The following is a 57,671-nucleotide window of genomic DNA, read 5'->3' as shown; positions in this document are numbered from 1 at the left end:
ACCGATCAGCTCGATCACACGGCCATTGGGGAACAGGCGTTCGGACGTATGCGCACGGCCTTGGCGCATCCAGTGCAGGCGCCGGGCGACGTGCACCTCCGCTTCGCCAGGACCGAGCAGACCGCGCTCGGCGTTGTAGCGAATGATGTCGGCAATCGGGCGACCGACACTGATCAGACCTTCAGGGTAATTGAACAGCTCCAGATAACGGTCGTTCCAGGCCACCAGCCGCAGCGACTGGTCCACGACGCTGATGCCCTGCGTGATGTTTTCAATCGCGCCTTGCAGCAATGCGCGATTGAATTGCAGGACTTCGGACGCTTCGTCGGCGATGCGCACCACGTCTTCGAGTTGCATGTCGCGACCCTCGATGGCCGCCTTGACCACGGCCCGGGTCGAAGAGGTACCCAGCACACCGGCGAGCAGGCGCTCGGTGTGGGCGATCCAGTCACCTGTGGCGTTCTGGTTGGGGTTGAAGCCCTTGCCCTGACGGTAGGCGAAACGGATGAAGCTCTGCTGCGCGCGTTCTTCGCCGACGAAGCGTGCCGAGAGCTTGAGCAAGTCTTCGATCTGCACCGCCAGCAGCGAGCGGTTGTTGGGCCGTTCCTGCAACTCTTGGCCGATGAAACGACCGGCCTGCCAGTGTTCCGATACCCGCGTGCGCGACAGCACCGACACCCAGGCGAACAGAATGAAGTTACCGGCCATCGACAGCACCACCCCTTGGGTCAGCGGGCTGATCGGCAGGTTCAGCGGATTACCGTGCAACCACGCCAGCAGCGGGAAACTGCTCAGCGCCCAGCCCATGCTGTGGGCCGTCAGTGGCAATACCAGGGTGTAGAACCAGATGAACACGCCCGCCGCCAGACCCGCGAACACGCCGCGACGGTTGGCCTGTTTCCAGTACAGCGCGCCGATCATGGCGGGCGTCAGTTGGGTGATGGCGGCAAAGGCAATCTGGCCGATGGTCGCAAGGCTCGCAGTCGAACCGAGCAGTCGATAGCTCACGTATGCCAGCAGCAGGATGACCACGATGCTGACCCGGCGCACCGAAAGCATCCAGTAGCGAAACACCTCGAAAGGACGCTCGGCGGTTTTGCGCCGCAGCAGCCACGGCAGCAGCATGTCGTTGGAAACCATGGTCGACAGCGCGACGCTGGCGACGATCACCATCCCGGTCGCCGCCGAAGCGCCACCGATGAATGCCAGTACGGCAAGCGCAGGGTGGGCATGGGCCAGTGGCACGCTGATCACGAACGAGTCAGGCAGTACCGAACCTGGAAGCAGCATTTGCCCGGCCAACGCAATCGGCACCACGAACAACCCGGCGAGCAGCAGATACGTCGGAAACACCCACTTGGCCAGACGCAGGTCCTGCGGCTCGATGTTCTCCACCACTGTCACGTGGAACTGTCGCGGCAGGCAGACGATTGCCATCATCGCCACGCCGGTCTGCACCACCATCGAGGGCCAGTTGACGGTCTCCTTCCAGTATTCCTCCAGACGCGGCGCGAGCATGGCTTGATTGAACAAGTCATCAACCCCGTCGTACAGGCCGAACGTCACGAACACGCCGACGGCCATGAACGCGAACAACTTGACCAGCGATTCGAAGGCGATGGCCAGCACCATCCCGCGATGGTGCTCGGTGGCGTCGAGATTGCGCGTACCGAAGACGATGGTGAACAGCGCCAGCACCAGCGAAACGATCAGCGCGGTGTCTTGGGCACGGGTGCCTGCGGCGTCGGCACCGGCCCCGATGAGTATGTTCACCCCCAGCACGATGCCCTTGAGTTGCAGGGCAATGTAAGGCAGTACGCCGATCAGACAGATCAGTGCGACCACGACGGCCAGTGTTTGCGATTTGCCGTAGCGGGCGGCGATGAAGTCGGCGATGGAGGTGATGTTCTCCTGCTTGCTGATCAGCACCATTTTCTGCAGGACCCAGGGGGCCAGCACCATCATCACGATGGGCCCCAGGTAGATCGGCAGGAACGACCACAGTTGCTCGGCAGCCTGACCCACGGCGCCGAAAAAGGTCCAACTGGTGCAGTAAACCGCCAACGACAGGCTGTACACCCAGGCGCGCAAACGCGGCGGCAGGGCGTCGCTGCGACGATCGCCGTAAAAGGCGATGGCGAACATGATGGCCATATAGGCCAGGGCGACGGCAGCGATCAGTCCGCTGGACAGCGACATGGGGACTCCAGATTCAAGCAGTTCACGATTTCGACTGCGATCCCTCGCAGGTCAGACAGTCTCGCACGGCCGGTGACGTTCGTCTGTTTCGACCAAGGTCTGAGCGGCGCGGTGTTGAGGTATTGAAGGATTGAGGGATTAGGAGATTGAGCATAAGCGGCCGGCTGAGTTTACCGTCACGCCGCAGGCCTCTGTAGGAGTGAGCTTGCTCGCGATAGCGTCGGTTCGGTGAGTCAATGTTTAATTGATACACCGCTGTCGCGAGCAAGCTCACTCCTACAGAACTGTATCTCGCTGAGAACTGAATATCTGCTAAATCGATGACATATAGAGAAACTACCCGCTTAATAGATATCAGCCGCGGCCGTAATATGGGTGCCACCTCACACGGGGACAGGAGCGATCCATGAGCCAGGCCATCTTTATTACGCGCAAACCGTTCAGTCAGTTGAGCCACCCCCGGGAGGTCATCCGCCAATTCACCCCCAACTGGTTCGCCGCGACCATGGGCACCGGCATTTTGTCTGCGGTTCTTACACAACTGCCGTTCCGGATGCCGGGCCTGCTCGTTGTGGCCGAAGCGCTGTGGATGCTGAACATCGTCCTGTTCCTGGTTTTCAGCTTTCTCTATACCGCACGTTGGGTGATGTTCTTCGACGAGGCGCGCCGAGTGTTCGGGCATTCCACGGTGTCGATGTTCTTCGGCACCATTCCCATGGGCATGGCGACGATCATCAACGGCTTGCTGACGTTTGGTGTGTCACGCTGGGGCGCCGAAGCGGTGCATTTGGCGCATCTGTTGTGGTGGCTGGACGTCGCGATGTCAGTCGCGTGCGGCGTGCTGATTCCGTTCATGATGTTCACCCGTCAGGCGCACAGCATCGATCAGATGACGGCGGTCTGGCTGTTGCCGGTGGTGGCGGCTGAAGTGGCGGCCGCCAGTGGAGGCCTGCTGGCGCCGCATCTGGCCGACAGTCACAGCCAGTTCAGCGTGCTCATCACCAGCTACGCGCTCTGGGGTTTTTCGGTTCCGGTGGCGTTCAGCATTCTGACGATCCTTTTGCTGCGCATGGCATTGCACAAGCTGCCTCACGAAAACATGGCCGCCTCCAGCTGGCTGGCGCTGGGCCCGATCAGCACCGGTGCATTCGGCTTGATGGTGCTCGGCGCTGATTCGCCGACGATCTTCGCCGCCAACGGCTTGAGCGGGGTCGGGGACATCGCTTCGGGGCTGGGGTTGATCGGTGGAATCATTCTGTGGGGTGTCGGCGTCTGGTGGCTGCTGATGGCGCTGCTGATCACCGTGCGCTACCTGCGCAATGGCATCCCCTTCAATCTTGGCTGGTGGGGGTTCACCTTTCCGTTGGGGGTGTTTGCGCTGACGACGCTCAAGCTTGGGGCGGTGCTGAACCTTGCCTTCTTTTCCCTGTTCGGCACTGTGCTGGTGGCGTCCCTGACGCTGCTGTGGCTGGTGATCATGCGCCGCACCTTGATTGGCGCCTATAAAGGAGAGCTGTTCGTTTCGCCGTGTATTGCAGGATTGAAAGGCTGAGATTCATATCGAGTTTCCTTGTAGCAGCACGGCTTGCCGGCGGTAGCGATTGGAAGGACGCCACCGCCGGCAGGCGTGCTGCTACAAAAATTGCGTTTGCTTCACAGGCAGGTCATCAGCAAGAAGAACATTGAATGAAATGATCGACAGACCTTCATCCAGCGTCTTCAATGTGGCTCGAACCGGAATCCAGACTTCCCATTCAAAAGCCGATCCCGGCGCCACTCAGGACCATGGACGATGAGTCAGTCGCAATTCACGCTGTTGGGCAAACGGCGTTTCCTGCCGTTTTTCGTCACGCAGTCCCTTGGGGCCTTCAACGACAACATTTTCAAGCAATCGCTGATCCTGGCCATTCTCTACAAGCTCACCATCGACGGTGACCGGTCGATCTACGTCAACCTGTGCGCGTTGCTGTTCATTCTGCCGTTCTTTCTTTTTTCGGCATTGGCCGGGCAGTTCGGCGAGAAGTACCCCAAGGACAAACTGATCCGCATGATCAAGGTGCTGGAAATCGCCATTATGGTGGTTGGCGCCGTGGGGTTTCTGTTCGATCACCTTTCACTGATGCTGGCCGCGCTGTTCGCCATGGGCACGCATTCGGCGCTGTTCGGGCCGGTGAAGTATTCGATCCTGCCGCAGCACCTGCATGAAAACGAACTGGTGGGCGGCAACGGGCTGGTGGAAATGGGGACCTTTCTGGCGATCCTGGCCGGAACCATCGGCGCCGGGATCATGATGTCCGCCACGCATTACGCGCCCATTGTGTCCACTGCGATGGTGCTGGTGGCGTGTCTGGGTTATCTCGCCAGCCGGGGCATTCCCCCGGCTGCCGCCGCGAGCCCGGAAATGCGCCTGAACTGGAACATCTTCAGCGAATCCTGGGCCACCCTGAAACTGGGCCTGGGGCAGACCAAAGCGGTCTCGCGCTCGATCGTCGGCAACTCGTGGTTCTGGTTCGTCGGTGCGATCTACCTGACGCAGATTCCCGCATACGCCAAGGAATTTCTCTACGGCGATGAAACCGTCGTTACCCTGATCCTCACGGTGTTCTCCATCGGCATCGCCGCCGGCTCCATGCTTTGCGAGCGGCTGTCGGGGCGCAAAGTGGAAATCGGTCTGGTGCCGTTCGGTTCGATGGGCCTGACGGTATTTGGCCTGTTGTTGTGGTGGCACTCCGGTGGATTCCCGCAGAACGTTCAGGCCAATGACTGGCTCGCGGTGCTGGGCCATGGCCAGGCGTGGTGGGTGCTTTTCGACATTCTCGGCATCGGTATTTTCGGCGGCTTCTATATTGTGCCGCTGTACGCGCTGATCCAGTCGCGCACGCCGGAGAAGGAGCGCTCCCGGGTCATCGCCTCGAACAACATCCTCAACGCATTGTTCATGGTGGTCTCGGCAATCGTCTCGATCATCTTTCTGAGCGTTGTGAAGATCTCGATTCCGCAGTTCTTCCTCGTCGTCTCGTTGATGAACATTGCGGTCAATACCTACATCTTCAAGATCGTTCCGGAATTCACCATGCGTTTCATGATCTGGCTGCTCAGCCATTCCATGTACCGCGTGGAGCATCGCAACCTCGAGCAGATTCCTGAGGAAGGGGCGGCCCTGCTGGTCTGCAACCATGTGTCGTTCGTCGACGCACTGCTGATCGCAGGCTCCGTGCGCAGGCCGATCCGTTTCGTCATGTACTACAAGATCTTCAACCTGCCGGTGCTCAATTTCATTTTCCGCACTGCGGGCGCGATTCCGATTGCCGGGCGCAACGAAGATTTGCAGACCTACGATCAGGCTTTCAAGCGCATCGCCGAGTACCTGAAGGAAGGCGAACTGGTGTGCATCTTCCCGGAAGGCAAATTGACCACCACGGGCGAAATCGACGCGTTCAAAGGTGGCATGACCCGCGTGTTGGAAGAAACCGACGTACCGGTGGTTCCGCTGGCGCTGCAAGGATTGTGGGGCAGCTTCTTTAGCCGCGATCCGGATAAGGGCGTGTTTCGCAGGTTATGGTCGCGCGTGACCCTGGTGGCGGGGCCTGCGTTGGCGGGGAAGGAATCGGAACCGGCGTTGGTGCGTGAGAGGGTGGCCGAGTTGCGTGGTGGGGTGCGTTAGGCGGTGAGCTCGCCGACATACGCTGTCCTGTAGCAGTCCGGCCGGACTGCTACAGGAACTTATAGTGAGCCAAGGATCGCTTAACCCACCACCGGCTTGTCTTCGGTCACCACCACATCCGGCTCCATCTTCCTGAAGTACGTCGAAAGCAGCGCGCCCGAGATGTTGTGCCAGACGCTGAACAGCGCGCTCGGCACCGCCGCCAGTGGCGAGAAGTGGGCGCTGGCCAGGGCGGCGCCGAGGCCGGAGTTCTGCATGCCGACTTCCAGCGACAGCGACTTGCGCTGGGCCAATGGCAGTTTGAACAGCTTGCCGGTGAAGTAACCCAGCAGGAAACCGAAGCTGTTGTGCAGAATCACCACGGCCATGATCAGCAGGCCCGATTCGGCGATCTTCGCTTGGCTGGCCGCGACCACGGCGCAGACGATCATCACGATACTCACCACCGAAATCAGCGGCAGTACGTCAACCGCGAACTGCACATTGGCGCCGAGCAGGCGTTGCGCAACGACACCTAAGACGATCGGCAACATCACCAGTTGCAGGATCGACCAGAACATTTCCATGAAGGACACCGGCAGCCAGGCCGAGGCCAACAGCCAGATCAACGCCGGGGTCAGCAGCGGGGCGAGCAGGGTGGTGACGGCAGCGATGGCCACCGACAGCGCCAGGTCGCCCTTCGCCAGCCAGGTCATGACGTTGGACGAGGTGCCGCTCGGGCAGCAACCGACCAGAATCACACCGACGGCGATTTCCGGTGGCAGATGAAAAGCCTGGCACAACAGCCAGGCCACGCCCGGCATGATCACGAAATGCGCGACCACGCCCAGAGCCACGCGCCACGGATGGCGCACGACTTCGGAAAAGTCTTCAAGCTTGAGGGTCAGACCCATGCCGAACATGACCAGCCCCAGCAGCGGGACGATCAGGGTTTTCAAACTGATGAACCAGCTCGGGAACAGGAACGCCAGCACGGCGAACAGCAGCACCCAATACGCGAAGGTGTTGCCGACAAAACGACTCAATGCAGCCAGGGCACGCATGGCTTGCTCCTTATTATTTGTTGGAACCAGGAACAATACTGTGGGAGCCAGCAAGCCGGCTCCCACAGGTTCCGAGAGGGAGTCAGATACCCTGCGGAATCTCTTCGCCACCCAGTGCTTCGAACAGTTCCGGCAGGAATTCGCCGAAGGTCAGCATCATCAGGGTGAAGCTGGCGTCTTGCTGGCCCAGCGCATCGTCGCCACCGTCCTGTTCCGCCTGGTCCTGCAGCAGGTCTTCAAACTTCAGGCGCTTGACGCCCAATTTGTCGTCCAGCACGAAGGACAGTTTGTCCTGCCAGGCCAGCGACAGTTGAGTGACGACTTTACCGGTGCTCAGGTGCAACTGGATCTCATCGCTGGTCAGGTCCTGACGCTTGCACTTCACGATGCCGCCGTCTTCGTGGGTGTCGCGCAGTTCGCATTCGTCCAGAACAAAGAAGTTATCGGCAGTCTGGCCGGTCTTGACCCATTCGGTCATGACGGCGGTCGGTGCGGTTTTCACGGTGACCGGACGTACCGGCAGCGAGCCGACCACTTCACGCAGGGTCGACAGCAGGTCTTCGGCGCGCTTGGGGCTCGAAGCGTTGACCAGAATGACGCCTTGCTTGGGGGCGATGGCCGCGAAGGTCATCGAACGGCGGATAAAGGCGCGCGGCAGGAAGGCCTGGATGATTTCATCCTTGAGCTGATCGCGTTCCTTTTTATAGACCTTGCGCATCTGCTCGGTCTCAATCTCTTCGACTTTCTCTTTCAATGCATCGTTGACCACGCTGCCCGGCAGGATGCGCTCTTCCTTGCGCGCCGAAATCAGCATGAAGTCGCCGCTGACATGCACCAGCGGCGCGTCTTCACCCTTGCCGAACGGGGCGATGAAACCGTAAGTGGTCAACTCCTGACTGGCACAAGCGCGTGCAGGCTTGGTCGCCAATGCGGTTTCCAGCGCCTCGGCATCAAATGGCAGGTCCTGGGTCAGGCGATAGACAAGCAGGTTTTTGAACCACATGGGGTACGTCTCTCCTTTATACAAAGGGGGGCATTATTCGCTGCCGCGACCCTGCGGCCAACCCTGACGTAAGCCTTTGGTGGGAATATAAAAAATATTTGAAAAAGTGCTTGCCAGAGGTAGGGTCGCTCCGTAGAATGCGCGCCACACCGAAGCGAAGGGTGATTAGCTCAGCTGGGAGAGCGTCTGCCTTACAAGCAGAATGTCGGCGGTTCGATCCCGTCATCACCCACCATTCGTTTCATGTGTTACGCGCAGCGGTAGTTCAGTCGGTTAGAATACCGGCCTGTCACGCCGGGGGTCGCGGGTTCGAGTCCCGTCCGCTGCGCCATATTGAGTTACGAGGCCCTTGAACTCCTCGTAACGACAAAAAGAGCGACCTTAGGGTCGCTTTTTTTGTGTCTGCGATTTGGTCAAGTGTCTGAATGATGGCTGCAAAGGCCAGCGAAGCCGGCCTCTACAGTGTCCGATCAGGCTGATCAGCCCACGGTGATCGGCGGCAGCTCGGTCAGATTTACGGTCTGTTCCTTGCGCGGAGCAAGAATCTCCGCCTCGCCGTCCACCACCAGTTCGTCGTTTTGGTTGAACACGCGGGTGGCGATGCGCACGCGGAATTTCGGCAGCTTTTCCAGAATCTCCAGGCGCACGGTCAAGGTATCGCCGATTTTCACCGGCTTCTGGAAGCTCATTTGCTGACCCAGATAGATAGTGCCCGGGCCAGGCAGCTCGCAGGCTACGGCGGCGCTGATCAGCGCGCCACTGAACATGCCGTGCGCAATACGATCCTTGAACATGCTTTTGGCTGCAAATTCGGCATCCAGGTGGACCGGGTTGCGGTCGCCGGACATTTCGGCGAACAGCTGAATGTGACGTTCTTCCACTGTCTTGCTGTAGCTGGCGGTCTGGCCGACTTCAAGGGCTTCGTATGGCGTGTTGGTGACTTGGGTCATGTTGCGGTCCTGTGACATGAAAATGAAAAGATGAATAAAGAGCGGAAATCCTGACCGTTACTCGCTGCGACGGGGTCTGGGTTCGGCCAGAGCCTGGTCGAGCCAGGCGAGTAAATCACGGGTGACCTCCTCGCGGTTGGTTTCATTGAGGATTTCATGCCGCGCCTCGGGGTAGATCTTCAGGCTGACAGCGTGATGATCGGTACCGGTCAGAGCGTCGGCCAGATCCTTGAGACGTTTGCCTTCACTCACCGGATCACATTCGCCGCCCATGATGAGGATTGGCAGGTCCTTGTCGATCCGCGCCAGGCTGGACGTCCTGCTGATTTCCTGCAATCCGCCGAGCATGTCCAGCCAGAACTGATTGGTGCAACGAAAACCGCAGAGCGGATCGTTGACGTACGCGTCGACTTCTTCGGGATCGCGGCTGAGCCAGTCGAAGGGCGTGCGCACGGGTTTGAATCTATTGTTGAACGAGCCGAACGAGAGGAACTCGATCAGTGCGCTGCGGCCTGTGGCTCCCTGGCGCCAGCGTTCCATTCGGGCCACGACAGCGGCTGCGCGATAGAGCGTAGCCGGTTGAAAGTTAGAACCGCTGAGCACCGCGCCTTGAACGCTTGCGCTGTGGTTGAGGAGGTAGGCCTGGGCGACATAGCTGCCCATGCTGTGGCCTAGCAGGAACACCGGAATGCCCGGATGACGCTTTCCAATTGCCGTGCGAAGCGTTTCCAGGTCACTCACGACCTTGTTCCAGCCGTCCTTGTCGGCGTAGTGGCCCAGCACGCCATCGGCTGCGGTTTGGCCGTGGCCCCGCTGATCATGGGCATACAACGCCAGGCCCGCCTGGGTCAGTGCCGCGCCCAGCCGGTCGTAGCGGCCGCTGTGTTCAGCCATGCCATGGGACAGCATCACCACGGCTCTGGGGCTGGTCGCCGGTGTCCAGGCATTGACGTACACAGAGGTGTGATCACGGGTGTCCAGCCAAAAAGCATCGTGTTTCATGGCGTTTCCCTGGCCTTGTAAAGAATTGTCTTGAAATAGCGCTCTGAGGGTCGCCTGATTGCAGTGTATAGCGCTAGTCAGATGGCGGCCCCACCACCCGCAAGATTCACGTCGTTGATGACGATTTGCCTTCCTGGTGGCAGCTGCTAACGTCCGGCAAGCACCTGCTTTCAGCGCAGGGCCAGTACTCTCAGGTAAGAGGATAAAAAGAACATGCAACCTGATTTCTGGAACGACAAACGCCCGGCAGGCGTCCTCTCTGAGGTGGATCTGCACGCTTACAAGTCAGTGGTGGAGGTGTTCGAGCGCAGTTGCAAGAAGTACGCGGACCGTCCGGCCTACAGCAACATGGGCGTGACCCTGAGTTACGCCGAGCTTGAACGGCAATCGGCGGCGTTCGCCGGCTACCTGCAACAGCAGACCGAGCTCAAGCCCGGCGACCGCATCGCCGTACAGATGCCCAACCTGATCCAGTACCCTATTGCCGTCTTCGGTGCCATGCGCGCCGGGCTGATCGTGGTCAATACCAACCCTCTTTATACCGCCCGTGAAATGCGTCACCAGTTCAAGGACTCCGGCGCCCGGGCGCTGGTCTATCTGAACGTGTTCGGCAAGAACGTCCAGGAAGTGCTCCCTGACACCGACATCCAGTACCTCATCGAAGTGAAGATGGGTGACATGCAGTCGGCGGCCAAGGGCTGGTTGATCAACACCGTCGTAGAGAAGGTCAAGAAGATGGTCCCCGAGTACGACCTGCCCCAGGCCGTCTCCTTCAAAAGTGTGCTCAAACTGGGCCGTGGCGATCATCTGCAGCGGGTGCAACTGGATCTGGAAGACATCGCCGTTCTGCAATACACCGGCGGCACCACTGGCTCGCCGAAGGGGGCGATGCTGACTCACGGCAATCTGGTGGCGAACATGCAGCAGGTGTACGCCTGCATGTTGCAGCATGGCCCCGACGGGCTGCCGATCTTCAAGCAGGGCAGCGAGATCATGGTCGCGCCACTGCCGATGTATCACATCTATGCCTTCACCTGTAATTGCATGTGCATGATGGTCAGCGGCAATCACAACCTGTTGATCACCAATCCGCGTGACATCGGCGGCTTCATCAAGGAGCTCAAGAAGTGGAAGTTCTCGGCGATGCTTGGTCTGAACACGCTGTTCGTGGCGTTGATGGACCATCCTGACTTCAAGACCCTGGATTTCTCCAGCCTGCGCCTGACCAACTCCGGTGGCACGGCATTGGTCAAGTCCACCGCCGAGCGCTGGCTGCAGCTCACAGGTTGTCCGATCGTGGAGGGTTACGGCCTTACCGAAACCTCGCCGGTCGCCACGGCCAACCCCTATGGGAACCAGTCGAAACTGGGCACGGTCGGCATGCCGGTGCCAGGTACCACGGCCAAAGTGATCGATGACGAGGGCGTCGAATTGCCCGTTGGCGAGCGCGGCGAGCTGTGTCTGAAAGGACCGCAGATCATGCTCGGATACTGGCATCGCCCGGACGCGACCGCCGAGGTACTGGACAGCGAGGGCTGGCTTAAGACGGGTGACATCGCGGTGATCGATCCGGACGGTTTCATTCGCATCGTCGACCGTAAGAAAGATCTGATTATCGTCTCGGGCTTCAACGTGTATCCCAACGAAATCGAGGACGTGGTTTCGCGTCACCCGAAAGTCGCCAACTGCGCGGTGATCGGTGTGCCGGACGAGCGTTCGGGGGAGGCGGTGAAGCTGTTCGTGGTGCCGAGGGATTCAAGCCTGACCTGCGAAGAGCTCAAGGCTTATTGCAAAGAGAACTTTACCGGTTACAAGATTCCCAAACAGATCGTGCTGCGTGAGTCGTTGCCAATGACCCCCGTGGGCAAGATCCTCAGACGAGAGCTTCGCGACATCGCATAAAGCGGCTATAAAACAGAAACGGCGTGTTGAAGAACACGCCGTTTTTCTTTGTGCTTTTTCGACATTTAGGTTCATTGCTCTAAATGTGACTGTTAAATATTCAAGAGTCATTGTTATGACTGTAGGGGCCTACTTTGCCTCTGGTCGGCCTCAGACAAAGCTGCTACGCTCGGCCCGCTTTTTGTCCAGTCGATACGCAGAAAGCGGTTGCTACAAACATTCCAAACACAAGAAATCATCGCATCAAGCGGTGTGTAGAAACGCTGTCGCTGAGGAGTCGGCTTCCATGATAGAAAACTTCTGGAAGGATAAATATCCGTCTGGTATCGCTGCCGATATCGACCCGGACCAGTACCCAAACGTCCAGGCGGTATTGAAACAGTCCTGCGAGCGTTTCGCCAATAAACCTGCTTTCAGCAATCTGGGCAAGACACTCACCTATGGTGAGATGTATGAGCTGTCCGGCGCGTTCGCCGCCTACCTTCAGCAGCATACCGACCTGCAACCGGGCGACCGCATCGCCGTACAGCTGCCCAACGTGCTGCAATATCCGGTCGCCGTGTTTGGTGCCATTCGCGCCGGTTTGATCGTGGTCAACACCAACCCGCTGTACACCGCGCGGGAAATGGAACACCAATTCAACGATTCCGGTGCCAAGGCGCTGGTGTGCCTGGCGAACATGGCGCACCTGGCCGAAAAGGTCGTGCCCAAGACCGGCGTCAAGCACGTCATTGTCACCGAGGTCGCCGACCTGCTGCCGCCGCTCAAGCGTCTGCTGGTCAACAGCGTCATCAAGTATGTGAAGAAAATGGTCCCGCCGTTCCACCTGCCCAAGGCCGTCAAGTTCAACGACGTGCTTGCCAAGGGGCATGGTCAGGCGGTCAATGAGGTTTCGCCAAAAGGCAGCGACGTCGCGGTCCTGCAATACACCGGCGGCACCACGGGGGTTGCCAAGGGCGCAATGCTGACCCATCGCAACCTGATCGCCAACATGCTGCAATGCAAGGCGCTGATGGGTTCCAACCTCAACGAAGGTTGCGAGATCCTGATCACGCCATTGCCGCTCTACCACATCTACGCATTCACCTTTCACTGCATGTCGATGATGCTGATCGGCAACCACAACATCCTGATCAGCAACCCGCGCGACCTGTCGGCGATGGTCAAGGAACTGTCGAAGTGGAAGTTCAGCGGCTTCGTCGGCCTGAATACGCTGTTCGTTGCGCTGTGCAACAACGCCGACTTCCGCAACCTGGATTTTTCCGCGCTGAAAGTGACCCTGTCCGGCGGCATGGCATTGCAGCAGGCGGCCGCCGAGCGCTGGAAGGACGTCACCGGCTGTTCGATCTGTGAAGGCTACGGTATGACCGAAACCAGCCCCGTGGCCACGGTCAACCCGATCCAGAGTATCCAGATGGGCACCATCGGCATTCCCGTGCCATCGACGCTGTGCAAGACGATCAACGATGCTGGCGAAGAACTGCCGTTCGGCGAAGCCGGCGAGCTGTGTGTCAAAGGCCCGCAGGTCATGAAAGGGTACTGGCAGCGTCAGGAAGCCACCGATGAAATGCTCGATGCCGAAGGCTGGTTGAAGACCGGCGACATCGCGGTGATTCAGCCGGACGGCTACATGCGCATCGTCGACCGCAAGAAGGACATGATTCTGGTGTCCGGCTTCAACGTGTACCCGAACGAGCTGGAAGACGTGCTGGCGACCTTGCCCGGCGTGCTGCAGTGCGCGGCCATCGGCGTGCCGGACGACAAGTCGGGCGAGGCGATCAAGATTTTCGTGGTCGTCAAACCTGGCGTGACCCTGACCAAAGAGCTGGTCATGGAGCACATGCGTGCCAACGTTACCGCTTACAAAGTGCCGCGCAGCGTGGAATTCCGCGATGCGCTGCCCACCACCAACGTTGGCAAGATCCTGCGCCGCGAATTGCGTGACGAAGAGCTCAAGAAGCTGGCGCTGAAGAAACCGGCGTAATACAGCCGCAAGACCGACGAACCCCGCCCGAGTGCGGGGTTTGTTGTTCCACGAGCCAAGGCCCCTCTGTGGCAGTCCGGCTTGCCGGCGGTGGCCATGTTGCGGACGCTACCGCCGGCAAGCCGTGCTGCTACAGGGGAGGGGCGTACATCCGCAGATATGCATGACCCCCACCAAATCTGCGACAATCCGCGCCCTGAATTCAGATAGAAAAGACTTCGCGCCCTGATGACCGACGAATCGACCTCCATCGACCAACTGTATAAGAACCTCGACCACGCGATGATCAGTGATCGTCATCGCCTGCGTCGCCAGTTGCACGAACTGCGCAAGAAGCCCGACGAGGCGAAGCTGGCTCAGTGGGTCGAGCGTGTCCAGGCGTCGTGCGCGCAGGTCGTAAGCCGCAAGCAAAGCGTGCCGACCATCCGCTATGACGAAAACCTGCCCATCGCCGCCAAGCGCGACGAGATCAAGGACGCGCTGCTCAAGCATCAGGTGCTGATCATCGCGGGCGAAACCGGCTCGGGTAAAACCACCCAGTTGCCCAAAATCTGCCTGGAGATCGGGCGTGGTCAGCACGGCCTGATCGGCCACACTCAGCCCCGTCGAATTGCCGCGCGCAGCGTCGGCAGTCGCGTCGCTGAAGAAATCGGCACGCCGCTGGGCGGGCTGGTCGGCTATCAAGTGCGCTTCGAGGATCAGAGCGACAGCAACACCCTGATCAAGCTGATGACCGACGGTATCCTGCTGGCCGAAACCCAGCACGACCGTTTTCTCGAACGCTATGACACCATCATCGTCGACGAAGCCCACGAACGCAGCCTGAACATCGACTTCCTGCTCGGTTACCTGAAAACCCTGCTGCCCCGTCGCCCGGACCTGAAAGTCATCATTACCTCGGCGACCATCGACCTGGAACGCTTCTCCGAGCACTTCGACAAGGCGCCGATCATCGAGGTCTCGGGCCGTACCTTCCCGGTGGACACCTGGTATCGCCCCCTGACCTCTGAGCAAGATGAAGAAGGCAACAGTGTCGAGGATGACCTGACCGTCGACCAGGCGATTCTCGCCACCCTCGATGAACTGGCCGCTTTAGAACGCAACGAACGCAAATCGCCGGGCGATGTGCTGGTGTTCTTACCGGGCGAGCGCGAGATTCGCGACGCCGCCGAAATGCTGCGCAAGGCCCAGCTCAAACACACCGAAATCCTGCCCCTGTACGCACGCCTGTCGCCTGCCGAACAGCAGCGGATTTTCCAGTCGCATCCGGGCCGTCGCGTGGTGCTGGCGACCAACGTCGCCGAGACCTCGCTGACCGTGCCGGGCATTCGCTACGTGATCGACACCGGCACTGCGCGCATCAGCCGCTACAGCTATCGGGCCAAGGTCCAGCGCCTGCCCATCGAAGCGATTTCCCAGGCCAGCGCCAATCAGCGAAAAGGCCGATGTGGCCGGGTCGAACCGGGCCTCTGTGTGCGTCTCTACAGCGAAGAGGATTTCCTCTCGCGCCCTGAATTCACCGATCCGGAAATCCTGCGCACCAACCTTGCCGCCGTCATTTTGCAGATGCTGCATCTGCGCCTGGGTCAGATCACTGATTTCCCGTTCATCGAGCCGCCGGATGGCAAGGCCATCAGCGACGGCTTCAACCTGTTGCAAGAGCTGTCGGCGGTCAATCGCGAGAACCAGCTGACTCCCTTGGGTCGCCAACTCGCGCGCCTGCCCGTGGATCCGCGCATGGGCCGCATGCTGCTCGAGGCTGCCAAACAGGGCAGCTTGCAGGAAGTGCTGATCGTCGCCAGCGCCATGTCGATTCAGGACCCGCGCGAGCGTCCGCCGGAGCGCCAACAGGCCGCCGATCAGGCCCACGCACAATGGAAGGATCAGGACTCCGATTTCGCCGGCCTGGTCAATCTGTGGCGCGGTTTCGAGGAGCAACGCCAGGCGCTGACGGCCAGCCCGCTGCGCAACTGGTGCCGTCGCAACTTCCTCAACTACCTGCGTCTGCGCGAGTGGCGTGATTCCCATCGCCAGTTGAGCCTGATCTGCCGTGACCTGCAATTGACGGTCAATAAAGAGCCTGCCGACTTCCCGAAATTTCACAAGGCGGTGCTGTCCGGCCTGCTCAGCCAGATCGGCCAGAAGACCGAAGAAGGCGATTACCTCGGTGCGCGTCAGCGACGTTTCTGGGTGCATCCGTCTTCTGGCCTGGGCAGAAAACGCCCGCAGTGGATCATGGCTGCCGAACTGGTCGAGACCACCAAGCTGTATGCGCGCATGGTCGCCAAGATCGAGCCCGACTGGATCGAGCCGCTGGCTGGGCATCTGGTCAAGAAAAACCACTTCGAGCCGCATTGGGAGAAGAAGCGCGGCCAGGTCGTCGCCTTCGAGCAGATCACGCTGTTCGGCCTGATCGTGGTCGGGCGTCGTCCTGTGCATTTCGGGCCGATCGATCCTGTTGTCTCTCGCGAATTCTTCATCCGGGAAGGCCTGGTGCGCGGCGAAATTCAGTCCCGAGCCAAGTGCCTGAGCGCCAACACCAGGTTGCTTGAACAGCTCGACGAACTGGAAGCCAAGGCCCGTCGTCGCGACATTCTGGCTGACGAGGAGACGCTGTTCCGTTTCTACGACGAGCGCTTGCCCGCCGACATTCACCAGACCGCGACCTTCGATGCCTGGTATCGGATGGAGAGCCAGAAGAATCCGCAACTGCTGATCATGCGCGAGGAAGACGTGCTCGCCCGTGAAGCCAGCGAGGTGACGGCCAATCAGTACCCGGACACGCTGCGTCTGGGTGATCTGACGCTGCCGCTGACCTATCACTTCGAGCCCAATCACCCGCGCGACGGCGTGACGTTGCGCGTGCCCGCGCCGCTGTTGCTGTCGTTGCCCGCGGAGCGTCTGGAATGGCTGGTTCCGGGGCTTCTGGAAACCAAATGCGTGGCCCTGGTGCGCAGTCTCCCCAAGGCACTGCGCAAGAACTTCGTGCCGGTGCCGGACTTCGTCAAGGCAGCCTTGCAGCGCATGGTGTTTGCCGAAGGTTCACTGCCTGAGGCTCTGGGTCGCGAATTGCTGCGCATGACCGGGGCGCGGGTATCCGAGGAAGCCTGGGCGGAAGCCGCACAGCAGGTGGAAAACCACCTGAAGATGAACCTTGAAGTAGTCGATGCCAACGGCAAGTTTCTGGGTGAAGGTCGCGATCTGGATGAACTGACCGCGCGGTTCGCCGAAGCCGGGCAGGCTGCGCTGGCCGTGCCTCAATCGGCGAAGAGCCAGCAACCGGTGGAAGCCAGGGGCTTTGCTGCGGTGGCGGAAAAGACTCAACAGAAGATTGCCGGGCTGTCGATGACGGTGTATCCGGCGTTGGTGGAAGAGGGCGGTACGGTCAAGGAAGGGCGCTTCTCGACCCAGACCGAAGCCGAGTATCAGCATCGCCGCGCCTTGCAGCGTCTGTTGCTGCAACAACTGGCCGAGCCTGCGAAGTTCTTGCGCAACAAACTGCCAGGTCAGACCGAGCTGGCGTTGCTGTATCGCGACATGGGCCGGGTCGATGCGCTGATCGAAGACATTCTGCTGGCGAGCCTGGACACCTGCATTCTCGACGGCGAAGCCACGCTGCCTCGCGATGGCGCGGGCTTGATGTCGCTGGCTGAGCGCAAGCGCGGCAGCCTGACAGAGCATGCCGAGCGCCTGGCGAAGCTGACGCTGGAAATTCTCAAGCTCTGGCATGGCCTGCAAAAGCGCTTCAAAGGCAAGATCGATCTGGCTCAGGCCGTGGCGCTGAACGACATCAAGGCGCAGTTGGGCAAACTGGTGTATCCGGGCTTCGTGCGGGAAACGCCCGCGCAGTGGCTCAAGGAGTTACCGCGTTATCTGAAAGCCATCGAACTGCGTCTTGAAAAGCTTGGCAGTCAGGTGCAGAAAGACCGGGTCTGGAGCATCGAACTGAGCAATCTGTGGGCGCAATACCAGACCCGCGCCGACAAACATGCCCAGGAAGGCAAGCGCGACGACGAGTTGATGACGTATCGCTGGTGGCTGGAGGAGTACCGCGTGTCGCTGTTTGCCCAGCAGTTGGGGACCAAGGTGCCAATCTCCGACAAGCGTCTGAGCAAGCAGTGGAGTCAGGTGGAGGGTTGAGAAGTCTTAATTGCCTTCAGCATCGGCCCGCTAACCCTCAGGCGACTGCATTCCAGCAGCCCGATAGCGCCAAATCCCGGCCGATATGGCAAACTTCGCGGCTAAAACATCAAAAGTTTTACCAAGGTCCATTCCCGCCTACGGGAAACTTTATCGTTGCATTGGTACTGTCGTTCCAGAAAACAGCCAGCACCGTGCTTACGCAGGTCCCTTGACCTGCTGCCGTCAATAAGAGAGGAACGACCGTGTACGACGTCGTGATCAGTGGCACAGGGCTCTACACCCCCGCCAACAGCATTTCCAACGATGAACTGGTGCATTCTTTCAACACCTACGTCGCGCAATTCAACGCCGAGAACGCCGCCGCCATCGAGGCAGGCCAGGTTCAGGCGCTGACTGAATCCAGCGCAGCGTTCATCGAGAAAGCCAGCGGCATCAAGAGCCGCTTCGTCATGGACAAGGACGGCATCCTCGACCCACAACGCATGAAGCCGCGCCTTCCCGAGCGCTCCAATGACGAATGGTCGATCCTCTGCCAGATGGGCGTTGCCGCCGCTGAACAGGCCTTGCAGCGCGCCGGCAAGACCGCCGCCGACATCGACGGCGTGATCGTCGCCTGTTCCAACCTGCAACGCGCCTATCCGGCGATCTCCATCGAAATCCAGTCGGCGCTGGGCGTTCAGGGTTTCGGTTTCGACATGAACGTCGCCTGCTCCTCGGCCACCTTTGGCATCCAGACCGCCTACAACAGCATCAAGCTGGGCCAGGCCCGCGCGCTGTTGGTGATCAGCCCGGAAATCTGCACCGCGCACCTGAACTTCCGTGACCGCGACAGCCATTTCATCTTCGGTGACGCGGCCACGGCGGTCGTGGTCGAACGTGCCGATCTGGCGACCTCCGAGCATCAGTTCGACGTTGTCAGTACCAAACTGCTGACCACTTTCTCCAACAACATCCGCAACAACTTCGGCTTCCTCAACCGCACCGCCGAAGAGGGCGAGGGCACGCCGGACAAGTTGTTCGTGCAGGAAGGCCGCAAGGTGTTCCGTGACGTCTGCCCGATGGTGGCGGAGCTGGTGGGCACGCACCTGCAGGAGAACAGCCTCAACGTCGGTGACGTGAAGCGCTTCTGGTTGCATCAGGCCAACCTGAGCATGAACCACCTGATCGTCAAGAAACTGCTGGGTCGTGATGCCAGCGTCGAGGAAGCCCCGGTCATTCTCGACAGCTACGCGAACACCAGCTCGGCGGGCTCGGTCATTGCCTTCCACAAATACCAGGACGATTTGCCGAGCGGCGCGCTGGGCGTATTGAGTTCGTTCGGGGCGGGGTATTCGATTGGCAGCGTGATTTTGCGCAGGAAGTAATCGCTATCCACTACGTCCCCTGTAGCAGTCCGGCTCGCCGGCGGCAGCGATCTTGAATACGCCACCGCCGGCAAGCCGTGCTTCTACAGGGGATTTGCGTTTCAGCCTGGGAAACAAAAACAGCCCGGTGTTGGCCTGTCGGAACGGATGATGGGGATCCGACAGGGCAACAGCGGGCTGGAAGGATGATGCGGCTCCAGGCGACGGGAGCATGCCGCCTGAAGCTTGAAGCGTTTGAATCGTGTAACAGCGGTGCTTAGAACTTCGCCAGAACGTCCAGCTGCAGCGTGTTGGCATCTGCGTCGCGTTGGGTGGTGGTCGCGAAGTCGGCCTTGGTCAGGAAGTAAGTCGCACCGATCGAGAAGTTCTTGTCGATGTCGTAAGAGACGCCCAGTTTGTGACCACGCGAACCGGTCGTGCCGTTGGCGAAGTCGGAGTCGGTGAAGGCGCCAACCACTGCGTTGCGTTGTACGTCGCGGTAGTTGTAGTCCAGCGCAAAGCCAAACACTTTGGTCTTCACGCCGGTCAGCCAACCCGTGTCCTGCTCGCTGTCGGTCGCATTGTTGTTCACGTACTGGCCGTAGAACGACAGCGGAACGGCCAGACCGTTGACGTCCATCTGAGCGAAGCCTTCAAGCAGGCGGAAGCGGTCGGTGTTGTTGCCATTGACCGACAGTGCTGCCGAATCCTTGTCGTTCTGGTACTGATAAACGCTACCGCCGACGGTGAATTTCAGTGCGTCGATCGGCTGGAAGTGCGTACCCAACTGGCCGGCGTTCAGGCGCAGGTCGTTCTTGAACTGAGTGCCGTCGCCGTCGATGTTGTCTTTGAGGGTGTAGTTGCCGATGCTGCCGAAGATGTCGAAGTTCTTGCTGATCGGGTAGCTATAGGTAGCGGCCAGACCTTCCGGGTTGATGTCGCTGTCCCAGATGATGTCGCCCATGCTGACCCAGGGCTGAGCCATCTTGCCGCCGATCACGTGCAGGTTAGGCAAGGCAGTGGGGTGGTAGTCGATGTAACCCATGTCCAGCCACAGGTCTTTCTTGACGAAGTAGCCGTCCAGATCCTGGTTGGTCGAACGGGCGTCGTTGCTGCCGCCGGTGGCGATACGGATACCGGTGCTGACCTGCGGGTTGATATCGGTGTAGGCACCCAGACGGGCACGGATACGCTGACGATCCTTGTCCTGGCTGTTGTTCTGACCATCGATCTTGATGGTTTCCTGACGAACGCGCACGTCGCCTTTGAATTGGGTCTTGGCGGCCCACGCCACTTTCTGCTCGAATGCCGAAAGATCGGCCGACTTGGTCTGCGCTGCTGCGATCTGGTCGGCAGTCGCTTTCTGGGCTTGTTGTTGAGCCTGCTGATCCTTGGCGAGCTCCGATTGCAGTTCGGCGTACTGGGCTGGCGAGATCGAGCCATTGGCCTTGAGCATGTCGAGCAGTTTCGCGTCGACTGCGGCGCTGGCCGGAACGCTCATGGCCAGCAACAGACCGCCACACATGGCTGCCGCAGTTTTGGTGGAAGCAAGACGCATATCAATCTCCGTAGATGAGAAGGGATGACAAAGCCATCCAGGGAACAACCGACCGATGCGGGCGGAAAAAAAGTCCAGGTTTTAAGAACCGGGGGCTCTAAAAACAGGCGCCAGTATTACGATCGTTTATGACAGAGGGATGGCTATGTGATGGCATCTCGATGACATGTGAAAATTTCGTTGAACCCGCGGGCTAGAGCGCTGCCATGGCAAATTTCATGTGCAAACGTCTTCAATAGGTGATACTGCGCAAACGTTAGCGGGGGGCCGTTGGAGGGTTCGATGTCGTTACACCGTTTGGATAAGCTGTCGGACCTTGCATCCGAAGAGTGGGACGCCTTGATCCCCGGCGACTCGCCGTTTCTGCGTCATGCCTTTCTCAGTTCGCTGGAAGACAGCGGCAGCCTCGGGCCGCGCTCTGGCTGGCGTGCCGAGCACCTGCTCCACTATGAAGGTGAGAAGCTGATCGCGGCATTGCCGGCGTATCGCAAGTGGCACTCCTACGGCGAGTACGTGTTCGACCACGGCTGGGCCGATGCCTGTCGCCGCGCCGGTCTCGCTTACTATCCGAAGTTGCTGGTGGCCGTGCCGTTCAGTCCGGTGAGCGGGCCTCGTCTGCTGGCGAAGACACCCGCAGATGGCCGCGAATTGATCGCCTGCCTGCCGGGCTACGCCGAGGCAGAAGAGCTGTCCAGCGTACACGTCAACTTCACCGACCCTGTCTCGGACATGATGCTCGCCGAGCAACCGGGCTGGTTGCAGCGCATCGGCTGTCAGTACCACTGGCAGAACCGGGGCTACCGCGATTTTCAGGATTTCCTCGACGCCCTGAGTTCACGCAAGCGCAAGCAGATGCGCAAAGAGCGCGAGCAGGTGGCGGGGCAGGGCTTCGACTTCGAGTGGCTTGAGGGGCACGAACTGAGCGAGGCACATTGGGATTTCGTCTATGCCTGCTATTCCAACACCTACGAGATACGCGGGCAGGCGCCATACCTGACGCGGGAGTTCTTCAGTCTGGTGGCCGAGCGCCTGCCCGAAGCCATTCGCGTGGTGCTGGCGCGACAAGGCTCAAGGCCGGTGGCGATGGCGTTCAGTCTGGTGGGAGGCGACAGCTTCTACGGGCGCTACTGGGGCTGCCTGGCGGAGTTCGACCGACTGCATTTCGAGACCTGTTTCTACCAGGGGATGGATTACGCCATCGCACAGGGCTTCAAGCGTTTCGACGCCGGCGCTCAGGGCGAGCACAAACTGATTCGCGGGTTCGAGCCGGTGATTACCCATTCCTGGCATTACCTGGCTCACCCAGGATTGCGCGAGGCGGTGGCGGACTTCCTGAGTCAGGAAAGGGCGGGGATTCTGGCGTATGCCGAAGAGGCGAGGGCAGCGCTGCCGTATCGGCAGGGTGAGTAAGCGATTGAATGAGTGAGTCACGCCGCCGTGAGTCAGTTTGACTCAGACTCACTGTATTAGCTGGTTTCTCGCGAAAGTTGAGTCAGCCACATCATGGTTGACTGACCGACCACATTCGCCAGCAAGCCGGCTCCACAGGTACGGTGTGCATCCAGCGTTGCGCGTTTGTTGGGGTACCGCTCTGTAGCAGTCCGGCTTGCCGGCGGTGGCGATTCCGGTTTCATCACCGCCAGCAAGTCAGCCATTACAACGACTGCGGCGCCAAAGGGAACTCGTCCACCCCGACAAAACCACCGGTCTGATGCGCCCACAAGCGTGCGTACAGCCCTTGATGTGCCAGCAGTTCGGCATGGGTGCCGCTTTCGGCGATCTGGCCGTCCTCCAGCACCACCAGTCGGTCCATCCGCGCAATTGTCGAAAGGCGGTGGGCGATGGCGATCACCGTCTTGCCCTGCATCAGGGTTTCCAGGCTTTCCTGAATCGCCGCCTCCACCTCCGAGTCCAGCGCAGACGTCGCCTCATCCATGATCAGGATCGGCGCATCCTTGAGCAGCACGCGGGTAATCGCAATCCGCTGACGCTGCCCACCGGACAGCTTCACGCCGCGCTCACCGACATGGGCATCGAGCCCGGTGCGGCCTTCGGAGTCCGACAGCTGCGGAATGAAACTGTCGGCGCGAGCCTTGCGCATGGCTTCCCACAGCTCGGCATCGGTGGCGTTGGGTTTGCCGTAAAGCAGGTTGTCGCGGATCGAGCGGTGCAGCAGCGACGTGTCCTGCGTGATCATGCCGATGTTCGAGCGCAGGCTTTCCTGAGATACGTGGGAAATGTCCTGATCGTCAATGGTGATCCGTCCGCCCTGCACGTCGTACAGACGCAGTAGCAGGTTCACCAGCGTCGATTTACCCGCACCGGACGGCCCGATCAGTCCAATCTTCTCGCCGGGCTTGATGTCCAGATTCAGGCCATCGATCACGCCCTTGCCTTTGCCGTACTGAAACTGCAGGTTCTCGAACTTCACCTCGCCACGGCTCACCGCCAGCTTCGGCGCGGCCTCGCGGTCAGTGACGCCCACGGGCTGGGAAATACTCTGCAGACCGTCCTGAACCATGCCGATGTTTTCGAAGATGCCGTTGACGACCCACATAATCCAGCCGGACATGTTGACGATACGAATCACCAGACCGGTCGCCAGCGCGATTGCGCCCACCGAGATCAGCGACTGAGTCCACAGCCACAAGGCAAGGCCCGTGGTCCAGACGATCAGAATGCCGTTCAGGGTCGTGATCACGGTGTCCATTTCGGTGATCACACGGCCGGCCAGTTGGGTCTTCTCGGTCTGCTCGCTGATCGCTTCCCGGGCGTATAGCTGCTCCGAGTTGGTATGAGCGAACAGCTTCAGGGTCGTGATGTTGGTGTAGCCGTCGACGATGCGCCCCATCAGCTTGGAGCGGGCGTCGGACGACACGACCGAACGCGCCTTGACCCGTGGCACGAAGTACCACAGGGCGAGAATGAAGCCAAGAATCCAGCTCAGCAGCGGAATCATCAGGCGCCAGTCCGCTTCGGCGAACAGCACCAGCGCACCGATCGAATAGATCAGCACGTGCCACATGGCGTCCACGGTCTGCACGGCGGAATCGCGCAAGGCATTGCCGGTCTGCACGATGCGCTGGGCGATGCGCCCTGCAAAGTCGTTCTGAAAGAAGTTCACGCTCTGCTTGAGCACGTAGCTGTGATTCTGCCAGTTGATCATGCTGGTCATGCCGGGGCTGATGGTCTGATGCACCAGCAGGTCATGCAGGGCGACGAAGATCGGTCGCAGAACGAGCGCGACGACGACCATCCATGTCAGCTCCAGCGCATGGTCGCTGAAAAAGTTCGGATTCGGTGCCCCCTGGGCCAGGTCGATGATGCGGCTCAGGTAGCTGAACAGCGACACCTCGATCAATGCGCCGATCAGCCCCACCACCAACAGTGCGAGGAAACTGGGCCAGACCTGGCGCAGGTAATAGACGTAAAACGCCATGACCTGGTTCGGTGGCGCGGCGGTCGGGGCATCGCGGAAGATATCGATCAGTTTTTCGAAACGACGATAGAGCATTGGCTATGACGCCCACGCTTGAGCGGGCTCTCCTTTCTGGGGACCAGGGAATTGTCCCTTGTTGTGACCGCGTGAAGCCGCGTTTGCTCGCGGGGATCCATGCTGTTTCTTCCGGAAAAGAAAAAAGCCGGGCGAGCGCCCGGCTTTTGCGCACCTGCAGAGCTTAGTTCACAACTTTGACGGACTTGATCAGTATCGGGTCGACAGGCACGTTCTGCATGCCGCCTTTGTTGGTCGTTTGGGAATTGACGATGGTGTCAACGACGTCCATGCCTTTTACCACCTTGCCGAACACCGCGTAACCGAAGTCGCGCACGCCGTGGTCGAGCATTTCGTTGTCCTTGACGTTAATGAAGAACTGGCTGGTGGCCGAGTTCACGTCGGAGGTACGCGCCATGGCGATGGTCCCGCGCACGTTATGCAGGCCGTTTTCCGCTTCGTTCTTGATCGGGTCGTGGGTCGGCTTTTGCATCATCTGCGCCGTGAACCCACCGCCTTGAACCATGAAACCGGGGATCACGCGGTGGAAGATGGTGTTGGTATAGAAGTTTTCATTCGCGTAGGTCAGAAAGTTTTTCGTGCTGATTGGCGCCTTGTCCTGGTTCAGTTCGATTTCAATCTGGCCCAGGCTGGTGTCCAGCACGACATGAGGGGCTGGCGCCGCCATCAGATTGGAAGCGAACAGCACGGCGGCAGCGGTGAAGGCAATTTTTTTCAGCATGAGGCAGATGTCCTGAAAAGTGGTTTTTCGACTGCTAAAAACAGGACACAAGGGAAGCACGTTTGAGCGGATTTGGACAGGGCCCCGGAAGGGCCCCGTATGTTGCTTGTGGCTATGGAGTATGAACGGTGCTTAAACAAGTGCACCTATAAGGTAATCAATGTATGAACCTGTCTCGTCCAACAGGTCTGTCAGAAGGCCCGCGCTTGCGGAGCTGGCCATGCCCGCTGCGATCAGACCGAACACTACATAGGGGAGCATTTTTCTTGATGTTTTCATGAAGGGTCACTCCTGTGACATCGCATCCACATCTTTTACAAATTCCAAAAGAATCCGATTGAATTCCTCTGGTTGATCCAGCGGTGTCGCATGTCGGGAATCCTCTATGACCACCAACCTCGCCTCATGAATAAGCCTAACGTATGCCTCCTTCAGCGCCACCGGCGTGTAATCATATTTCGCAGTAACGACCAGCGTCGGGCAAGCGATTCGCGATAACTTTTCCTGCACCCCCCAACCCACGATTGCGCTGAAGCTTGCCAGGTAAGCGTGTTTTTCGTTCCGCGCCCAGCGCCTGGCGATCTTGTGCCGCAATTCGGCCTGTTCGGGGTCGGGAAACAGGTTCTTGCCCAGCCCCTTGCCGATGGTTTCCATACTGAACACCCTCGCCAGTAGCCAGCGTTTGGCGAACTGCCGAAAGTCACCGAAGCTTTTGATCTTCACTTCGGGCGCGCTGTTGACGATGGTCAGGCTCTTGAGCAACTGCGGCTGATCGACCGCGAGTTGAAAGCCGATCATGCCGCCCATGGAAAGGCCCACCAGATGCACCGGGCCGCTTTGCAGATGTTCGAGCAGCGCCTCGATGTCGGCGCTGAAACCCGGAATGCTGTAGCGCTCCCGCGGTTTGTCCGAACGGCCGTGGCCCCGCACATCGACCACGATCACCCGATACTGCGCAGCCAGTGCCGGGATCTGGTACTCCCAGTCCTGACAGCTAGAACCCAGGCCATGAACCAGCAGTACCGGCGCGCCACGCCCATATTCCTCGTAGTGCAGGGAACAGCCGTCGTGATCGAAGTAGGGCATGGTTTACGTCCTTGTCGAGGGGCAATACACGAACCGTAGCAGTCTGGCTTGCCGGCGACTTCATCGTGAAGGCCACCGCCGGGAAGCCGCACTGCTACAGAACTGCGTTTGTCTCTATGCCTGCTGCGGGGCGGCGAAGGCCGCATCCAGCGGGGCGGTGTCGAAGGTCTGGATCAGCTCGATGAGAATCTGCGTGGCCGGCCCCAGCGGTTTGTCTTTGCTTGAATAAAGGTAGAACGTCGGGGAGCGGCTGCCACCCTTGTCCAGCGGCAGCACCTTGAGCACGCCTTCCTTCATCTCCCGCTCGATCATGTGTCGAGGCAGCCAGGCAAACCCCAGGCCGCTGCTGACGAAGGTCGCGGCGGTCGCCAGGCTGCCCACGGTCCAGCGCTGTTCGGAGCCCAGCCAGCCTACATCGCGAGGCTGGTTGCGGCCGGAGTCGCGAATCACTACTTGCAGCTGGCTTTCCAGATCCTGAAACGTCAATTCGCGCTGCATCTGATGAAGAGAGTGTTCAGGGTGGGCGACGGCAACGAATTCGACGGCGCTCATTTCGGTGCCCAGATAGCCCGGAATGTTGAAGCCACTGATGGCCAGGTCCGCGACGCCTTCGAGCAAGACTTCCTCCACGCCGGACAGCACTTCCTCGCGCAACCGCACCCGACAGCCACGGCTCTGCGGCATGAACGCCGTCAGTGCGCGCACCAGGCGCGCGTTCGGATAGGCAGCGTCCACCACCAGACGCACCTCCGCCTCCCAGCCCTGTTCCATGTGATGGGCCAGGTCTTCCAGTTGACTGGCGTTCTTCACCAGTTGCCGTGAACGCCGCAGCAGCACTTCACCGGCCTCGGTCAGTACGGCTTTTCGGCCATCGATGCGCAGCAGCGGGACGCCGAGCTGATCCTGCATCCGGGCCACGGTGTAGCTCACTGAGGACTGCGAGCGGTGCAGGGCTTCGGCCGCCTGGGCAAAGCCTCCATGGTCGACCACGGCCTGCAAGGTGCGCCATTGATCAAGGGTCACGCGGGGCGCTTTCATCTTTCGCTCCTGTTGTCCTAAGCTGGCCGTCCAATAATGAGGACTGCCACATGAAAAAATTCTGTTGTGTGCTGCTGACGATGTTGCCCTTGAGCGCCTTTGCCTACCCCATCGATGTCGAAAAACACATCGACGGAGTGCAGATTGACTACAACAGCCACGACACGACTTACGACATCGGCAACATCACGGTGAACAACTACGGCGACGTGCCAGCCAAGTGCACCGTGGTGTTCAACAATGGCCCGGAAGCGCCACGCACACGTCGGGTGCAGATCGCGCCGAAAAGCAGCGAGAACGTCACGGCCAAATTCAATCGCGAGATCATCAAGCTGCGCATCAAGCTCAGCTGTGAACCGCAGTAGATCGGGATGTCAGGTCGGGAGAGGTTAATGCGCTCCCGCAGACAAAACAAATTATTAGATATTTAGAAGCAGTTTTTTGTGCTTTTTAATCGATATGGCCATGCCTAAGCTTCACTCCATCGAATTCAACACACCCATTCGCTGGAGGCCTCACCCCATGTCTCGCGTCCTGATCATCGAAAGCAGCGCCCGTCAGCAAGATTCCGTTTCCCGTCAACTGACCCAACAGTTCATCAGTCAGTGGCGTGCCACGCACCCTGGCGATGAGATCACCGTTCGCGATCTGGCGGTCAAGCAGGTGCCGCATCTGGACATCGACCTGCTGGGCGGCTGGATGAAGCCTCAGGATCAGCGCAACGCCGTCGAACAGGCCGCGCTGGAGCGCTCCAATGAACTGACTGACGAACTGGTCGCCGCCGACGTCGTGGTCCTGGCCGCGCCGATGTACAACTTCGCAATTCCCAGCACCCTCAAATCCTGGTTCGACCACGTACTGCGTGCCGGTGTAACGTTCAAATATGGCGACACTGGCCCACAAGGCTTGCTCACCGGAAAGCGCGCTTATGTACTGACCGCTCGCGGTGGCATCTACGCAGGCAGCACGCTGGATCATCAGGAACCGTATCTGCGTCAGGTGCTGGGCTTTGTCGGCATCCACGACGTTACGTTCATTCATGCCGAGGGCCTGAATATGGGTGGCGACTTCTCAGAGAAGGGCTTGAATCAGGCGGTCGCCAAATTGGCCCAGGTGGCGTGATACCCAAGCCGCGCTTAATCGTCGGTTAATGCCGGCGCGTGATCATCCTCTCGTTCATCGACGCTCCTTTGGCACTTGAATGCTCCTGAGTGCATCGCCCGATAGATCCGCCATCTTGCGCCGGGTCATCGGGCTTTTTATTGTCCGCAGCAAAGTCCCCCGGCAGCTCAGACCCGCGTGAAGCCGCAACCGCCGCCCAGCCGGATTGCCGGCGGGGGCGGCGCCTGAAGATGTTTTTTTCGGGGTTCGGCCGCCATTTGTTGCAGTCATCGCTTCTGTTCTGTGATGTTCGACCCCATGGAAAACCGTCAAGACCATTGAACTAGACGTGCTGCGCGATAACATCATCGGAGTTGATGTTCGATATCTCCACGGGTGGTTTTTCATGTTGGGGCTGACCGAATAGATTGGCTCCAACGAAACGAACTACCCAACTTACTTACAGTTCTGCGGAGATCCAAATCATGAAAAAATCAATCGCGTTCGGCTTTGCACTTTCGATTCTGGCTGCAGGTTCTGCGTTCGCCAGCCCTGAAAAGACTTATCAGCGCGCCATTGTGGATGCATCCAGTGCCACCGTTCTGGATAGCAAAGTGGCCAGCAAAGATGCGGTAAAACCTTTTGATACCAAGGCCTCTGGCACTGTGATCGTCGCTGAAAACCGCAAAGAGTTCGGTTCCAGCTACCAGCGCTACTGAGTCGAGTGCCCCGTTCAGTCTTCTCTGAATACGCACAACTAAAAAGCCCGGCAGATGCCGGGCTTTTTGTGCAGGGTCTGAAAGTATAAAGGGGGCGATGCATGAAGTTTATGAGCGCAATAGTCCTTTCCCTATTATCAGTGCGGTCGATATACAGAATAAGTTTCAATGTTTTTTAATTCTTCGTCGGGGGGCATAGATTGGTCCCAACACAAAGGTTCACCCAACTTACCGGAGAAACAGATCATGAAAAAATCCATCGCGTTTGGCTTCGCACTGTCGGTTCTGGCCGCCACTTCCGCTTTCGCCAGCCCACAGGCCTCTACCGCCGCCCAGACCATCGTCCTGGAACCGACCTACGTTCACGCCAACGCCGTCGAGACAAAAGTCGCTGACAAAGACACCATCAAGCCTTTCGCCAGCCAATCTTCCGGCGCTGTCCTCGTCGCTGACAACCGTAAAGAGTTCGGCTCGCAGTATCAGCGCTACTGAGTACGGCACGTTCGTACTGAAAATCAAAAGCCCGGCGGATGCCGGGCTTTTTGTTCATGTGGGTTTAACTCTTACGCGTGATCCTCTCACCGATTACACGGCCAGCACGTCTCGAAACACATCGGGTCGAAGCGCAGCAATATGCAGCAAAGAGCGGGCTGCTCCGGAAGGCATACGTCGACCCTGCTCCCATTCCTGAAGTGTTCGCACGGACACTCCCAGCAACTCGGCAAATCGTGGTTGTGAAAGTCCTGTCTTGCTGCGCGCCTCAGCCGCTTCGGTCATTGTCAGCGAGTGAATCTTGCCGTGATTGCCGGCTTTGACATCCCGGATGGACTCAAGCAATTCTTCGCCAAGGTTGCGCTTGGCATCCCGTTCCATCAGTTCTTTTTCAGTCAGGGGCATGGTCGAACTCCTTTGCAATCTTGCGCAGAATATGCGCAGGAAGAGGGAGCTCTGCAATGCTTCCTTTGGGGTTGAAGAATCAGACTTTCCCATTTAACGAGTCCTTAACCCCATCCGCATATCCGACCCGCTCGGCTGCTGGTACAGGCTCAAACCGAACTCCGGCAGCACCGCCAGCAAGTAATCGAAAATGTCCCCCTGAATCCGCTCGTAATCGGCCCAGCTGGTGGTGCGGGTGAAGCAGTAGATTTCCAGTGGAACACCTTGGGCCGTGGCTTCCATCTGGCGGACCATGCAGGTCATGTCGGGGTGAATGTCCGGATGGCTTTTCAGATAGGCCAGGGCGTAGGCGCGGAAGGTGCCGATGTTGGTGATGCGGCGGCGGTTGGCGGACAATTCGGCGACATTGCCTTGCGCTTCGTTCCAGGCTTTGAGTTCGGCCTTCTTGCGGCCCATGTAGTCGGTCAACAGGCGCACCTGCGTCAGTTTCAGTTCTTCGTCATCGGCGACGAACCGCACGCCACTGGCGTCGATGAACAGGCTGCGCTTGATCCGGCGACCGCCGGCGGCCTGCATGCCCCGCCATTATCACCGGTACCGCATCAATACTATCCAGCTCCCCTCAAGCCCCTCGGCTCCCAGAACCCGTTCAAAAAATAATCAAAAACCCCCAGTGCGGGATCTTCCACTAGGAAGCTCTGTACCTCTATAATAGGCAATATCCACATACTAACTACTACATACTACTAAATCCAAAAAGCCTCCAACCCCAGAAGCCATGCGTACTCCGCCAAGCTGCAGACCCCAAGCAGATCATTCCAAGCAGGCAGACGACGATCAGAAGACACAGACCTCACCAGGTTTGTCAGCAAAGGGCATGGAGAAGAGGGCAGGAGAGCTAGCACCATGACAGTCAGCTTGAAGATCAGGACGCTGTACCAGAACGACAATACGGGGCGTGAGATCGAGCTTCCCGCGTTGCTCACGCCCCAAGGCATTCTGATTTCCCATCTGAGGTTCCTGGCCTCGACGCGCTACCTCAAGAAGAGTGCCTCATGGCGTGAGCGGAACGTATTCGCGATGAAGCTGCTGCTGTCGTACATCGGTGCGAACGAAGCCTACTTCACCAAGACGACAGAGCTCCTGGAGTCGTTTGCGACAGCACTGCAGTACGGAACGATCAACATCGAGACCCAACAGGATCCTGGTGGGCTGTACTGGTTGCCGCGTAAAGCCGAGGATGCCCGTACGCTCTTGCAGCACATCACCGCGTATACCGACTGGCTCATTGGTGAGTCGGGACACGAGCAGTCCTTAGTGAACCCGTTCAGGAAGGCGACCTCTGTGGAGGAGCGGATGAACTGGTGCGCCTATTACCAGCGTCAATCCAATGTGTTCCTGAACTATCTCAACAAGCCAAAGGACGCAGCGGCTGAGAATCAATGGGTTCGGCGCACGCAGACTTCGAACGTGCCTATGTTCAACAGGAGGCCAACGAAGCGCTTTCCCGAGAGTGAGATTAACAACCTGCTTGAAAGCGGGTGGGTGCGGCGCATGGCAGATCCGGAAGCTACGGCAAATGACCGTATCGATTGGAAGGGAAGGGCGATCACAGTCTTGATGCATTATGCAGGGCTGCGTAAGAGCGAGATCTTTCATTTGTTTTTGTCTGATGTGATCGTCGACAGGGAGCGTAAGGAAGCCTACGTACGTATCTGGCATCCTGAGAATGGGCGTGTTCAAGAAGAGGGCTATACCAATCGCCGTGATTATCTGAACCGACGTTATCGCAGAAAGCCTCGCACGGAGTACTCAAAGACAGACTCACTGCATGCCGGCTGGAAGTCCCCGCTGTTGACTGATGGTTCTGATGGCTTTCTTGAAGTCTATTTCTACCCATTAGATATGGCCAAGGTATTCCTTCACTATTACGCAAGCTACCTCAAGTACCAGCGAGTTGACCCTCTGCCGACTGAAGACCATCCGTACGCGTTTACGAACACAGACGGTAGGCCGGAGACGATGAAAAACTTCAACCGACAACACCGTGATGCAGTGCACCGTATTGGCTTGGAGCATTCCAAGAAACTCGGAACCACTGAGCATGGTCATCGTCACGCATACGGCTACAGGCTCTGTGAGTCAGATCTTTCTGAGGAGTTTATTCAGAAGGCCTTGCACCATCGCAATATCGAGTCGCAGCGGGTCTACAAAGAGCCTACGTACGAAGACACTAGGGTCGAAAGGATGAAAGGTGAGAAACGCCTCGCAGAGAAGCGTCGGGAAGCACGCGAACTCCAGGGTGAACAGGAGCGTCAGTAATCATCGAAAGCTGCCCGCTCCCTTCACGCGGGCAGCCCCCTTGCAAGTCAGCCTTCACAGAATGATCGTCCCACCAGTGTGGTGCCCACGATAGCCGCCCATCTTGCAGGTCGCCAGCCTCGTCCACCACGTCGCCCTACTCGGTGATTTACGCCCAGAAAGCCACTGGAAAGCCACTGCGCCCAAGGCGCTAGTGAGAGTCCTACTCCTCCTGAACCACCTCCCAAAAGACTGGCCGGCCAGAAATAGCCCGAAATCCCCTAAAAGTGACCTAAAATGTAACAAAATGTTTCTAGGTACGCTCAATTCTGAATTGAGCCAAACGCATAGGCCGGCCAGAAAAAACTCCCAATTCAAAATTGGCGACCCTTACGCGAAATTCCGGGCCCCTAGCCCGCATGAACTCGCTAAATTTCGCGAGGCGGGGTTCAATTCAAAATTAATCTCAATATAAGACTTAATGCTCAATTTTGAATTAGGCATAAATTGCTTTTTTCACAATTAAGTGAGTCTTTTCAGTTGTTATTATTTGAGGTAGTTTTACTGGCCTCAGATCTTACGTTGGAGAGCGCCCATGGCCAAGTCAGGCGGCAAGCAAAGCTATGCCCAGAAGAAAGCAAATGAAGAATTTGGGCTAGGTGAACAATCTCAAGTTCAGCAAGGCAAAGTTGATCAAGGCCAAGTTGATCAAGGCCAGGTTGAGCAGGCTGGAAATAAAAATTTTGCACAGGGGGACGATAATAATCCTTCGCCACCGCTTACAAAGAAAAGGCCAACTCGAACTTTCAATTACGGTGCGCGCCGTCCAATGCTTGTTGCTCAAGTATTTAAGACTTACGAAGAAGCCAAGGCATTCGTGTTGGAGAACGGTGTCTCAAAAATTAAGGATTACCAAGCGCTTCAGGAACTGCATGGCGATCTACCAAAAAATCCTATCAAAGTGTACGCAGGTAAGTGGGCTGGCTGGAAAGAGTTCTTTGGTATTCCAGAATTCTATACGTTAAATGAGCTGCAGGAGGTTGTTCGGGGCTTGGGTTTAACCACTGTCCGCTCTTACCAAAAAGCATGTAAGGAAGATCCGAGAATTCCAAATACACCTACTCGGGTCTATAAAGACTTCCCGGGTATCCCAGTCCTTCTTGGAAGAGAGGAACCGTCATATAAAACCATCGAAGAAGCCGCTGCAGCGTGCTCGCGATTGGAGATCCATAACGCTGACAGTTACAGACGTAAACGTCATCTCGACCCGAGACTCCCCAAAAGCCCGGCCAAAACATATGGCTGGGCGTTTAAAAACTGGGGTCAATTTTTGGGTAGGGATGAGGCTGATGTTCGGGATCCAGCAGCTGACGGTTATTACGCTACTGTTGACGAGTTCATGGAGGCGGTAAAGCTTCTGGATGTTACGTCTAAGGACGACTATGCTCGTAAATTTCGCACTGACCCTAAATTACCTCCCCGGCCCGAAAATACGTACCTCTCTCATTGGAGGGGTTGGGCTCCCATCACACAATCAAAGACTAGCTACTACTGTACGACCTGGCAGCAAGCACGTGAGCTAGCGTTGCCACACAGGTTCTTCGGAGCAGATAACTATCGCAAAAACTGGAAGGTTGACACGCGTTTACCTGCCCAGCCCGATAAGCGCTTCCCTGATTTTCCGGGATGGCCAACATTCTTGCTGCCCAAAGACTGCGGTAATATGGATGATCTTAAACTTGCGATTAAGATCCTTAAACTNCTTCCGGAGAACCCGGAAGAAATGTGTGGCAAAGAGTGGAAAGGGTGGCCGAACGCGATGGGGCTGCCGGAGCCTTATTCGTTTGAAGACCTTAAAGCGATCGCTACTCGATACAAGTGCAAGACTCGCTCTGATTATCGAGCACTCTGTGCCAAGTTGAAAGACCCCAGGATGCCCTACAATCCTGAACTGATCTACGAAGAGTGGGTCAATATCTTCGAATTCTTAGAGCAGGATTTACCTTTCAGGCTTGAACAGATCTCGGATAAAAGCAAGGGTTGGTGCGCTGATATCGCTCACTTTATCAATAATAGCCCTGTGAAAGGTTCGTTGGAGCATTCGCTTTGCAAGTTTTTGAGAAATTATGTAGAGCCGAACGATCTTGGCACGAATGTGCGTGAGTTTTTGACAAAAAAGGTGGTCGACACCAAGAAGTACCTCGAATTCTTGCAGGCTGAGTCTGACCCCATCATTGGTCGCCGGATCTGGCTCGAGGTCAATAAATACATGAAAGATGCATTGAAGCGTCACTTCACTGAGGAGGATGAAAACGGCTTCGTCTATATCGTGCCCGGTGCATCCAATCCGTTGGCCGCTGTTGAATTTATGGGGCAAAGGGAACGGCCCTCAGAATCCGTCAAACCAGTTCTCGCCTACCAGTATGTTGAAGAGGTTCGTAACTGGATCATCCCGCTAGAAGCGAAGACGTTCGCGGATCTGAAGAATATCCAGAACTACGACGCTGACTACTATCCTGTGGACAAGGAGCTGATCGACTTCGATGATCCCNCTTCTGGATCGCCCTTTACTGCATGGTCTCGGTACCCGCCCGGGGCCGGCAGGTCATGTATAACGACTCGGGGGAGTCAGATGATTACTTCGTCAGATTCGTCGATGGCAAGCCCGACTGGGTGAAAAACATGGGGCCCTTGGCTAAGCATGGGCGTCAGGAAGGCTTTGTGCGACGCGAGACGGACTCAGAGGGTAACCCAGGGTGGGGCATGCACTTCACCAGCAACAAGACCTCCTACGACGGCGATGGTTACGATGTCCCATGGATCCCTGAGCCGATGATTTATTGGTTGACGGTGCTGCGGGACTGGCAGCAAAAATACAATCCCATCACCCGACTAACCCCTTGGGTGGATTGCAGCAAACGTACAGGTCTCTCCAAGAAGAAGCTTGCGCGGAAGGGCTCCAATACATTCCTGTTCAGGGCATTCGGTGAGGATCAACCCCCGACCTTCGCTCCGCCTCTGACCACGCGCTTAGCGGCGGCGCTGTACAACATCCAGCCCAAGAACCTGACGCTGGCAAGCTTTGAAGAAGGTGCTCGTCCTAGTGCGCTGACTGCCTATGAATCTCGCTTCACTCCGCACTCCATGCGGGTGAGCCTGATCACCGCTTATGTCGCTGAGTTTGGGATGCCCATCCACATCATCATGAAGATCGCTGGCCATGCATCCATCGTAATGAGTGTCTACTACACCAAAATTGGTGGTGCAAAGATGCGTCACGCTATGGCGGAGGGTGAGAAGCGAGCCTTGTTGAACAAGGCTGTGCACGCTCAGCTGATGATTGAGCAGAACCGCATAGATGAATTGAGGCACCAACTGGTTGCAAATAGTGAGGAAGCTCTCGCTGCGCTAATGTCGGGCATGACGGGAACTCAGTTGGTGCGCGACTATGGGATCTGTCCGTATGCCGGTTCAAGGTGTGAGGATGGCGGGCCGGCGCTCAATACGCTTGCTTATGGGGCGACCCCGGCTGGGTATTTAGGGATGCAAAATTGTCCGCGCTGCCGGCATTTCATTACTGGGCCTGTATTCCTAGGCGGTCTGTCTGCGCTGTGGACGGAGATCAGCCTGAACGTGACTTTGGTTTACGAGAAATATAGCGATCTGGAAAAGCAGACGGCTGAGAACAAGCAAATGATCCAGGCCCTTGATCGGGAGCAGGCGATGTGCATCAGAGCGGGCATTGAGTTTGATGAGACGAGGCGGTTGGGGCTGGAGCTTGCTAATAGCCGATTGCACTCTGACATGGAGTCACTGGCAACGAAAATGGATTTGCACCTGTGTGACATGCAGGCAATCACTCGCAACATCAATGAGTCCCGTGTCATCTTGAACAACCAGGCTGAGGCGTCTACGGAAGGTGAAAATATGCCGCTGCAGCTGATTGCTACCGACCGCAGCGATATCGAGATTGAGTACGAAGAGACCTCGTTCTACCAGCACCTGAACGAGGTGTGTGTGAATGCCACGATCTACCAATCATCCTCGGCCATCCTCGCGACTCCGCGCCGCTCGCAGATAATTGATCGGATGGCGCAGTTGAATGACCTACGGCCCAACATGTTCAACCTGAGTGAGAAGGAGCAGCTGATACTGGGTAACCAGGTAACCGATTTCTTCCTGACTCGGCTCAACAGCTGGAATAAGGTCAACAAGCTGGTGAGCGGCGAGCTCTTGATTGATGACCTGGAGGGGCCGGATCGTATCTCCAAGCCTGACTTTGCGAGGTTGCTGGAGACGAGCCCGTTCCTGGATGCCCCAGCCTTGCCCTTCATGGATGAGACCGAGTCGATCGAGTTGGAGGCTTTTGCCTAGTCGTTTGTGATCAAAAAGATCGTGAGAGCGATGCATCATTGATCGCTCCTTCGGTAAAGTATCTTAATGAGGCCGTCTCCCCTGAGACGGCTTTGCCGTGAGTAGGTTGGCCAGAGAACGAGAGAAATGACACCTGAGGAAATGCTCGCCTTGCTGTGCGAGAAGAAGCCGAGGCAGCGAGCTTCGCTTGAAGCGATCTTTGAGGTTTGCCAGGAAATCGTGACGGACAAAAGTACCGATTTCTCCTACGCCAATGTTGCAAGGCTCGGGGAGTCGAGAAAGGTGCCGAAGGCACAGAGCATCGCCAACAGCACTGGTGATAACTACAAAGCGCTCATCAAATGCTTCGCCAATTCTTCAGTCAGTCGCAAAAGGCCCAAGCGACCACGTCGCGGGGATGCATGGGCCGACGAGATTCAGGATCCGCAGTTGCGGTTGTTGGTTCAGCAGACCCTCGTCGAGCTAGCTGAGGCTCAGGCTGCTCTTAAAGAAATTCATCCCCCTGGAAAGGTGATCCGGATTGACGACCGCGCGGGCAGTGCACCAGACTTCAAGCTCAATTCCTTAGAGCGGCGTGCGCTTGAGTACTTACGCTCAAAAGACTTCTTGAATGATTTCAAGCTACAGCAGGGCGACTTGGGGGATGTGATCGACCAGAGGGGTAGGGCCGTTTTCAAGCCTGGCACTCTGGATGCGCTTGAGAAGGTGCTGAAGCTTCTCTGAAGCCACTTATGCGATCACCTCCATCAGCGCAATCACTCGATTGAGAGTGATTGCCTACAGCTGCAATTATTCACAAGGTAGCCCACAATTCCTTCGCCGCCCTGCCAGCCCGCCCATCCTCCCACTCAAGCTTTACCAGGTGCTTTGACTTTGTACCCATATGAACGGCTGCGATTAGCTCAACCGACTGGTGCACGTCGAGCAGTTGAAGCGGAAATTTGCTTTCAATGTCGCTCTCAAGGATGACCTCATTGCCTTCAGGGAAGTCAATCGTTACGTGGTGTGCAGGGGCTTTTCCTTTGTTGAAGACCTTTAGCCGGTATTTGCTATTGCCCAGCTTCAGGAAGGTCGCCCCTAGGTCGGCCTGCTTGTCCAGCTCTACACCAGCGGTCTCTTTGTTCAGGAGCAGCTCATTCAGCTGCGCTTGGCTCTTGATGACCTCTTGCTGACGGTTGTTGAACTGAACGGTTTTGAATGTGGCGTACACGGAAAAAAGCAGAGCCAGGGTGGCGATGATGTCTCCGGATTCGAAGGTGACATTGATCATTTGAGCTTGAATCCTTTGCTGCCCTTGAACGCTTTCTGAAGACGCTTACGCAGATCGTCGGCTACTGCCTTCGAGATCTCTTTCTTGATCTCTCCAAGATGCGCCTGGATGTTCTCCTCGTTCTCGCGGTGCAAGTCTTCCCTTGTGATCACGCGCTCACAACCAGTGCACGTCACGCTGTAACTTTCGGGCGATTCGCTTTCGAACTTCGTGCCGGCGCAGGTAGGGCAGTGGAGGGGGATCGTGCGGGAGTGCTTGTCCAGATTCATGCCATAGCCTCTGTGAAGTCGTTTCGCTTAGATTAGCCCATCATGGAAGAGCTTTCTGTGACTGAGGATTGTTCGGGATACAGGCTTGCTGCCTGGTGGCCGCTTGTCCATCCTGGCAAACCTCTCCATCATCATGGGCTCTCGATCAAGGGGCTCATCACATGGAAATGACTTCGCTGAGGCTGCTCCACCGCAGCATGATTTCGATTGGCAGCGACATGCAGCAATTTTTGGTGAGAACTGGAGCGGCGAGTTTCGACTGCCTTTTCTCCACGCGGGACACGCCCTTTGTACTTACGCTTACTGCCCGAGGGAAAGCGCGAGGGTTTTTCCGGTTCGATGTCCTGGCAGGCTATCGGATTCGTGATTTCTTGGGCGATATGTACGGTGACCTGTTGGAGGTTCTCAAGGAAGACGGTACTAGCGGGCAACGTCTGATCCCCAAGGAGTTCCTGGCTCAACTCAACGATGCCATACCCACCAAGGCCACGGAGAAAGCGCATCCAGCCCCTCCGGACATCGTGCGCTTGCGACCGGACATCATCGAGGACAGGGAAAAGCCTTTCTTCAACTGCTGGTCATACTGGACGCACGACCAGAAACCTAGTGCTGAGAATCAGCACAAAACCCTGCTTCTCCTGGGCCCTGATGCCTTGCGCCACAGCCAGGAGCGCAGCGCGTCCTCTCGTTGGAGCTCTACCGATACGGGCGGATCTTGGACTAAAGATCTTTCGAAATAGCCAGTCAAGCTGCCGGGCGTTGGGCTGGTACCTATTGGTGATGGAAAGAACTTCCAATAGGTACCGAGCGCTCTCGCTTGAGGCGATAGCCTATGAGCACTTCTTTCAATCAGGTATACTCGAGTGTCCTACGCCCCCACCGAAGCTGTTCAACACTGCGAAACCCTTCTGCGCCAGATGATGGAAAGCTTCCGGGCCGACAATATCTGGCCCAACGTACAGAGCATCATAGGAAGCATGCTGAAGCGCCGTATCGAACTGGTTGAGGTCTATGAGGAGGTTCATGCTTCCCTTTCCCAGAAGCCCCGAGCGCTCTACATGTTCTGGGACGTCTTCGTCCATGCAGCTGACGGCTGGAACCCTGAGAAGAACCGAGCAGCGCGGCAGGCTCGGGAGGATTTGATCGGCGTTAACACACAAATCAGCGAGCTCGCTGATCAGCTAGCCGCACTGCTCGATCGCCGAGATGACCTTCACAACTACTCGGGGTTTAGCTCCAATACCCAATCCCAGATCCTGGATATCGTGCACGAGGCCTCGGAGCACAATGGCCACTACGAAAGCTACGCGAAGGAGGATGTTGAGAGTCTGCAGTATCGATACGATTCCAAGTATTGGCCCAGCTTAAGTGAGGTTATTCAGGCTATCGGTACCGATGCCGAAATGGCAGAAGTGACTGCCAACGACCCGGCTACTGAAGCTGCGACTGCCAGCCGTAAATCGGGTCGTTCAGATTTTGTGAGAGCGTTTCTGGCTCGTATTGATGACAACCGGGTGCGCGAGTGTGGCTTCATATCTAACAGCTTCGCGCTCTCTGACGGCAGCTTGGCATCGCTCGTGAACTGTGGGCTTGGCTTAGCTGTGGACGAGCTGGTGGATTCTGATTTCATCAAGCGCTTCCGGCAGCGTGAGCGTCAGGTTAAAAAGGCTGAATCGACATCAGCATGATTTGTTCAGGGTTCGACGAAGTCTGCTGCCTATAGGTGCTGGATATTCCAGCCCTGCTCGCGAAGCTGAACGCAGTTGGCCTCGAACACTTCTCCCTCGCCGAGCGTTCGCCTGCTGATGGCCAAGCACAGCAGATGCGTCGGGCGAGTCATCGCAACATACATGGCAAGCAAGCGTTGGACGATTCTCTTACGCGACCTGGTACCTCCGTGGCTTTTTTGCCCAGCGAGCCAAGGTAAGAGGGTATCGATGAAGTGTTCGTAGTTGTAAGTTTCGAGTACAAGCGTTGCGGTATGGGTTTGCCCCTTGCAGGAGTGAATAGAGCCGAGCTTGATATCCAGCACCATCAAGCGCATGCGGACACTCACGCCTGGCGTAGATGAGGGTCACCTGCGCAATGGTCGTTGTGATCTGTTCATTCGCAACCCAGAAGAGAGCATCGCCATTGAGGCCAAACAGGCCGTGCAGCGGATAGGCGTCAGGGCGGATGGGGAAACCCATATGAACAAGGCCCTGAAGGCGGCATGGGATGACACGGGGGATCTTGGCCATTGGGAGGCTAATCGCCGATTCGCAGTCACGTTCGTAGTGCCTACCATCCCGTTGAGCGAGGTACGGATTGGAACGGGCAAGCGAGTTTTGATTTGTCCCGATAAGGTCAAGGCCTCGCTGAGTCGCTGGCTTACAGATGATCCGTATTTCCCAGGTTGGTCATTGAAACCCACCCAGTTCGCATACATTTTCCCGAAGCTGGGAAGCCCAGACTACGTTGATGACCAACGTTACTTCCCCGGCATCGTTGTGATCTTTGATGAGCGACTCAGGGCAAATCAAATCCGCAGGCCAACTGAGGCCTCTGCTGTGACGGTCGCGCTGGCTTGATGCAGGCGCGAAGGTTCGCTCCAGAGCTGGTTGCCTGCCTTCGTGCATTATTTTATTACGATGACGATCTACATAATTGGCAATGCGTCAACTTTGAATGTTATAGTGGATGTATAAATTGCTATCTCTACTAAGTTGTCGTGGCATTGCCGGCTCGTCATGGGATTGAGTTGGAAAGGCGGATTGTCGCTTGGAACTTTTCCAGCTGGTAAGTTTGTCGCCTCAATGCCAGAGGCGCCAGTCAAGTGTCGCCGTCGATGAGCGATCGACATATCTCAATGATGCTGTCCCGGTTGACCGTTGGATCATCCACACTCCACGCCAGCCCTAGTCCGATATGTCGTTCTAGGCCCTCAACCTCGCGCAGCTCAAAGTTTTGACCGGGAATGGATTTAACCCACTCTGGAACAAACCCCACCCCAATCCCAGCCGTTATCATCGCCAGCATTGCTTGAGTGTCATTACAGCTATAAATCACTTGCTGGTTCAGGTCGTATTTCTCGAACTCTTCGGGGAAATTGTCATCCGTCTGAGATTTATATGCTCTAGAGAACGCGATTATTTTCTGCTTTCGCAAATCCTCAGGTGTGACGAAACTCTTGCTGCTCAAAGGGTTTTCGCGCGCGATCGCTAGAAGATATTTTTCGCGATGAATGGACTGCCATCGAAGAGAGCCGATATTTTCAACGGGACGAATGAAACCGAGATTGATGTTGCCGCGCTCAATTTCCCTCACGATACCTACTGTGTTCCCGTTATGAATATGGATCCGAGCCTCAGGGAAGCGTTGATTGATTCTCGCGACGAAGTTGGGGAGCACACCGAACGTCGCAGGGTAAATGGTACCGATAGTGATCTGATGGAGGTCTTGACCCGCGACCGCCTGGGTAGCAAGGCACGTGCGGTCGATGTCCCGAAGGATGTTGATACACCGTGAATTGAAGATCATCCCGGCGTCTGTGAGCTGCACACGGCGGGTTGACCGTATCAGTAGCGGAACGCCGAGCTGCCTCTCAAGCGCTTGAATCTGGGCCGTTACTGCAGGTTGGGCTATCTGCAGTCGGGCAGCGGCACGGCCAAAATGCAGTTCTTCTGCAACGACTACGAATGTCTTGATCTGACGTAGATCCATCGGATGCTCCCGTTTAGCTGCCTTGATTTATAGGGGTGAGCCATGGATGTCAAATAGATTGATCAGATTAATGGATGAGTGGGCGCTATCTCTGCCCGCGTTAGCTCAAAAGCTTTGCGTAGGGGGCGACTGACTGATTGATAAGCCAAGGCTATTAATGCTCGCTGATTTTTATTGGAAATCAAGTTGAACGCGGCTGTAGCTTAGGCACAGATCGTAACCTTCAGCTGGTGAGGAACAAGAACATGCTGACCAAAAACATCACGGCAGTCTCGAATGGCAGTGACGTCTGCGCGGACATCGTAGGCTTTGACTTCAACGACTACGATGCTCAGGATGTGGCCGAAGTACGAAAAATCTGGCTCCAGTACGGTGTTGTGCGTTTCCGCGATATCGACATTACCGACGAGCAGCACATCAAGTTCTCTCACCACTTCGGGGAAGCTGTTATTCACCCGAAACAGCTGCAAGAGGGCGCTCATCCAACGCAAAAAGAAATTTTGGTTATTGCTAACACTACCAAAGACGGTAAGCCATCGGGTGCTCTGGGTAACAGCGAAGCGACCTGGCACACCGATACTTGGTTCTACGAGCGTCCACCAGCTGGAGCACTGCTGCGCTCCATTGCACTTCCGCCCACTGGCGGCGACACCTATTGGGTATCGATGTATCAGGCTTACGAGACCCTGCCGTCCTATCTACTGGACGCAGTCAAAGGCCGGCAGATCTTCTTCCAGAGCGTTTATGACGCGGCGGGAGGTCTGCGACTGAACAAGCAGGTGCCTAAGTCCGATGACATCCGTGAGTGGCCAGGGATCGTGCATCCGCTCGTTCGGGTACATGGTGACAGTGGTCGACAAGCTCTGTATCTGGGTGCAAAGGGTGTACGTGAGCAGGATTCCTGGATCGTAGGGCTGCCTATGGATGAAAGCAACGATCTCGTAGCTCAACTGTGGGAGCACACGCTGAAAGGAGAGATATTCGTTCAGCAGTGGCGTCTTGGCGATATGGTTATGTGGGATAACCGCTGCACCATGCACCGTCGCGACTCTTTTAGCCCTGAGCATATCCGTGTTATGCATCGCACTACCACTGCAGGCGAGCGCCCGGTGTAACTGATAAAGCAACCCTCAAGGAAGCGCCTTGAAGGTGAGTGAATTGGCTAGCCAGAATTTGGCTAGCCAATCATCGATGCCAAAAATTAAGTCGGCAATATCGCTTCATACCGTTAAGCAAGACAAAATCCCCATCTCGAATATTCCATTCAGTGACAGATCGCCTAAACCATGCGGCTGCTGTTGCTCGCTAGAGACGTCTGCGCTCCTGGTAGATGTCATTTCCTCTCGCTCTACATCTTATTCCAAATCTTAATTGCCCTGTACCGGTGTTCGGCTTGTGCTAATTCAGTGTATAGTACGAATTCATACATCATGGGTTAGGTAAAACCCTTAGATGTCTCTCCACGAGAATGGCTGTGAGTCGCCAGATGTCGGCTGAGAGTAACAGTCCTACTCACCACAACGGCGCACGGTGCGTCGAAAAAGTGCGCAGTGATACGGTTGTCTACGTTAGCTGATCTCATGGTATAGCTTTAAAACATTATGTCATGCGCCCTAGTAATAGCTTGGCACAAGTTGAAGCCCCAGAGTCCAATGAATAAAAGACTTGTCCGTTTGCTGGCATTGTTTTTGCTCCAGTGTTTTGTGCGGATAAATTATAAATATGGAGGTGAAGTCCACGACGGATGGATGGGTGATTGCGCTCGTGCGTTAAACGAATCATATAAATAAAGCCGATTCACAATAAGTAATATTTATAGGTATGGAGAGGCAGTAGTGACAAAAGTAAAAAGAATACTAGCTGCTTTGGCATGCGGCACATTGGCGCAACAAGGCTACGCGGTGGGTTTCCTCGAGGACAGTAAGGCATCCATCAGTTCTCGCACCTTGTACTACGATGGGGATCAACGGAGCACGGGTGGGGCGGATCAGCGGCAGACCTTGACCGGTTTAAGGCTCGACTTTCAGTCGGGCTACACCGAAGGGGTAGTGGGCATGGGACTTGATCTCCGAGCGCTAGCAGGATTTACCTTAAGTGGTGGTACCTCTCCTCATAATGCATCTACGGTGAATACTGTTTCTCCGGTCACGACTGACGGCTCACCTGTCGACAACTGGTCTAGGATCGAAGGAAATGCTCGCTTCAAATACTCGAAGACCGAGTTGAAAGCTGGCAACGCGCTGACTTTCAATCTACCAGTGCTGATCTCAAATGACGGACGCCTGTTGCCTGCGAGCTTTCAGGGTGCTGCTTTGACATCAAATGAGTTTGAGAATCTGACCTTGAACGGCGGATTTCTAAATCGTGCTATTGGACGAGCATCCAGCAACTGGGCGGGGATTGCTGGCGGGGGTACCAAGGGCAGTGATGGATTTGCTTTTGCCGGTGGTGACTGGAACGTCAGAAAAAATCTAAAGCTTCAATACTACTATGCAAACTTAGAAGACTACTATAGTCAGAACTTCCTCGGGCTTATTCATTCGTTCGATGTGGGAGTTGGTCAATCGCTCACAACTGATTTGCGTTACTTTAAGAGTGACTCTGATGGTAGAAATGGTACGGACACTCGCTATGCCTTGCGTAACGGCTATAACAAAAACGGAAAAATAGATAATACCACCTGGTCTTTGGCTTTCACCTATAAAGCGGGCGGTCATGCGCTGACTTTAGGGCATCAACAAGTCAGCGATAAGTCCGGCTTTGCAACCGTCAATAGTAGCAACGTGGTTGATGGTCGAGGGCGACCAGAAGGTGAAGGGGGTGTCCAGTCCCTTTATCTTTATACCGACGTTATGATGAATAGCTTCACGCGTGCGGGCGAAAATTCTACTTTTGGCCTTTACAGCTACGATTTTGCTGCCCTAGGTGTTCCAGGCCTAAAGGCGGGGTGGACGTATGTGAGTGGTAAGGATATACGGGGCACGGGTAATACGACGACCGGAAGGTACAATGAATGGGAAAGTGATTACCGTCTAGATTATGTTTTGCAGTCTGGAACATTCAAAGGGCTTGGTTTCACTCTTCGGAAAGGTGTCTTCAGAACCGGCTTGCCCGCCTCGACCTTAAAAGATCAGGATCAAGTTAGGTTCTTCGTTAATTACACTTATGCACTTTGGTAAATCGGGTTAACCAACTTTAGTTGGTGCGAAGTCATCGGCTGTGAGTCCTGCGGTCGGTGACTTCGTAAGCGATGGCGCAAATTTGAGGAATATCGGATGCGGGTTTTTATTTTGTTTTCTAGGCGTATAAGAAAAAATTATAGGGTGGCGCAATTTTTTGATTATCCATGATGGCCAAGGTGCCACAAACTGTCCCTAACAGCATACGCCAAGGGCAGTCACTCTCTGCTGGTTTGCCCCCAATCATGATGCAAGGAGCTTCGTCAGCACTGCAGGACGCAAAGGGAAGGCAATCGCTGATGGTGTGCTCGGTAGGATCTGGTCTCGTTTTGTGAGGCTAGATCGTCAAATGGTTAGGGTATTAACTGAACGCGACGGATACAAATAAAAACCGTCTGCGATAGGGAGTACACATGCCTATAAAATTAAGGCAGATAGAAGCATTCAGAACGGTCATGCGCGAGGGAAGCATGGTGCGAGCTAGTGCGGCTATGGCCGTTACTCAGCCCGCGATCAGTTACATGATTTCTGGGCTTGAAGCCGCTGTTGGATTTCCTCTTTTTAATAGACAAGGAGGAAAACTCAGTGCGACACCGGAGGCAATCCAGTTACTCGCTGAGGTAGATCGTCTCTATCAAGGGCTTGAATCCGTAGAGGCAGTAGCTCACAAGATCGCGAATTATGGCAACGCCGAGTTACGCATTCTAATCACGCAGGCACTGTCTGCCGGACGGATTGTGAATGGCATCGGAAAATTTGCAGCGTTGCATCCGGGTATCAAAATCGATTTGGATGTTGAGCATAGAGAGCTCATTACCCATCGAGTCAATTCGGGGCAAGCGGATTTGGGCATATTGTCAATCTCGCCAGGTCTGGAAGATCAAAGCTCTACGTTATTTAGTAGTCCAATCATCTGTGTTGCATCGCCTGACGCTCAAATTTCGCAGAGCGCGGTCGTTACTGCAAGTCAGTTAGATGGGGTGCCTATAGTTGCTCTTAAGGCATCGGGGCTTATCCGGCCAATGGTCGATAAATGGTTTCATGAGGCCGGAGTGACGCCTAATTACACTATTGAGGTTGGCGGAGCTGGTACGGCAATCGAGTTGGTTCGTGGTGGCCTTGGAGTTACGTTCGTGAATAGTTTTAGCTTGATGGAACGGGCTGATAGCCAACTGCAGTCATTCGGTCTGGATAATTCACTTGAACTCAAGATAGGCGTAATCAACTCGTCGTCGTTACACCCAAATAGAGCGGCGCATGCATTAATGCAGTATCTGACACAGATATACACGGAAAGTGTGTCGGATGAACACTCCTGAGGCAGATTGCCAGAAGTTTAATAAAAAGCGAGGATTGATTGTGAAAGTTTCTCTTATCCAGGTGAATTCAGTACAGGACAAGGCGTTCAATTTGGCCGAAGCTGATCGTCTCGCACGAGAGGCAATCGATCGAGACGGCTCACGTCTTGTTGTATTTCCTGAACACTTTGACTGGGCGGGTGGTACACCTGAACAAAAGATCGCAGCTGGCGAGCCGCATAGCGGGGGGCCGGCTTATGAAATGTGTAAAAAACTGGCACAGGACTGCAATGTCTACGTTCACACCGGTAGCTTCTACGAAAGCACGCCTGACGGTAGCCGCGTCTATAACACCTCGGTCGTTTTTGATCCCAAAGGCAACGAGCTGGGTCGCTACCGTAAAATCCACCTGTTCGACATCGTCACTCCTGACGGTATGCGCTATGGCGAATCCAGTGCAGTAGCGCCAGGTACAGAGGTAGCGGTGGTCGATATTGAAGGCCTTAAGTATGGCTTTGCGATCTGCTACGACATTCGCTTCCCGGAGCTTTTCCAAAAGCTGGTTGCGTTGGGTGCTGATGTAATTGTACTGCCGGCGGCATTTACCCTTCAAACTGGTAAAGATCATTGGGATGTACTCTGCCGCGCTCGGGCAATTGAAACGCAGTGCTATTTCCTTGCTCCAGGTCAAACTGGGCCATTCGAACAGTCCGGTGAGACTCGCTATTCCTACGGTCACTCGCTGGTTTGTGATCCATGGGGCCACATTATCGCCAAGGCGTCGGATGGTGTCGGCTATGTAACTGCCAATATCGAACCCGAGCGCATCGCAGCAGTGCGCAAACAAATTCCGCTTGCTTCGCACAAGGTACTTCAGAAATGAAAAAGTTTCTGATAGGCGATATGCCGGCTCCCATCACTCCCGAACTGGAAAAGATCCTCCTGGAGGTCGAAACCGCTACGGTGGGTCACCTCCGTCACTGGGGATTCATGGATGGCGAAATTCAAGCGCTGGGTAATAGTAAGCGCGTCGTTGGTACAGCAGTAACTTTAGCGCTGCCTGCTCAAGACTCCACCTTATTGCATTACACCCTGGGCTTGCTTAAGCCTGGCCACATTGTGGTGATTGATCGCTTGGGTGATCGTAAGCATGCCTGTTGGGGTGGTGGTGTCACGCAAGCGGCTGTGACTGCTGGTGCGAGTGCTGCAGTGATTGACGGCATGTGCACCGACCCGCATGAAATTCAAGAACATGATTTTCCGATCTGGAGTCGCGGCGTGTCTCCGATTACAACGCGAATTTATGGACTGGGCGGCAAACTAAATATGCCGGTGTCTTGTGGTGGCGTTGCTGTATGTCCAGGCGACATTGTGATCTGCGATGAGAACGGAGTCCTCGTTCTGAGTCCAGCGGAACTAGATGAAGTTGTTCAAACGGCCCTGGCTAAACAGGATCGCGGCGTTGAGAACTGTCGACGAATTAGAGAAGGGGAAAAACTCGGCGACTTGTCGGGTGCGACAGCGATTGTAGAAGCAGATATGTAGTTGGAATTGACCCACCCTTCAAGCCTTGCTATGCGGGATGTAAAATAAAAACGAATCATTGCCCCGCACGGTGGCGTTACGTGCGGTACCCTACTCGATAGAAGAAAATCATGACTAAAACAATATCTACCAGGAAGACCTGGTTTGCCGTGGCTACTTCTGGAAGTGGAAACTTACTGGAAGTTTACGATTTCGCAGTGTATGCATTTTTTGCTACGACCATCGCTAAGTTGTTTTTCCCAAACGTTGATGAAGCGACATCCTTGTTGCAGACGTTCGCTGCTTACGGGGCGGGTTTCATAGCCCGACCGCTAGGTAGCTACGTGATTGGTCGCATCGGTGACAAAAGGGGGCGCAAGCCCGCAATGCTGCTGACGATTATTTGCATGGCCATCGGCAGTATTGGTATTGGTCTGATTCCAACATACGAGACTATTGGCGTTGGTGCTCCAATTCTGCTAGTCATGTTGAGATGTCTCCAAGGATTCGCCGCAGGTGGCGAATGGGGCACCTCTGCATCTTATATCGTGGAATGGTCTCCTGCAGGTCGTAAGGGATTCTTTGGAAGTTTCCAGAGCGTGAGCTCCTCTGGGGGCGCTTTGCTGGCCTCGCTAGTAGCCTCGGCGCTCTTGCTCATTCCTGCTGAAGATCTACTGGACTGGGGCTGGCGAGTTCCGTTCGTCGCAGGTGGCCTTGCGATCTTTGCGTTCAGCTTATTCTTGAGGGCTCATGCAGAAGAAACTCCTGAACACGTCAACAGTAAAGCGGAGGTTGTGTATCCAACAGATTCCAAGCCATACGTACTTGGCTTGCAAGCGTTTGGTTTCACTATTTTCTGGACAACGCTGTCCTACTTGGTTTCGGCCTATATGGTAACTTATACCCAAAATCATGCCGGTCTCACCAGGACTGAGGCGTTGATTTCCAGTAATATCGCGCTGCTGCTTCAGATCACGCTGATTCCAGTTGCCGGTGCTCTGTCCGACCGATTTGGGCGTAAGCCGCTGCTTCTCCTTGCATGTCTTGGCACAGCTACCCTTGCTTACCCAATCCTGAACCTGATGTCTGGCGGTGCAAGCTTCCATCAGGTCGTTATGCTGCAGTGCTGCTTAAGCGCACTATTTGCAATGTATTCGGGCCCTGGGCCAGCGACTATCTGCGAAATTTTCCCAACGCGGTTACGTAACACTTGGATGACGGTGGGGTACACATTGGCAGTATGTTGCTTCGGCGGGTTCGCGCCGCTGATTTCGACATGGTTGATCTCTGTTACCAAAATCGCGGCGTCTCCAGCGTTCTTGCTCATCCCTGCTGCTGTTGTGTCGGCGCTGGTCATCCTGAAGCTGCCTTCCACTCGTATCAGCGGTTTTAAGTCCGCCGCTAAGGCGGAAGCATCCTACTGAGAATTTTAGCTCAGTCGCCTCGAAATTATGAGTGATGCTCCAGAGTTCGAGACAGTTGAAGTCTTACGACTGAGCGTGATAGGGATGTTCGCTCAGACTTTCGCCGCCTGGCTCAATAGGCACCAGGCGGCGGTTTTTTTATCCCGCTAGCTTTATCGACTAGCTTCGGATTAGCAGATGCGCAGGAACCATGTTGAGGATTTCTTTTTTTGCATGGTCAATGAATGGTTTTAATATCAGGGTTGATGAGTTTCTCTGTGATATCACGATGGAGTAATCATTTCTGATCACTGGCTCAAAGTTTAGAAATTTTACGCCTGTGCCTGTATATCCACAGGCTGTTAGGGGGTCGATTATCGATATCCCTACGTCTGCTTCAACGAGCTGCAAGACTGCTGCAGAGGTTTGGGTTTCGCAGTTTACGTGTCGCCTAACTCCATGAGAAAGCATCAATGAGTCTATACGCATTCTAGATTCCATAAGGGGCATCATGGAAATGAAGCGTTCACCTTCAAAGTGCTCCGGTCTTAAAGTCCTTTTTGTGGCAAGGGCGTGCGTTTTTGGTACTACCGCGACCATTTTAGCGGATACCAGAGTCTCGCTGTTTCCCGATTTTGTGGAGCGTGCCGGAAACATCGCNGGAGACGCATAGAGAGGTGTGCTTCGGGGTGGGCCAAAGTGAAACTATTAATGGCGCGTGGCAGGAAAGAGAGCGCCATGTTTGGCGATGCTGCTATTTCAAGTCGCCCCATTTTCAAAGATTTTATATTGGTAGCCGCATTAGCGATGCGCTCAATGCTCAACAACGACTGCTCGACGTCTTTGACGAGTAGAGCCGCTTCAGGGGTCGGTACCAGGCGCCCCTTAGTTCTTGTAAACAGTGTCAGTGCTATTCGTTCCTCAAGATCGGCAATTAACCTCGTGACTACCGGTTGGGTCACTTCAAGCATTTCTGCAGCACCGGTGACGGATTTACGCACCATGATCGCCCGAAACGCTTCTAGGTGACGAAGGGTGATTCTGTTCTCCATGGTACTCCACCTGCCGATAGCATAAAGACATGATCTTTTTAGCTTACTGGAGCTCCTTCTACTAATCAAAAGCTTTCGCGCTGCTAGCAAAGGGCTTGGGGGAGTATTTCAATCTATTCCTAAGAGACATTGCTCATAGTGTCTGGGTAGGGCCTCCCGAGGCTCGCCTCACCGACGACTGTCTGAGTAGCTTACAGCCTAGCAGAGTCAGTGCGGCCTCAATGTGAGATGGAGACCTACCAGCTATTGACACGACTGCGTCTCATCCGTATTCACGCTCGCTCTTAGTGTACGCACGAAATGTTACTGAAGGTAGCGGGCGTAACTACGATGTTTCATTTTGGAGCGTTCCGTAGCCGGGCACGCCCTACAGTAGCGCTCTCGAAAAGAAATATTCTTATTTTCTATAGGATAAAGACATTGATCGATGTTTTTGAAGCTATGGAAAAGAATAATCGGAAAAATAAAAACTAGAAAATTCAATGTGTTATGTCGAATTGGCCTGGCCATTGCTAAAAAGCATAAAGGTTAGGGGCGCTCACCATGTCCCTCCGCCCAGCCAAGCTGAACAAACTGACTGGTTGAAATCAGCACCCTTATTTCCGGAGTCGTGAAAAATGAAAGCATTAGGATTGACCCTCCGATCGAGCGCCTTAGCTGCGTTAGTAACGTTGTCAGGGATCAGCCCTTTGGCACTGGCTCAAGATAGCGCTCGCGCTACGATCTCAGTTAGTCCAGGCATTGCTGATATCACCAGTCTCGACCCGCACCGTGCTTCGCTCGTAGGTGATAAAGGCATCGTTGCCGAGATGTTCAATGCGTTGGTGCGGTTCCCTCCAGGCAGTTCAGATCCAGCCGCGCTGGAAGCGGATCTCGCTGAGCGCTGGGAATCCTCTGATGACAAGAAGGTTTGGACTTTCTTCCTCCGCAAAGGGGTAATGTTCCATGGTGGTTATGGCGAGCTGAAGGCTGCCGACGTGGTTTACTCCCTGCAAAGGGCAGCAGACCCGAAGCGCTCCAGCTTTTCAGCCAACTTTACTGCTCTGGAGAAAGTTGAGGCCTTGGACGACTACACGGTCAAGGTAACCCTCAAATATCCGGATACTGCATTCCTTGGCCGGGTATCGAACTACCACGGCGGTCAGATCGTCAGTAAGGCCGCAGCGGAGAAGCTGGGTGAGCGTTATGGCCAAGCGCCAATCGGAACTGGCCCATTCGCTTTCTCGGAGCACATCACCCAGCAGTATGTGAAATTGGTGGCCAACGACCAGTATTTTCGCGGGAAGCCAAAGCTTGGCGCGATTGTTTACAGGATGATCCCTTCTGATAGCGCTCGCGAGTTGGCTTTTGCCTCCGATGAGCTTGATCTGATGCTCGGCAAGCGCGAGCAGCGCTGGGTCGAGCGCAGCAGGGCTCGTGGTGTGACCGTGGACGTTTTTGAGCCTGCCGAATTCCGAACTCTCTTTCTTAACCGGAATATCAAGCCGTTAGACGACGTCAAGGTTCGGCAAGCTATCGCTGCGTCGGTCAACATCAATGAGATCATTCGCTACGCGGGTAAAGATGTAGCCGATGGCGGATGCTCCATCATACCTAATGGCTACCAGGGGCTTGATTGCAGTGCCGGGCCATACGCTTACGATCCTGCGCACGCGAAAGCCTTGTTGGCCAGCGCGGGTTATCCCAATGGGTTAAAACTCAAATCGGTTGTTTCCAACGCGGCCCCGCAATTGCCGATCATGGAGATTATCCAAGCCCAGCTCGCCAAGGCAGGTATCACCTTGGAAATGGAAGTCGTGGATCACGCGACTTACCAGGCCAAAAGCCGTCAAGACCAGAGCGCGATCGTGTTTTACGGTGCTGCTCGATATCCGGGCGCCGACTACTGGCTGACAGAGTTTTACGATTCGGCTTCTGCCATCGGCGCACCCGCTGCAATGTCGAATTTCGGACATTGCTCAGTAGCTGATGATGCCATCCGGAAAGCCAGGGTCGAGGCTGATCCGCAGACTCAACTCGATTTGTGGAAAAAGGCGCAGGTTCAGATTCACGACGACGTATGCGCCATCCCTTTGTTTGGTCTGAAACAGGTCTGGGCTAAAGCTGCCAGCGTGGATTATGGGTATGTCCTCCATGGTGCTCTGAATTTGCAACCGCCAGTCACCGAGCTCACTACGGTCAAACGGGATGATCAGTAAATGACTGCCCAATTTGATGTGATCATCATTGGCGGGGGCATGGTGGGGGCCGCGATTGGCTACGGTCTCGCAGGTGGTAAGCGCCGTATTCTGATGCTGGATGGAGCTGACACCGATTACCGCGCCGCCAAGGCTAATTTTGGTCTGGTGTGGGCTCATGGCAAAGGGATGCGCGACCCTAACTATCAGCGCCTCTCCCTGAACGCAGCTAAGGCCTGGCCAAGTTTCGCTTCGCAGCTTGAGGAAGAAAGCGGCATCTCGCTGGACTACGAGCAGAAGGGGGGCTTGAACTTCTGCCTCAGTGACGATGAGTTCGATGCTCGGGCGAAGGCGATGGATGACTGGAACAGGCAAACACCAGAACTCGCTCCTTCAGCCCACATGCTAGATCGAGCTGAACTGCTGCGTCGATTTCCAACAATGAAGATTGGCAAGGCCGTTGTCGGTGCGAGTTTCGGCGAGTTCGATGGCCATGCGAATCCGCTTCGGTTGCTTGCCGCAATGCAAAAGGCCTTCATGGCTCGTGGCGGGCAGCTCCAGAACAATCGCCCGGTCACGGATATACGACGCCTATCTGGCGGGGGCTTTGAGGTTCAGTCAGGCGAGTACCGCGCGCAGTGTGAGCGAATCGTCATTGCGGCTGGATTAGGGTGCGCAGCGCTGGGGCCAATGGTGGGTCTGAACGTGCCTATCCGCCCGCAGCGGGGCCAGCTCCTGGTTACTGAGCGCCTTGCGCCGCTACTTCCAATTCCCGGGAGCGGATTGCGGCAAACAGCGGAAGGCACGGTGATGATTGGCGTGACGCAGGAGGAGGTAGGTTTTGACCTCGCAACCACTACCGAAGGCGCTGCGCGGATTACTCGTAAGGCGTTGAAAATTCTTCCGGATCTTGCACAGGCCAAATTAGTTCGCCAGTGGTCGTGTCTCCGGATCATGACGCCCGATGGAAATCCTGTGTATGCGAGGTCGTTGACCCACCCCGGTGCAGAGATCGCCACATGCCACTCGGGTGTGACTTTGGCGTCCTTTCACGCCAATGAGTACGCGAAAGCATTCGACGCAAAATCGATCCCCGCTGATTTAGAGATTTTCCATTATGGACGTTTCGATCTTCAAAAAACTTCCTGAACTGCACGCCATCACGATCACGATTTATGTGGATGGCGTACCAGTGATGGCTGAGCAAGGTGAAACGGTAGCGGCGGTGTTGCTGAGGCAAAGCACTGCAGTTAACCGAACCTCCCCAGTGAAAGGAAGCCCGCGCGCGCCCTATTGCATGATGGGTGTCTGCTTCGACTGTCTTGCAGTAGTGGATGGGAATGCCTCAACCCAAACTTGTTTAGTGACAGTCAAAGATGGAATGCGCGTTGAGCGGCAGTATGGCCGCCGGAGTGTAGTGTCGTGAGCCGAACGTTTGATGTGGTTATCGTCGGTGCTGGGCCTGCCGGCATGAGTGCTGCCGTTGTTCTTAGCGAGCAAGGCCTCCAGGTGCTCGTGGTGGATGAGCAGCCCGCACCAGGTGGGCAAATTTGGCGTGCTGTAGAAACCATCGCGCACACAGCCACCGGCGACATCTTGGGTGCCGAGTACAAATCCGGTGCAGAGCTGGTACAGCGGTTCCGTGCATGCGGTGCAAAGTACGAACCCAACACTCAGATGTGGAAAATTGAGCCTGGCTGGACAGTGTTCATCAAGAGTAATGGTGTAGCTGAGGCCGTTGGTGCCCGTCAGGTGTTACTCGCTACCGGTGCCCAGGAGCGCCCAGCGCCATTTCCAGGATGGACGTTGCCAGGTGTCCTCACGGTAGGTGCCGCTCAGATCCTTCTGAAAACGTCTCGCCAGATCCCTGCAGAGCCTGTTTGGGTCGTTGGTAGTGGGCCGTTACCCCTGCTGTACATGGCACAACTTATTCGAGCGGGAGGCAAGGTTGCTGGCTGGCTTGATACTACGCCGCCAGGCGGTTGGCGACGCGCGCTTCCATGGGCGAGCTCTATGGTTGCTGAGTTCAAGGAAGTCAGTAAGGGCCTTGCATGGCTGCATGAAATCCGTCGCTCGGGAGCCCGTCGAATCAAAGGCGTGAAAGAGCTGCGGGCCCTGGGTGATGGCCGGCTTGAGCAGCTTCAATTCAGGCTCAAAAGCGGGGAGCTCTGCACAGTGCCGGCGAGCGTCCTACTGTCCCACGAAGGGGTGATTCCTTCTATCCACATTACCCAATCGCTGGGCTGCAAACACAGCTGGAGTGCACAGCAAAGGTGCCTCGTCCCAGATCTTGATGAGTGGGGCGAGACCGATCAACCGGGCATTTTCGTTGCGGGTGATGGCGCAGGAATCGGCGGTGCCAAGGCTGCGTGTGTCAGGGGAGAGTTGGCAGCAATCGGCATGGCTAAACGTGCCGGTCGTATGGCTGCAGATGAGGTGGCGAAGAACACAGATGCGTTGAGTCGTCGACTCCAAACTTTGCTACGTCTGCGGCCAATGCTGGATTCGATGTATCCCCCACGCGAAAGCATCTACACCCCTTCCGATGAAACCGTGGTCTGTCGTTGTGAGGAGCTGACGGCAGGAGACATTCGTAAAGCCTGTGCAATAGCCCAGCCAGGCGTCAATCAGCTTAAGGCGTTTACGCGTGCAGGTATGGGCCCCTGCCAAGGTCGGCAGTGCGGCTACACCATCGCGAGCATCGTTGCAGCCGAGCAACAAAAAGCAGTTGAGGATGTTGGTTTCTACCGGATCCGCCCCCCCCTTAAACCAATAACACTTGGGGAACTGGCCTCACTTGATGTGGAGGAGAAATAGCCATGATTCATAACTTGAAAAACCTGATGAGGCCGCCGCGTAAGGGCATGCCACTTACGGTGGCAGCTATGCGACTGAGCACAATCGACATGGTGTCAACGTCTGAACTGATCATCTTTGGAGAGCAGTCATGATTCAGTTTGCGATTAAGCGACTGATGCTCGCGATTCCGACCTTGCTGGCAATGTTGACCGCTGTCTTTGTACTCGTTCGTCTGGTACCCGGTGACCCGGCTGCTGTCATTCTCGGTGACCAGGCGAGTGCAGAGTCTTTGGCAGCCATGCGTGAGCAACTGGGCCTAAATCAACCAATCGCGATGCAATATATCCACTTCCTCGGCGACATGCTCTCAGGGAATTTCGGGGCCTCAATGACCAGCGGCAGAACTGTGCTGCAGGAGGTATCCCTGGTTCTACCGTGGACGCTGCAATTGACGTTTGCATCCGTGTTGATCGGCCTCGTGTTCGGTCTGCCCCTTGGTGTCTGGGCGGCGCTTCGTCGCAACGCCTGGCCAGACTACGTGGGCCGCATTCTGTCGCTGACTGGGTTGTCGTTCCCCGCGTTCGTGTCTGCCATGTTGATGCTCCTGGTTTTCGCCATCCATTTCCGGTGGTTCCCCGTGATCGGAAGCTTGGTCGACGGAGGTTTCCTCTCCCAACTCCATGCTCTCACACTGCCCGCATTGAACCTGGGTCTGATCATGACGGCCTATGTGATGCGCGTTACGCGCTCCTCGATGATCAGCGTGCTTGGTGAGGACTACATCCGCACGGCCAAAGCCAAAGGTGTTCGTCCTATGCGATTGGTGTTGAGGCATGGGCTGCGTAATGCACTGATTCCGATTGTCACCGTAGTAGGCCTGTATTTTGGGACGCTCATCGGCAACTCCGTCCTAACCGAAATCGTGTTTAACCGCCCTGGTCTGGGGAAATTGATTTTGGGTGCGCTCAACACCCGAGATTACACCCTGCTCCAAGGGCTGATGGTCGTCTTCGCACTGTGTGTGATCGTCGTAAACATCATCACCGACATCGTTTATGGGTTGGTTGATCCTCGGGTGAAAATCAAATGACTACTCTCACTGCACCACTCGTAGCCAAGCCCACGACACTTTGGCAAGCCTTGTTTCAGAATCGTCTTTCCTGGATTGGGATTGGCCTTCTGGTGATGATCGTCTCGGTCGCATTGTTCGCACCACTCATTGCGCCATATGACCCACTGCAGCAAAACATCGCTTATCGGTTGGAACCGCCGTCTGCTGAGTTTTGGCTGGGCACAGACACCTACGGTCGGGATGTGTTGTCTCGCCTGATTTACGGAACTCGTGTGTCGCTGCTCGTTGGTTTTGTCGCCGTGATGATTGCGATGGTTGTTGGCTCTGCGCTCGGTGTGATCGCCGGGTATGTCGGGGGCATAACTGACCGTCTGATCACTGGCTTTGTTGATGTGCTGCTGTCGTTTCCGACACTGCTGCTTGGGCTCATGGTTGCCNCCGAGATCGCACCTTTTGTTCGTATCGCCCGGGCTCCGACCATAGCACTCAAACAACGCGATTTCGTCGAGGCTGGCCGTTCGTTGGGGTATGGCCCTGGTCGACTGATGACTGTGCATATCTTGCCCAACATGATCTCGGAAGTTCTCGTACTCGGTGCTCTGTGGATGGCGACGGCCATTCGCACAGAAGCTTCGCTGAGCTTCATCGGCTTGGGTGTCCCACCGCCCGCCCCGACCTGGGGGAGCATGATCAGGGAAGGTTTTGAGAACATCTTGGACGCGTGGTGGCTCACGGTATTCCCAAGCCTCGCAATTCTGCTGACCGTGCTTGCGTTGAGCCTGCTGGGTGACGCATTGCGTGATGCAAACGATCCTAAGACTCGTTCGGAGCGCTCATGAATACTCTTAGTGCAGTTCAGGCAAACCGTGATAAGCCCGGAGCAAGCATGAGTGAGGCCTCATCTATGAACGGATCGCTTCCGTTGAACCAAGAAACTGTTCTGGAAGTTACAGGACTGAACGTCGCATTCCGGCGAGGCGGTGGCTGGTCTCCAGTCGTCAAAGACCTCAGCTTTCGTGTCGCGCGAGGCGAGACGCTGGCGATCGTGGGCGAATCAGGCTCGGGTAAAAGTGTTTCTGCGATGTCTATCCTGGGACTGCTGCCAGCTAATACGTCACAGGTGACTGGAAGCATCCGGTTGCAGGGCCAGGAATTGCTATGCCTGCCTGAGCCGGAGATGGCCGATATCCGTGGAAATCGGATTGCGATGATCTTCCAGGAACCAATGACTTCGCTGAATCCGGTCATGACCATCGGTGAACAGATTGCTGAGCCATTGCGGTTACACCGAGGGCTCGATGCGACCCAGGCAAAGGAAGAAGCGCTGAAGCTGATGGAGCGGGTTCGCATCCCCGCTGCCCAAGAGCGGTATGACGACTACCCG

Annotated in this window: 47 protein-coding genes, 2 tRNA genes and 5 pseudogenes (2 of these 54 running past the window's edge); 35 read left to right on the top strand and 19 right to left on the bottom strand. The window is 56.1% G+C overall.

The window, feature by feature from the left end; translation table 11 throughout:
* Window positions 1–2,199: the 5' portion of a hybrid sensor histidine kinase/response regulator gene (locus D3M70_RS08660; protein WP_120125366.1), read on the bottom strand. Its footprint begins 1,275 nt before the window's first position; only the first 2,199 of its 3,474 coding nucleotides appear in the window; it begins with the start codon at window positions 2,197–2,199; the stop codon falls past the left edge of the window.
* Window positions 2,200–2,605: 406 nt separating this feature from the next.
* Between D3M70_RS08660 and D3M70_RS08655 the strand changes: the two genes are divergently transcribed.
* Both D3M70_RS08655 and D3M70_RS08650 read left to right on the top strand, forming a co-directional pair.
* Entirely contained in the window at window positions 2,606–3,751 is a 1,146-nt protein-coding gene (locus D3M70_RS08655) for a TDT family transporter (protein WP_120125365.1), read from the top strand.
* A 240-nt stretch (window positions 3,752–3,991) separates the two neighbouring features.
* Window positions 3,992–5,863 (top strand): MFS transporter, encoded by a 1,872-nt coding sequence (locus D3M70_RS08650; RefSeq protein ID WP_120125364.1) that lies wholly within the window; start codon window positions 3,992–3,994, stop codon window positions 5,861–5,863.
* Between the two features lie 80 nt (window positions 5,864–5,943).
* On the opposite strand, the gene D3M70_RS08645 is transcribed toward D3M70_RS08650, so the two are convergent.
* On the bottom strand, window positions 5,944–6,906 hold the full coding sequence (locus D3M70_RS08645; protein WP_120125363.1) for a bile acid:sodium symporter family protein: 963 nt from the start codon (window positions 6,904–6,906) through the stop codon (window positions 5,944–5,946).
* Window positions 6,907–6,988: 82 nt separating this feature from the next.
* On the bottom strand, window positions 6,989–7,909 hold the full coding sequence (gene rdgC / locus D3M70_RS08640) for a recombination-associated protein RdgC (protein WP_081567712.1): 921 nt from the start codon (window positions 7,907–7,909) through the stop codon (window positions 6,989–6,991).
* Window positions 7,910–8,068: 159 nt separating this feature from the next.
* Between rdgC and D3M70_RS08635 the strand changes: the two genes are divergently transcribed.
* Window positions 8,069–8,144, top strand: a tRNA-Val gene (locus tag D3M70_RS08635).
* A 19-nt stretch (window positions 8,145–8,163) separates the two neighbouring features.
* Window positions 8,164–8,240 (top strand) — tRNA-Asp (locus D3M70_RS08630).
* A 148-nt stretch (window positions 8,241–8,388) separates the two neighbouring features.
* On the opposite strand, the gene D3M70_RS08625 is transcribed toward D3M70_RS08630, so the two are convergent.
* Entirely contained in the window at window positions 8,389–8,859 is a 471-nt protein-coding gene (locus D3M70_RS08625; RefSeq protein ID WP_120125729.1) for a MaoC family dehydratase, read from the bottom strand.
* Window positions 8,860–8,916: 57 nt separating this feature from the next.
* Window positions 8,917–9,861, bottom strand: a complete 945-nt coding sequence (locus tag D3M70_RS08620; RefSeq protein WP_120125362.1) for an alpha/beta hydrolase — start codon at window positions 9,859–9,861, stop codon at window positions 8,917–8,919.
* 213 nt (window positions 9,862–10,074) lie between these two features.
* On the opposite strand from D3M70_RS08620, the gene fadD2 reads away from it, so the two are divergent.
* The 4 genes from fadD2 (at window position 10,075) to D3M70_RS08600 (ending at window position 19,254) form a co-directional block, all read left to right on the top strand.
* On the top strand, window positions 10,075–11,763 hold the full coding sequence (fadD2, locus tag D3M70_RS08615; RefSeq protein ID WP_120125361.1) for a long-chain-fatty-acid--CoA ligase FadD2: 1,689 nt from the start codon (window positions 10,075–10,077) through the stop codon (window positions 11,761–11,763).
* Window positions 11,764–12,049: 286 nt separating this feature from the next.
* On the top strand, window positions 12,050–13,747 hold the full coding sequence (fadD1, locus tag D3M70_RS08610; RefSeq protein ID WP_120125360.1) for a long-chain-fatty-acid--CoA ligase FadD1: 1,698 nt from the start codon (window positions 12,050–12,052) through the stop codon (window positions 13,745–13,747).
* Window positions 13,748–13,975: 228 nt separating this feature from the next.
* Window positions 13,976–17,887, top strand: coding sequence for an ATP-dependent RNA helicase HrpA (gene hrpA / locus D3M70_RS08605; protein WP_120125359.1), 3,912 nt, complete (start codon window positions 13,976–13,978; stop codon window positions 17,885–17,887).
* A gap of 245 nt (window positions 17,888–18,132) precedes the next feature.
* Window positions 18,133–19,254, top strand: coding sequence for a beta-ketoacyl-ACP synthase III (locus D3M70_RS08600; protein ID WP_120125358.1), 1,122 nt, complete (start codon window positions 18,133–18,135; stop codon window positions 19,252–19,254).
* A gap of 256 nt (window positions 19,255–19,510) precedes the next feature.
* Here the strand turns inward: D3M70_RS08600 and D3M70_RS08595 are convergent, their stop codons facing one another.
* Window positions 19,511–20,791, bottom strand: coding sequence for a putative porin (locus tag D3M70_RS08595; protein WP_120125357.1), 1,281 nt, complete (start codon window positions 20,789–20,791; stop codon window positions 19,511–19,513).
* Window positions 20,792–21,073: 282 nt separating this feature from the next.
* Between D3M70_RS08595 and D3M70_RS08590 the strand changes: the two genes are divergently transcribed.
* On the top strand, window positions 21,074–22,201 hold the full coding sequence (locus D3M70_RS08590) for a GNAT family N-acetyltransferase (protein WP_120125356.1): 1,128 nt from the start codon (window positions 21,074–21,076) through the stop codon (window positions 22,199–22,201).
* 244 nt (window positions 22,202–22,445) lie between these two features.
* Here the strand turns inward: D3M70_RS08590 and D3M70_RS08585 are convergent, their stop codons facing one another.
* The 5 genes from D3M70_RS08585 to D3M70_RS08570 all read right to left on the bottom strand — a co-directional run bounded on the left by D3M70_RS08585 (window position 22,446) and on the right by D3M70_RS08570 (window position 27,150).
* On the bottom strand, window positions 22,446–24,305 hold the full coding sequence (locus tag D3M70_RS08585; RefSeq protein ID WP_120125355.1) for an ABC transporter ATP-binding protein: 1,860 nt from the start codon (window positions 24,303–24,305) through the stop codon (window positions 22,446–22,448).
* A 163-nt stretch (window positions 24,306–24,468) separates the two neighbouring features.
* The gene (locus tag D3M70_RS08580; protein ID WP_120125354.1) at window positions 24,469–25,026 is read right to left on the bottom strand and encodes a peptidylprolyl isomerase; all 558 of its coding nucleotides are present in this window, start codon (window positions 25,024–25,026) and stop codon (window positions 24,469–24,471) included.
* Window positions 25,027–25,158: 132 nt separating this feature from the next.
* Window positions 25,159–25,305, bottom strand: a complete 147-nt coding sequence (locus D3M70_RS31905) for a hypothetical protein (protein ID WP_165869761.1) — start codon at window positions 25,303–25,305, stop codon at window positions 25,159–25,161.
* Window positions 25,306–25,311: 6 nt separating this feature from the next.
* A complete protein-coding gene (locus D3M70_RS08575) occupies window positions 25,312–26,112 on the bottom strand; it encodes an alpha/beta fold hydrolase (RefSeq protein ID WP_120125353.1) in 801 nt (266 codons plus the stop codon).
* 114 nt (window positions 26,113–26,226) lie between these two features.
* A complete protein-coding gene (locus D3M70_RS08570; RefSeq protein WP_120125352.1) occupies window positions 26,227–27,150 on the bottom strand; it encodes a LysR family transcriptional regulator in 924 nt (307 codons plus the stop codon).
* Between the two features lie 50 nt (window positions 27,151–27,200).
* Between D3M70_RS08570 and D3M70_RS08565 the strand changes: the two genes are divergently transcribed.
* The 4 genes from D3M70_RS08565 (at window position 27,201) to D3M70_RS08550 (ending at window position 29,462) form a co-directional block, all read left to right on the top strand.
* Entirely contained in the window at window positions 27,201–27,515 is a 315-nt protein-coding gene (locus D3M70_RS08565) for a 3-phosphoglycerate kinase (protein ID WP_120125351.1), read from the top strand.
* A 157-nt stretch (window positions 27,516–27,672) separates the two neighbouring features.
* A complete protein-coding gene (locus tag D3M70_RS08560) occupies window positions 27,673–28,272 on the top strand; it encodes an FMN-dependent NADH-azoreductase (protein ID WP_120125350.1) in 600 nt (199 codons plus the stop codon).
* A gap of 464 nt (window positions 28,273–28,736) precedes the next feature.
* A complete protein-coding gene (locus D3M70_RS08555; RefSeq protein WP_120125349.1) occupies window positions 28,737–28,970 on the top strand; it encodes a hypothetical protein in 234 nt (77 codons plus the stop codon).
* Between the two features lie 246 nt (window positions 28,971–29,216).
* A complete protein-coding gene (locus D3M70_RS08550; protein WP_120125348.1) occupies window positions 29,217–29,462 on the top strand; it encodes a hypothetical protein in 246 nt (81 codons plus the stop codon).
* A 93-nt stretch (window positions 29,463–29,555) separates the two neighbouring features.
* Here the strand turns inward: D3M70_RS08550 and D3M70_RS08545 are convergent, their stop codons facing one another.
* Complete coding sequence (locus D3M70_RS08545) at window positions 29,556–29,867, bottom strand: DNA-binding transcriptional regulator (RefSeq protein WP_120125347.1); 312 nt, start codon at window positions 29,865–29,867, stop codon at window positions 29,556–29,558.
* Between the two features lie 93 nt (window positions 29,868–29,960).
* A pseudogene (locus tag D3M70_RS08540) lies at window positions 29,961–30,452 on the bottom strand (mechanosensitive ion channel family protein); the annotation flags it as partial.
* A gap of 321 nt (window positions 30,453–30,773) precedes the next feature.
* Between D3M70_RS08540 and gmtY the strand changes: the two are divergent.
* From gmtY to gmtX, 5 genes and pseudogenes are all read left to right on the top strand, one after another.
* Window positions 30,774–32,189 (top strand): gamma-mobile-trio recombinase GmtY, encoded by a 1,416-nt coding sequence (gmtY, locus tag D3M70_RS08535; RefSeq protein ID WP_120125346.1) that lies wholly within the window; start codon window positions 30,774–30,776, stop codon window positions 32,187–32,189.
* 574 nt (window positions 32,190–32,763) lie between these two features.
* Window positions 32,764–33,929 (top strand): annotated as a pseudogene (locus D3M70_RS32930) (integrase repeat-containing protein); the annotation flags it as partial.
* Between the two features lie 22 nt (window positions 33,930–33,951).
* A pseudogene (locus D3M70_RS32285) lies at window positions 33,952–34,719 on the top strand (VPA1269 family protein); the annotation flags it as partial.
* A gap of 1 nt (window position 34,720) precedes the next feature.
* Window positions 34,721–36,542 (top strand): annotated as a pseudogene (locus D3M70_RS34115) (VPA1269 family protein); the annotation flags it as partial.
* Window positions 36,543–36,668: 126 nt separating this feature from the next.
* Window positions 36,669–37,265 carry a gamma-mobile-trio protein GmtX gene (gene gmtX / locus D3M70_RS08520; protein WP_120125343.1) on the top strand — a complete coding sequence of 199 codons (597 nt, stop codon included), beginning with the start codon at window positions 36,669–36,671 and terminating at the stop codon, window positions 37,263–37,265.
* A 70-nt stretch (window positions 37,266–37,335) separates the two neighbouring features.
* On the opposite strand, the gene D3M70_RS32925 is transcribed toward gmtX, so the two are convergent.
* Complete coding sequence (locus D3M70_RS32925; protein WP_256659771.1) at window positions 37,336–37,812, bottom strand: hypothetical protein; 477 nt, start codon at window positions 37,810–37,812, stop codon at window positions 37,336–37,338.
* Window positions 37,809–38,081: a hypothetical protein gene (locus D3M70_RS08510; RefSeq protein ID WP_120125342.1), complete on the bottom strand. Its 273-nt coding sequence runs from the start codon at window positions 38,079–38,081 to the stop codon at window positions 37,809–37,811. The genes D3M70_RS32925 and D3M70_RS08510 overlap by 4 nt, the downstream gene beginning before the upstream one ends.
* Window positions 38,082–38,242: 161 nt before the next feature.
* Between D3M70_RS08510 and D3M70_RS08505 the strand changes: the two genes are divergently transcribed.
* Together D3M70_RS08505 and D3M70_RS08500 are read left to right on the top strand one after the other, a co-directional pair.
* On the top strand, window positions 38,243–38,821 hold the full coding sequence (locus D3M70_RS08505) for a DUF6037 family protein (protein WP_120125341.1): 579 nt from the start codon (window positions 38,243–38,245) through the stop codon (window positions 38,819–38,821).
* Between the two features lie 123 nt (window positions 38,822–38,944).
* Window positions 38,945–39,769, top strand: coding sequence for a hypothetical protein (locus D3M70_RS08500; RefSeq protein ID WP_120125340.1), 825 nt, complete (start codon window positions 38,945–38,947; stop codon window positions 39,767–39,769).
* A gap of 29 nt (window positions 39,770–39,798) precedes the next feature.
* On the opposite strand, the gene D3M70_RS08495 is transcribed toward D3M70_RS08500, so the two are convergent.
* Entirely contained in the window at window positions 39,799–40,125 is a 327-nt protein-coding gene (locus D3M70_RS08495; protein ID WP_256659770.1) for a hypothetical protein, read from the bottom strand.
* Here D3M70_RS08495 and D3M70_RS08490 point away from each other — a divergent pair.
* Window positions 40,100–40,651: a hypothetical protein gene (locus tag D3M70_RS08490; protein ID WP_256659769.1), complete on the top strand. Its 552-nt coding sequence runs from the start codon at window positions 40,100–40,102 to the stop codon at window positions 40,649–40,651. The genes D3M70_RS08495 and D3M70_RS08490 overlap by 26 nt on opposite strands.
* Window positions 40,652–40,892: 241 nt before the next feature.
* Here the strand turns inward: D3M70_RS08490 and D3M70_RS08485 are convergent, their stop codons facing one another.
* Window positions 40,893–41,783 (bottom strand): LysR family transcriptional regulator, encoded by an 891-nt coding sequence (locus D3M70_RS08485; protein WP_120125339.1) that lies wholly within the window; start codon window positions 41,781–41,783, stop codon window positions 40,893–40,895.
* Window positions 41,784–42,028: 245 nt separating this feature from the next.
* Here D3M70_RS08485 and D3M70_RS08480 point away from each other — a divergent pair, with 245 nt between their 5' ends.
* From D3M70_RS08480 to D3M70_RS08455, 6 genes are all read left to right on the top strand, one after another.
* The gene (locus D3M70_RS08480; protein WP_120125338.1) at window positions 42,029–42,898 is read left to right on the top strand and encodes a TauD/TfdA family dioxygenase; all 870 of its coding nucleotides are present in this window, start codon (window positions 42,029–42,031) and stop codon (window positions 42,896–42,898) included.
* Between the two features lie 720 nt (window positions 42,899–43,618).
* Window positions 43,619–44,962, top strand: coding sequence for an OprD family outer membrane porin (locus D3M70_RS08475; RefSeq protein ID WP_120125337.1), 1,344 nt, complete (start codon window positions 43,619–43,621; stop codon window positions 44,960–44,962).
* Between the two features lie 413 nt (window positions 44,963–45,375).
* Window positions 45,376–46,281 carry a LysR family transcriptional regulator gene (locus D3M70_RS08470; protein WP_010955166.1) on the top strand — a complete coding sequence of 302 codons (906 nt, stop codon included), beginning with the start codon at window positions 45,376–45,378 and terminating at the stop codon, window positions 46,279–46,281.
* Window positions 46,268–47,143: a carbon-nitrogen hydrolase family protein gene (locus D3M70_RS08465; RefSeq protein WP_256659768.1), complete on the top strand. Its 876-nt coding sequence runs from the start codon at window positions 46,268–46,270 to the stop codon at window positions 47,141–47,143. Before D3M70_RS08470 ends, D3M70_RS08465 begins: the two co-directional genes overlap by 14 nt.
* Window positions 47,140–47,805 (top strand): RraA family protein, encoded by a 666-nt coding sequence (locus D3M70_RS08460; RefSeq protein ID WP_010955164.1) that lies wholly within the window; start codon window positions 47,140–47,142, stop codon window positions 47,803–47,805. The genes D3M70_RS08465 and D3M70_RS08460 overlap by 4 nt, the downstream gene beginning before the upstream one ends.
* A 110-nt stretch (window positions 47,806–47,915) precedes the next feature.
* Window positions 47,916–49,208 carry an MFS transporter gene (locus D3M70_RS08455; protein ID WP_120125336.1) on the top strand — a complete coding sequence of 431 codons (1,293 nt, stop codon included), beginning with the start codon at window positions 47,916–47,918 and terminating at the stop codon, window positions 49,206–49,208.
* Between the two features lie 159 nt (window positions 49,209–49,367).
* Here the strand turns inward: D3M70_RS08455 and D3M70_RS32920 are convergent, their stop codons facing one another.
* Both D3M70_RS32920 and D3M70_RS32915 read right to left on the bottom strand, forming a co-directional pair.
* Window positions 49,368–49,787: a LysR substrate-binding domain-containing protein gene (locus tag D3M70_RS32920; RefSeq protein ID WP_256659800.1), complete on the bottom strand. Its 420-nt coding sequence runs from the start codon at window positions 49,785–49,787 to the stop codon at window positions 49,368–49,370.
* Between the two features lie 61 nt (window positions 49,788–49,848).
* Window positions 49,849–50,191, bottom strand: a 343-nt coding sequence (locus D3M70_RS32915; protein ID WP_256659799.1) for a LysR family transcriptional regulator, incomplete at its 3' end; no start/stop codon positions are given.
* 665 nt (window positions 50,192–50,856) lie between these two features.
* Between D3M70_RS32915 and D3M70_RS08445 the strand changes: the two genes are divergently transcribed.
* The 8 genes and pseudogenes from D3M70_RS08445 to D3M70_RS08415 form a co-directional block, all read left to right on the top strand.
* Entirely contained in the window at window positions 50,857–52,437 is a 1,581-nt protein-coding gene (locus D3M70_RS08445; protein ID WP_062391091.1) for an ABC transporter substrate-binding protein, read from the top strand.
* Complete coding sequence (locus tag D3M70_RS08440) at window positions 52,438–53,565, top strand: FAD-binding oxidoreductase (protein WP_177418394.1); 1,128 nt, start codon at window positions 52,438–52,440, stop codon at window positions 53,563–53,565.
* The gene (locus D3M70_RS08435; RefSeq protein ID WP_197686809.1) at window positions 53,534–53,842 is read left to right on the top strand and encodes a (2Fe-2S)-binding protein; all 309 of its coding nucleotides are present in this window, start codon (window positions 53,534–53,536) and stop codon (window positions 53,840–53,842) included. The genes D3M70_RS08440 and D3M70_RS08435 overlap by 32 nt, the downstream gene beginning before the upstream one ends.
* Window positions 53,839–55,233 carry an NAD(P)/FAD-dependent oxidoreductase gene (locus D3M70_RS08430; RefSeq protein ID WP_082061016.1) on the top strand — a complete coding sequence of 465 codons (1,395 nt, stop codon included), beginning with the start codon at window positions 53,839–53,841 and terminating at the stop codon, window positions 55,231–55,233. Before D3M70_RS08435 ends, D3M70_RS08430 begins: the two co-directional genes overlap by 4 nt.
* 130 nt (window positions 55,234–55,363) lie before the next feature.
* Window positions 55,364–56,305, top strand: coding sequence for an ABC transporter permease (locus tag D3M70_RS08425; RefSeq protein WP_062391090.1), 942 nt, complete (start codon window positions 55,364–55,366; stop codon window positions 56,303–56,305).
* Window positions 56,302–56,724 (top strand): annotated as a pseudogene (locus D3M70_RS32910) (ABC transporter permease); the annotation flags it as partial. The gene D3M70_RS08425 and the pseudogene D3M70_RS32910, both read left to right, overlap by 4 nt.
* Before the next feature lies 1 nt (window position 56,725).
* Window positions 56,726–57,126 (top strand): ABC transporter permease (locus tag D3M70_RS32905; protein WP_375232937.1); only part of this gene is annotated, 401 nt, incomplete at its 5' end.
* 47 nt (window positions 57,127–57,173) lie between these two features.
* On the top strand, window positions 57,174–57,671 hold the beginning of the coding sequence (locus D3M70_RS08415) for an ABC transporter ATP-binding protein (protein WP_256659767.1). Its footprint extends 1,353 nt past the window's final position; the window shows 498 of its 1,851 coding nt (coding positions 1–498); the start codon lies at window positions 57,174–57,176; its stop codon lies off the right edge, out of view.

It is taken from the genome of Pseudomonas sp. LS-2 (genome assembly GCF_003605735.1).
Classification (GTDB): Bacteria; Pseudomonadota; Gammaproteobacteria; order Pseudomonadales; family Pseudomonadaceae; genus Aquipseudomonas.
The sequence above is the reverse complement of the archived record's forward strand: the minus strand, read 5'-3'. Positions and strand labels throughout refer to the sequence as shown.

What these genes read in the sequence shown, in the direction of transcription:
- D3M70_RS08655 (WP_120125365.1), top strand. Translation starts at nt 2,606, where the DNA reads ATGAGCCAGGCCATCTTTATTACGCGCAAACCGTTCAGTCAGTTGAGC.
- D3M70_RS08650 (WP_120125364.1), top strand. Translation starts at nt 3,992, where the DNA reads ATGAGTCAGTCGCAATTCACGCTGTTGGGCAAACGGCGTTTCCTGCCG.
- D3M70_RS08645 (WP_120125363.1), bottom strand. Translation starts at nt 6,906, where the DNA reads ATGCGTGCCCTGGCTGCATTGAGTCGTTTTGTCGGCAACACCTTCGCG.
- rdgC (WP_081567712.1), bottom strand. Translation starts at nt 7,909, where the DNA reads ATGTGGTTCAAAAACCTGCTTGTCTATCGCCTGACCCAGGACCTGCCA.
- D3M70_RS08625 (WP_120125729.1), bottom strand. Translation starts at nt 8,859, where the DNA reads ATGACCCAAGTCACCAACACGCCATACGAAGCCCTTGAAGTCGGCCAG.
- D3M70_RS08620 (WP_120125362.1), bottom strand. Translation starts at nt 9,861, where the DNA reads ATGAAACACGATGCTTTTTGGCTGGACACCCGTGATCACACCTCTGTG.
- fadD2 (WP_120125361.1), top strand. Translation starts at nt 10,075, where the DNA reads ATGCAACCTGATTTCTGGAACGACAAACGCCCGGCAGGCGTCCTCTCT.
- fadD1 (WP_120125360.1), top strand. Translation starts at nt 12,050, where the DNA reads ATGATAGAAAACTTCTGGAAGGATAAATATCCGTCTGGTATCGCTGCC.
- hrpA (WP_120125359.1), top strand. Translation starts at nt 13,976, where the DNA reads ATGACCGACGAATCGACCTCCATCGACCAACTGTATAAGAACCTCGAC.
- D3M70_RS08595 (WP_120125357.1), bottom strand. Translation starts at nt 20,791, where the DNA reads ATGCGTCTTGCTTCCACCAAAACTGCGGCAGCCATGTGTGGCGGTCTG.
- D3M70_RS08590 (WP_120125356.1), top strand. Translation starts at nt 21,074, where the DNA reads ATGTCGTTACACCGTTTGGATAAGCTGTCGGACCTTGCATCCGAAGAG.
- D3M70_RS08585 (WP_120125355.1), bottom strand. Translation starts at nt 24,305, where the DNA reads ATGCTCTATCGTCGTTTCGAAAAACTGATCGATATCTTCCGCGATGCC.
- D3M70_RS08580 (WP_120125354.1), bottom strand. Translation starts at nt 25,026, where the DNA reads ATGCTGAAAAAAATTGCCTTCACCGCTGCCGCCGTGCTGTTCGCTTCC.
- D3M70_RS31905 (WP_165869761.1), bottom strand. Translation starts at nt 25,305, where the DNA reads ATGAAAACATCAAGAAAAATGCTCCCCTATGTAGTGTTCGGTCTGATC.
- D3M70_RS08575 (WP_120125353.1), bottom strand. Translation starts at nt 26,112, where the DNA reads ATGCCCTACTTCGATCACGACGGCTGTTCCCTGCACTACGAGGAATAT.
- D3M70_RS08570 (WP_120125352.1), bottom strand. Translation starts at nt 27,150, where the DNA reads ATGAAAGCGCCCCGCGTGACCCTTGATCAATGGCGCACCTTGCAGGCC.
- D3M70_RS08565 (WP_120125351.1), top strand. Translation starts at nt 27,201, where the DNA reads ATGAAAAAATTCTGTTGTGTGCTGCTGACGATGTTGCCCTTGAGCGCC.
- D3M70_RS08560 (WP_120125350.1), top strand. Translation starts at nt 27,673, where the DNA reads ATGTCTCGCGTCCTGATCATCGAAAGCAGCGCCCGTCAGCAAGATTCC.
- D3M70_RS08555 (WP_120125349.1), top strand. Translation starts at nt 28,737, where the DNA reads ATGAAAAAATCAATCGCGTTCGGCTTTGCACTTTCGATTCTGGCTGCA.
- D3M70_RS08550 (WP_120125348.1), top strand. Translation starts at nt 29,217, where the DNA reads ATGAAAAAATCCATCGCGTTTGGCTTCGCACTGTCGGTTCTGGCCGCC.
- D3M70_RS08545 (WP_120125347.1), bottom strand. Translation starts at nt 29,867, where the DNA reads ATGCCCCTGACTGAAAAAGAACTGATGGAACGGGATGCCAAGCGCAAC.
- gmtY (WP_120125346.1), top strand. Translation starts at nt 30,774, where the DNA reads ATGACAGTCAGCTTGAAGATCAGGACGCTGTACCAGAACGACAATACG.
- gmtX (WP_120125343.1), top strand. Translation starts at nt 36,669, where the DNA reads ATGACACCTGAGGAAATGCTCGCCTTGCTGTGCGAGAAGAAGCCGAGG.
- D3M70_RS32925 (WP_256659771.1), bottom strand. Translation starts at nt 37,812, where the DNA reads ATGATCAATGTCACCTTCGAATCCGGAGACATCATCGCCACCCTGGCT.
- D3M70_RS08510 (WP_120125342.1), bottom strand. Translation starts at nt 38,081, where the DNA reads ATGAATCTGGACAAGCACTCCCGCACGATCCCCCTCCACTGCCCTACC.
- D3M70_RS08505 (WP_120125341.1), top strand. Translation starts at nt 38,243, where the DNA reads ATGGAAATGACTTCGCTGAGGCTGCTCCACCGCAGCATGATTTCGATT.
- D3M70_RS08495 (WP_256659770.1), bottom strand. Translation starts at nt 40,125, where the DNA reads ATGCGCTTGATGGTGCTGGATATCAAGCTCGGCTCTATTCACTCCTGC.
- D3M70_RS08485 (WP_120125339.1), bottom strand. Translation starts at nt 41,783, where the DNA reads ATGGATCTACGTCAGATCAAGACATTCGTAGTCGTTGCAGAAGAACTG.
- D3M70_RS08480 (WP_120125338.1), top strand. Translation starts at nt 42,029, where the DNA reads ATGCTGACCAAAAACATCACGGCAGTCTCGAATGGCAGTGACGTCTGC.
- D3M70_RS08470 (WP_010955166.1), top strand. Translation starts at nt 45,376, where the DNA reads ATGCCTATAAAATTAAGGCAGATAGAAGCATTCAGAACGGTCATGCGC.
- D3M70_RS08465 (WP_256659768.1), top strand. Translation starts at nt 46,268, where the DNA reads ATGAACACTCCTGAGGCAGATTGCCAGAAGTTTAATAAAAAGCGAGGA.
- D3M70_RS08460 (WP_010955164.1), top strand. Translation starts at nt 47,140, where the DNA reads ATGAAAAAGTTTCTGATAGGCGATATGCCGGCTCCCATCACTCCCGAA.
- D3M70_RS08455 (WP_120125336.1), top strand. Translation starts at nt 47,916, where the DNA reads ATGACTAAAACAATATCTACCAGGAAGACCTGGTTTGCCGTGGCTACT.
- D3M70_RS32920 (WP_256659800.1), bottom strand. Translation starts at nt 49,787, where the DNA reads ATGGTCGCGGTAGTACCAAAAACGCACGCCCTTGCCACAAAAAGGACT.
- D3M70_RS08445 (WP_062391091.1), top strand. Translation starts at nt 50,857, where the DNA reads ATGAAAGCATTAGGATTGACCCTCCGATCGAGCGCCTTAGCTGCGTTA.
- D3M70_RS08440 (WP_177418394.1), top strand. Translation starts at nt 52,438, where the DNA reads ATGACTGCCCAATTTGATGTGATCATCATTGGCGGGGGCATGGTGGGG.
- D3M70_RS08435 (WP_197686809.1), top strand. Translation starts at nt 53,534, where the DNA reads ATGGACGTTTCGATCTTCAAAAAACTTCCTGAACTGCACGCCATCACG.
- D3M70_RS08425 (WP_062391090.1), top strand. Translation starts at nt 55,364, where the DNA reads ATGATTCAGTTTGCGATTAAGCGACTGATGCTCGCGATTCCGACCTTG.